This window comes from Flavobacterium sp., assembly GCF_044341185.1.
GTDB lineage: Bacteria > Bacteroidota > Bacteroidia > Flavobacteriales > Flavobacteriaceae > Flavobacterium.
Genome location: NZ_JBIISE010000003.1, coordinates 1 through 57671, shown reverse-complemented (window position 1 = coordinate 57671; position 57671 = coordinate 1). Strand labels below are relative to the sequence as shown.

At 31.5% G+C, this 57671-nt stretch carries 48 protein-coding genes, 1 pseudogene and 1 riboswitch (1 of these 50 running past the window's edge); of the genes and pseudogenes, 22 read left to right on the top strand and 27 right to left on the bottom strand.

Translation table 11 applies throughout. The features are described from left to right. The 4 genes from tsf to rplM form a co-directional block, all read right to left on the bottom strand. A protein-coding gene (tsf, locus tag ACIQZ1_RS01340; RefSeq protein ID WP_396158328.1) for a translation elongation factor Ts crosses the window boundary here: on the bottom strand, positions 1–473 show its 5' portion. The gene continues 352 nt to the left of window position 1, outside the view; only the first 473 of its 825 coding nucleotides appear in the window; the start codon lies at positions 471–473; its stop codon lies beyond the left edge, outside the window. A 138-nt stretch (positions 474–611) separates the two neighbouring features. Further along, positions 612–1379 carry a 30S ribosomal protein S2 gene (gene rpsB / locus ACIQZ1_RS01335; protein ID WP_396158326.1) on the bottom strand — a complete coding sequence of 256 codons (768 nt, stop codon included), beginning with the start codon at positions 1377–1379 and terminating at the stop codon, positions 612–614. Between the two features lie 177 nt (positions 1380–1556). Continuing rightward, on the bottom strand, positions 1557–1943 hold the full coding sequence (rpsI, locus tag ACIQZ1_RS01330) for a 30S ribosomal protein S9 (protein ID WP_091310242.1): 387 nt from the start codon (positions 1941–1943) through the stop codon (positions 1557–1559). Then, positions 1943–2398, bottom strand: coding sequence for a 50S ribosomal protein L13 (rplM, locus tag ACIQZ1_RS01325; RefSeq protein ID WP_353150478.1), 456 nt, complete (start codon positions 2396–2398; stop codon positions 1943–1945). Before rplM ends, rpsI begins: the two co-directional genes overlap by 1 nt. 211 nt (positions 2399–2609) lie before the next feature. On the opposite strand from rplM, the gene ACIQZ1_RS01320 reads away from it, so the two are divergent. Further along, positions 2610–3644, top strand: a complete 1035-nt coding sequence (locus tag ACIQZ1_RS01320) for a LacI family DNA-binding transcriptional regulator (RefSeq protein WP_396158324.1) — start codon at positions 2610–2612, stop codon at positions 3642–3644. A 35-nt stretch (positions 3645–3679) separates the two neighbouring features. Here the strand turns inward: ACIQZ1_RS01320 and surE are convergent, their stop codons facing one another. Beyond that, a complete protein-coding gene (gene surE, locus ACIQZ1_RS01315) occupies positions 3680–4435 on the bottom strand; it encodes a 5'/3'-nucleotidase SurE (RefSeq protein WP_396158322.1) in 756 nt (251 codons plus the stop codon). 134 nt (positions 4436–4569) lie between these two features. Here surE and ACIQZ1_RS01310 point away from each other — a divergent pair, with 134 nt between their 5' ends. Beyond that, positions 4570–6786: a carboxy terminal-processing peptidase gene (locus ACIQZ1_RS01310; RefSeq protein WP_396158320.1), complete on the top strand. Its 2217-nt coding sequence runs from the start codon at positions 4570–4572 to the stop codon at positions 6784–6786. Positions 6787–6870: 84 nt separating this feature from the next. Here the strand turns inward: ACIQZ1_RS01310 and ACIQZ1_RS01305 are convergent, their stop codons facing one another. The 7 genes from ACIQZ1_RS01305 to purH form a co-directional block, all read right to left on the bottom strand. Further along, positions 6871–7692 (bottom strand): T9SS type A sorting domain-containing protein, encoded by an 822-nt coding sequence (locus ACIQZ1_RS01305; protein WP_396158318.1) that lies wholly within the window; start codon positions 7690–7692, stop codon positions 6871–6873. Between the two features lie 2 nt (positions 7693–7694). Beyond that, entirely contained in the window at positions 7695–8951 is a 1257-nt protein-coding gene (gene rodA, locus ACIQZ1_RS01300) for a rod shape-determining protein RodA (protein ID WP_396158316.1), read from the bottom strand. Between the two features lie 52 nt (positions 8952–9003). Further along, positions 9004–10971, bottom strand: a complete 1968-nt coding sequence (mrdA, locus tag ACIQZ1_RS01295) for a penicillin-binding protein 2 (protein WP_396158314.1) — start codon at positions 10969–10971, stop codon at positions 9004–9006. Further along, a complete protein-coding gene (locus tag ACIQZ1_RS01290; protein WP_396158312.1) occupies positions 10968–11474 on the bottom strand; it encodes a rod shape-determining protein MreD in 507 nt (168 codons plus the stop codon). The genes mrdA and ACIQZ1_RS01290 overlap by 4 nt, the downstream gene beginning before the upstream one ends. Continuing rightward, the gene (mreC, locus tag ACIQZ1_RS01285; RefSeq protein WP_396158310.1) at positions 11474–12310 is read right to left on the bottom strand and encodes a rod shape-determining protein MreC; all 837 of its coding nucleotides are present in this window, start codon (positions 12308–12310) and stop codon (positions 11474–11476) included. Before mreC ends, ACIQZ1_RS01290 begins: the two co-directional genes overlap by 1 nt. An 11-nt stretch (positions 12311–12321) precedes the next feature. Then, positions 12322–13350, bottom strand: coding sequence for a rod shape-determining protein (locus ACIQZ1_RS01280; RefSeq protein WP_291240904.1), 1029 nt, complete (start codon positions 13348–13350; stop codon positions 12322–12324). Positions 13351–13491: 141 nt separating this feature from the next. Continuing rightward, complete coding sequence (gene purH, locus ACIQZ1_RS01275; protein WP_396158308.1) at positions 13492–15018, bottom strand: bifunctional phosphoribosylaminoimidazolecarboxamide formyltransferase/IMP cyclohydrolase; 1527 nt, start codon at positions 15016–15018, stop codon at positions 13492–13494. A 154-nt stretch (positions 15019–15172) separates the two neighbouring features. Here purH and ACIQZ1_RS01270 point away from each other — a divergent pair, with 154 nt between their 5' ends. Continuing rightward, positions 15173–16423 (top strand): ABC transporter permease, encoded by a 1251-nt coding sequence (locus ACIQZ1_RS01270; RefSeq protein WP_396158306.1) that lies wholly within the window; start codon positions 15173–15175, stop codon positions 16421–16423. 72 nt (positions 16424–16495) lie between these two features. Here ACIQZ1_RS01270 and ACIQZ1_RS01265 read toward each other — a convergent pair whose 3' ends face one another. From ACIQZ1_RS01265 to ACIQZ1_RS01255, 3 genes are read right to left on the bottom strand one after another with little or no spacing between them, the layout of a single operon-like run. After that, on the bottom strand, positions 16496–19207 hold the full coding sequence (locus ACIQZ1_RS01265; protein ID WP_396158304.1) for a carboxypeptidase regulatory-like domain-containing protein: 2712 nt from the start codon (positions 19205–19207) through the stop codon (positions 16496–16498). 13 nt (positions 19208–19220) lie between these two features. Beyond that, entirely contained in the window at positions 19221–20087 is an 867-nt protein-coding gene (locus ACIQZ1_RS01260; protein ID WP_396158302.1) for a GLPGLI family protein, read from the bottom strand. A 29-nt stretch (positions 20088–20116) separates the two neighbouring features. Beyond that, positions 20117–21034, bottom strand: coding sequence for a GLPGLI family protein (locus ACIQZ1_RS01255; protein WP_396158300.1), 918 nt, complete (start codon positions 21032–21034; stop codon positions 20117–20119). Between the two features lie 86 nt (positions 21035–21120). On the opposite strand from ACIQZ1_RS01255, the gene ACIQZ1_RS01250 reads away from it, so the two are divergent. After that, on the top strand, positions 21121–21882 hold the full coding sequence (locus ACIQZ1_RS01250) for a hypothetical protein (RefSeq protein ID WP_396158298.1): 762 nt from the start codon (positions 21121–21123) through the stop codon (positions 21880–21882). Positions 21883–21885: 3 nt separating this feature from the next. Then, positions 21886–22500: a deoxynucleoside kinase gene (locus tag ACIQZ1_RS01245; RefSeq protein WP_396158296.1), complete on the top strand. Its 615-nt coding sequence runs from the start codon at positions 21886–21888 to the stop codon at positions 22498–22500. A 36-nt stretch (positions 22501–22536) separates the two neighbouring features. On the opposite strand, the gene ACIQZ1_RS01240 is transcribed toward ACIQZ1_RS01245, so the two are convergent. The 8 genes from ACIQZ1_RS01240 to ACIQZ1_RS01205 all read right to left on the bottom strand — a co-directional run bounded on the left by ACIQZ1_RS01240 (position 22537) and on the right by ACIQZ1_RS01205 (position 35348). Next, complete coding sequence (locus ACIQZ1_RS01240; RefSeq protein WP_396158294.1) at positions 22537–25008, bottom strand: glycosyl hydrolase 2 galactose-binding domain-containing protein; 2472 nt, start codon at positions 25006–25008, stop codon at positions 22537–22539. Positions 25009–25018: 10 nt separating this feature from the next. After that, positions 25019–25690, bottom strand: a complete 672-nt coding sequence (locus ACIQZ1_RS01235; protein ID WP_396158292.1) for a copper homeostasis protein CutC — start codon at positions 25688–25690, stop codon at positions 25019–25021. Beyond that, on the bottom strand, positions 25690–26688 hold the full coding sequence (locus ACIQZ1_RS01230; RefSeq protein WP_396158290.1) for an isoaspartyl peptidase/L-asparaginase family protein: 999 nt from the start codon (positions 26686–26688) through the stop codon (positions 25690–25692). The genes ACIQZ1_RS01235 and ACIQZ1_RS01230 overlap by 1 nt, the downstream gene beginning before the upstream one ends. Before the next feature lie 6 nt (positions 26689–26694). Beyond that, the gene (locus tag ACIQZ1_RS01225) at positions 26695–28275 is read right to left on the bottom strand and encodes a beta-N-acetylhexosaminidase (RefSeq protein ID WP_396158288.1); all 1581 of its coding nucleotides are present in this window, start codon (positions 28273–28275) and stop codon (positions 26695–26697) included. Positions 28276–28368: 93 nt separating this feature from the next. After that, positions 28369–30930: a sodium-translocating pyrophosphatase gene (locus ACIQZ1_RS01220; protein ID WP_396158286.1), complete on the bottom strand. Its 2562-nt coding sequence runs from the start codon at positions 30928–30930 to the stop codon at positions 28369–28371. 106 nt (positions 30931–31036) lie between these two features. After that, positions 31037–31567: an inorganic diphosphatase gene (locus tag ACIQZ1_RS01215; protein WP_396158284.1), complete on the bottom strand. Its 531-nt coding sequence runs from the start codon at positions 31565–31567 to the stop codon at positions 31037–31039. 177 nt (positions 31568–31744) lie between these two features. Further along, positions 31745–34225 (bottom strand): DUF5686 family protein, encoded by a 2481-nt coding sequence (locus ACIQZ1_RS01210; RefSeq protein ID WP_396158282.1) that lies wholly within the window; start codon positions 34223–34225, stop codon positions 31745–31747. A 145-nt stretch (positions 34226–34370) separates the two neighbouring features. Then, a complete protein-coding gene (locus ACIQZ1_RS01205; protein WP_396158280.1) occupies positions 34371–35348 on the bottom strand; it encodes a pyruvate dehydrogenase complex E1 component subunit beta in 978 nt (325 codons plus the stop codon). A 253-nt stretch (positions 35349–35601) separates the two neighbouring features. On the opposite strand from ACIQZ1_RS01205, the gene ACIQZ1_RS01200 reads away from it, so the two are divergent. The 6 genes from ACIQZ1_RS01200 (at position 35602) to ACIQZ1_RS01175 (ending at position 41130) form a co-directional block, all read left to right on the top strand. Continuing rightward, on the top strand, positions 35602–36348 hold the full coding sequence (locus ACIQZ1_RS01200) for an electron transfer flavoprotein subunit beta/FixA family protein (protein ID WP_396158278.1): 747 nt from the start codon (positions 35602–35604) through the stop codon (positions 36346–36348). Between the two features lie 37 nt (positions 36349–36385). Continuing rightward, positions 36386–37354, top strand: a complete 969-nt coding sequence (locus ACIQZ1_RS01195) for an electron transfer flavoprotein subunit alpha/FixB family protein (protein WP_396158276.1) — start codon at positions 36386–36388, stop codon at positions 37352–37354. A 121-nt stretch (positions 37355–37475) separates the two neighbouring features. Further along, a complete protein-coding gene (locus ACIQZ1_RS01190; RefSeq protein ID WP_396158274.1) occupies positions 37476–38090 on the top strand; it encodes a bifunctional nuclease domain-containing protein in 615 nt (204 codons plus the stop codon). A 24-nt stretch (positions 38091–38114) separates the two neighbouring features. Continuing rightward, positions 38115–39431, top strand: a complete 1317-nt coding sequence (locus tag ACIQZ1_RS01185) for a nucleoside permease (protein WP_396158272.1) — start codon at positions 38115–38117, stop codon at positions 39429–39431. A 51-nt stretch (positions 39432–39482) separates the two neighbouring features. Further along, entirely contained in the window at positions 39483–40307 is an 825-nt protein-coding gene (locus ACIQZ1_RS01180; RefSeq protein WP_291240924.1) for a thymidylate synthase, read from the top strand. 124 nt (positions 40308–40431) lie between these two features. Next, on the top strand, positions 40432–41130 hold the full coding sequence (locus ACIQZ1_RS01175) for a hypothetical protein (protein WP_396158270.1): 699 nt from the start codon (positions 40432–40434) through the stop codon (positions 41128–41130). Between the two features lie 9 nt (positions 41131–41139). On the opposite strand, the gene ACIQZ1_RS01170 is transcribed toward ACIQZ1_RS01175, so the two are convergent. Further along, positions 41140–41265, bottom strand: coding sequence for a hypothetical protein (locus ACIQZ1_RS01170; RefSeq protein ID WP_396158268.1), 126 nt, complete (start codon positions 41263–41265; stop codon positions 41140–41142). Positions 41266–41340: 75 nt separating this feature from the next. Between ACIQZ1_RS01170 and ACIQZ1_RS01165 the strand changes: the two genes are divergently transcribed. Genes ACIQZ1_RS01165 through ACIQZ1_RS01155 form a run of 3 tightly spaced genes read left to right on the top strand, consistent with a single transcriptional unit; the run spans position 41341 to position 43320 of the window. Next, complete coding sequence (locus ACIQZ1_RS01165) at positions 41341–41838, top strand: dihydrofolate reductase (protein ID WP_396158266.1); 498 nt, start codon at positions 41341–41343, stop codon at positions 41836–41838. Positions 41839–41886: 48 nt separating this feature from the next. Then, a complete protein-coding gene (gene ubiE / locus ACIQZ1_RS01160) occupies positions 41887–42618 on the top strand; it encodes a bifunctional demethylmenaquinone methyltransferase/2-methoxy-6-polyprenyl-1,4-benzoquinol methylase UbiE (RefSeq protein WP_396158264.1) in 732 nt (243 codons plus the stop codon). Between the two features lie 3 nt (positions 42619–42621). Continuing rightward, on the top strand, positions 42622–43320 hold the full coding sequence (locus ACIQZ1_RS01155; RefSeq protein ID WP_396158262.1) for a porin family protein: 699 nt from the start codon (positions 42622–42624) through the stop codon (positions 43318–43320). A gap of 24 nt (positions 43321–43344) precedes the next feature. Here the strand turns inward: ACIQZ1_RS01155 and ACIQZ1_RS01150 are convergent, their stop codons facing one another. After that, entirely contained in the window at positions 43345–44070 is a 726-nt protein-coding gene (locus ACIQZ1_RS01150) for a TrmH family RNA methyltransferase (protein WP_396158260.1), read from the bottom strand. Positions 44071–44102: 32 nt separating this feature from the next. On the opposite strand from ACIQZ1_RS01150, the gene ACIQZ1_RS01145 reads away from it, so the two are divergent. The 3 genes from ACIQZ1_RS01145 (at position 44103) to accD (ending at position 48745) form a co-directional block, all read left to right on the top strand. Further along, the gene (locus tag ACIQZ1_RS01145; RefSeq protein WP_396158258.1) at positions 44103–46664 is read left to right on the top strand and encodes a BamA/TamA family outer membrane protein; all 2562 of its coding nucleotides are present in this window, start codon (positions 44103–44105) and stop codon (positions 46662–46664) included. Positions 46665–46735: 71 nt separating this feature from the next. Beyond that, complete coding sequence (gene fbaA / locus ACIQZ1_RS01140) at positions 46736–47803, top strand: class II fructose-bisphosphate aldolase (RefSeq protein ID WP_396158256.1); 1068 nt, start codon at positions 46736–46738, stop codon at positions 47801–47803. An 87-nt stretch (positions 47804–47890) separates the two neighbouring features. Next, complete coding sequence (gene accD, locus ACIQZ1_RS01135; protein WP_396158254.1) at positions 47891–48745, top strand: acetyl-CoA carboxylase, carboxyltransferase subunit beta; 855 nt, start codon at positions 47891–47893, stop codon at positions 48743–48745. A gap of 103 nt (positions 48746–48848) precedes the next feature. Here accD and metK read toward each other — a convergent pair whose 3' ends face one another. Beyond that, positions 48849–50120, bottom strand: coding sequence for a methionine adenosyltransferase (metK, locus tag ACIQZ1_RS01130; protein WP_396158252.1), 1272 nt, complete (start codon positions 50118–50120; stop codon positions 48849–48851). 338 nt (positions 50121–50458) lie between these two features. After that, positions 50459–50567: riboswitch (SAM riboswitch) on the top strand. A gap of 106 nt (positions 50568–50673) precedes the next feature. Between metK and ACIQZ1_RS01125 the strand changes: the two genes are divergently transcribed. The 5 genes from ACIQZ1_RS01125 to ACIQZ1_RS01105 all read left to right on the top strand — a co-directional run bounded on the left by ACIQZ1_RS01125 (position 50674) and on the right by ACIQZ1_RS01105 (position 57469). Continuing rightward, entirely contained in the window at positions 50674–51690 is a 1017-nt protein-coding gene (locus ACIQZ1_RS01125) for a homocysteine S-methyltransferase family protein (RefSeq protein WP_396158250.1), read from the top strand. A gap of 179 nt (positions 51691–51869) precedes the next feature. Then, on the top strand, positions 51870–54560 hold the full coding sequence (metH, locus tag ACIQZ1_RS01120; protein ID WP_396158248.1) for a methionine synthase: 2691 nt from the start codon (positions 51870–51872) through the stop codon (positions 54558–54560). A gap of 77 nt (positions 54561–54637) precedes the next feature. Then, positions 54638–55594 (top strand): methylenetetrahydrofolate reductase [NAD(P)H], encoded by a 957-nt coding sequence (gene metF / locus ACIQZ1_RS01115; RefSeq protein WP_396158246.1) that lies wholly within the window; start codon positions 54638–54640, stop codon positions 55592–55594. Between the two features lie 55 nt (positions 55595–55649). Then, positions 55650–56738, top strand: a complete 1089-nt coding sequence (locus ACIQZ1_RS01110) for an acyloxyacyl hydrolase (RefSeq protein WP_396158244.1) — start codon at positions 55650–55652, stop codon at positions 56736–56738. Then, entirely contained in the window at positions 56735–57469 is a 735-nt protein-coding gene (locus ACIQZ1_RS01105) for a head GIN domain-containing protein (RefSeq protein WP_396158242.1), read from the top strand. Before ACIQZ1_RS01110 ends, ACIQZ1_RS01105 begins: the two co-directional genes overlap by 4 nt. Here ACIQZ1_RS01105 and ACIQZ1_RS01100 read toward each other — a convergent pair. Further along, positions 57466–57671, bottom strand: a pseudogene (locus ACIQZ1_RS01100) (hypothetical protein); the annotation flags it as partial. The gene ACIQZ1_RS01105 and the pseudogene ACIQZ1_RS01100 overlap by 4 nt on opposite strands.

Here is a 57671-nt window from a genome sequence, read left to right as displayed (position 1 = left end):
CCGTTTCCAGCGTGAATGTATGAATTGATAAACGCACCTTCTAATCTTTCGAAAGCACCAATTTCAATTTTTTCACCAATAACACCAGTTTGCTCAATTAATTTTTCAGCAACAGTAATCCCACCAAAATCAGAAGCTAAGAAAGCGTCTTTATCAGTAAAATTTAAAGCTAAGTTTGCAAAATCATTTGCTAATTTTACGAAACCTTCATTTTTTCCTACGAAGTCTGTTTCACAATTTAAAGAAATTACAACACCAGCAGTATTATCACTATTTACAACAGCAATAACAGCACCTTCAGTAGATTCTCTATCCGAACGATTTGCGGCAACTTTTTGACCTTTTTTTCTTAAAATTTCAATGGCTAATTCAAAATTACCTTCAGCTTCAACTAAAGCTTTTTTGCAATCCATCATACCAGCACCGGTTGTAGTTCTTAATTTGTTAACTTCAGCAGCAGTTATATTTGACATTTTATTTAATTTTAGATTATTAATGTAAAAAAAGAAATTCCAATTGTAAAATTCCAAATTCCAGTTTTATATAATTTATAACAAATGGTTAATAAATTAGTTTGGAATTTGGAATTTTACTTTCGGAATTTTTAGTATTTATGCTTCAGTTGAAGTTTCTTCAGCCTCAATTTCAGCTACTGGAGCTGCTTCAGTTGAAGTTTCTTCTTTGTCTGATTTTCTTTCAGATAAACCTTCTGTAATAGAAGCAGTTACTAAAGATAAAATTTTATCGATTGATTTAGAAGCGTCATCGTTAGCAGGAATAACATACTCAACCAAACGAGGGTCAGAGTTTGTATCAACCATTGCGAAAACTGGAATGTTTAACTTTTTTGCTTCTTTTACCGCGATATGTTCAGCTTTAATATCTACTACGAATAATGCAGCAGGAATTCTTGACATGTCAGCAATTGAACCTAAGTTCTTGTCTAATTTTGCTCTTAAACGATCTACTTGTAAACGCTCCTTTTTAGAAAGTGTCATGAAAGTACCATCTTTTTTCATTCTATCAATAGAAGCCATTTTTTTAATCGCTTTTCTGATTGTGATAAAGTTAGTTAACATTCCACCAGGCCATCTTTCAGTGATGTAAGGCATGTTACAAGCAGCTGCTTTTTCAGCAACAATATCTTTTGCTTGTTTTTTGGTAGCTACGAAAAGTATTTTTCTACCAGATGCTGCAATGCTTTTTAAAGCATTATTTGCTTCTTCAATTTTTGCAGCAGTTTTATATAGGTTAATGATATGAATACCATTACGTTCCATATAAATGTATGGAGCCATGTTTGGATCCCATTTGCGAGTCATGTGTCCGAAATGTACACCAGCCTCTAGTAACTCTTTAACGTCAATTTTGTTTGCCATTTTGTAATAGTTTACGTTCCGTGTTCTAGCAATGTTCCTTTTAGCTTTCGCTTAAGGCTTCATTTAGATGCTAAACTAATTTCTTTTTCAGTAAAAAGAAATATCGACAACTTGTTTTTAATTTCTAATTTAATTGTAAAAATGTATCTGAAAATATATTCTGATAAATATCGAATATTAACGTTTTGAGAATTGGAATCTCTTACGTGCTTTCTTCTGACCGAATTTTTTACGTTCTACCATTCTTGGATCTCTTGTTAGTAATCCTTCTGGTTTTAATACCAATCTGTTTTCAGCTTCTACTTCGCACATTGCTCTTGCAATTGCCATTCTTACAGCTTCAGCTTGACCAGTTGCTCCACCACCATATACATTAATTTTAACATCAAAATTATTTTCGTTGTTAGTTAATGTTAAGGCTTGTTTTACTTTGTACTGCAATGTTGCAGTTGGAAAGTATACAGCAAATTCTCTTTTGTTAACTGTAATGTTACCTGTTCCTTCTGAAACATAAACACGTGCTACTGCACATTTTCTTCTTCCGATTTTGTGAATTACTCCCATTACTTAAGATCGTTTAGGTTAACAGCTTTAGGAGTTTGTGCAGCATGTTTATGCGCATCTCCTACGTTAACATTTAAATTACGGAATAATTGTGCTCCTAATTTATTTTTAGGCAACATTCCTTTAACTGCTTTTTCTACTAATAATGCAGGATTTTTTTGTTGCATTACTTTTGCAGTTAGACTTCTTTGTCCTCCTGGATAACCTGTGTGACGGATGTACGTTTTTTCATCCAATTTGTTTCCAGTAAGATTGATTTTTTCTGCGTTAATAACAATCACGTTATCTCCACAGTCAACATGCGGCGTATAACTTGGCTTGTACTTACCTCTTAATAGCATGGCTACTTTAGAAGCAAAACGACCTAAGTTATGACCTTCAGCATCCACAACAATCCACTGCTTATCTGCAGTAGCTTTGTTTGCCGAAATTGTCTTGTAGCTTAATGTGTTCACAATACTAATTTTTAATTAAACATTCCATTCCTATTCCCAAACTTAGGGATTAGGGGTGCAAAAGTACAATTATTTATTAAAATTACAAACTCTAAACCAAAATTCTTTTATATTGATTTTGAACTCATTACTAGTGGTCATAAAATATATTCAAATTATAAGGTTCTTTTCGCTGATTTTTTATATTTTTGAATTTGAAATAGTATAAAAAATGAAATCTAAAGCCACATTAAAAGAATTAGCCAAAGAATTAGGAGTTTCTACCTCTACCGTATCTAAGGCATTAAGTAACAGCCCAGAAATTAGCGAGCTAACTAAAATTAAGATTAAAGAGTTTGCACAGCTAAAAAATTATAAGCCAAATAGTATTGCTAAAAATCTTAAAAATCAGCGCTCTTATACTATAGGTGTTATTCTACCAAATATTTTAAATCCTTTTTTTGCAAAAGTATTTTCTGGAATTGAATTATATGCTAACGAAAAAGGGTATAATTTAATAACCTGTACGTCTAATGAATCTTTAGAAAAAGAGAAACAGATGATTGAGATGTTGGATAATGGAGCTATTGATGGTTTTATTTTAGCATTAGCAGAAGAAACACAGAAAGAAAATAATTTTACACATATATATAATGTATTGCGTGATGGAACGCCAATAGTTCTTTTTGATAGAATTGCACCTGAATTAAAATGCGATAAAGTTATTGTTGATGATTTTGACTCTGCAGTAGATGCGACGCAATATTTAATTGATACTAATTGTAAAAAAATTGCTCTATTTTCTTCAATTAATAATTTGAGCGTAGGAAAATTAAGAGAAAACGGATATAAAGAAGCGTTGCAAAAAAATAATAAGAAATTTGATGCAACTTTAGCTTTATTGACCGATTCAGATGAAGGTTTTGATGAAAAAATGGGAAAACTTATTTTAGATAAAAAACCAGATGCAATCTTCGCAGTTGATGAATATGCTGCCGTTGCTGCAATGAAATTTTGTTTAAAAAACGGATTTCATGTTCCAAATGATATTTCAATTATTGGTTTTGCAGATGGCTTATGGTCAAGAAGAATGACGCCAAGCTTATCTACAGTCAGCCAACATGCGCCAGAAATTGGTCAAAAAACAGCCGAATTAATCATCAAACGAATTGAAGAAATTCCAGACTCTGAATCTGAAAGAATATTCGAAACAGTTATTATTAAAACAGAATTAAGAAAAAGAGATTCGGTTAGAAAACTTTCTTAATCCTTTAGAATTTTTTAAGAAAACTGATTTAGAGACTATAAATTCCAACTATTTAATTGCTGGATTGCATGATACGCCGTCAAATCAAAATGAACGGGTACTATAGAAATGTAATCATTAGCTAATGCCCATTCGTCGGTATCTTCGCCATTGTCGTGGTTTACAAATTTTCCAGTTAACCAATAATATTCTTTGCCCATTGGGTTGGTACGCTTGTCAAATTCTTCCTCCCAAGTAGCTTTTGCTTGACGACAAATTTTAAATCCCTTAATTTGGTCTGTTTTTGGAAAATTTACATTTAAAACAACACCTTCCGGCAAACCGTTTTCTAAAACTTCTAAAACTATTTTTTTTATGAAAGGTTTGATGTATTCAAAATTTGCATCCCAACTATAATCGCATAAAGAAAATCCGATAGAAGGAATCCCTTCAATACCACCTTCAACTGCTGCACTCATCGTACCAGAATAAATTACATTTATAGAAGAATTGGATCCATGATTGACCCCAGAAACACATAAATCAGGTTTGCTTTTCATAACTTCATGTACGCCCATTTTCACGCAATCTACTGGTGTTCCAGAACAACTGAAGGCATTATTTGTGCCTAAAAAATTAGGAATATGTTTTAATTCTAATGTGTTATTTATGGTTATGGCATGTCCCATTCCGCTTTGTGCACTGTCTGGAGCAATAATATAAATTTCACCTAATTCATGCATGACTTCCGTTAAAGCTTTTATACCTGGAGCAGCAATACCGTCATCATTTGTGACTAGAATTTTTTTCATTATAAAAATGTGTTAAATTATTTGCTAATTTATTATAAATTATGATTTATTTGCAGATTAAAATATTAAATTTGTTATCTTGTTTTTGTAACGAGTAAAACAGTTATTATTTGGCACGATTTTAGAAGTTAAAAATGAAAAAAAGTATAGAATTTATGAAAAGAAATTATAAGGTTTTATTGATTGTTGGGATAGTAGTTGCGGGACTATGGAGCTTTATTCCTTCAAAAAAACTAACTGGCGACGATAAAGATAAAATGTTAATTGAATTGTTGTCTTTTGTATTAGAAAAAGGTCATTTTTCACCTATTGAATTAAATGATGAATTTTCTAAAAAAGCGTATGCCGCATACATTGAGTCATTAGATCCTACCAAACGATATTTTATTCAACCGGACATTGCAGAATTTCAAAAATACGAATTAGCTATTGATGATATGATTCGCAGTAAAGATTTGTCATTTTTTGATTTAACATATAAACGATTATTGCAAAGAATGAAAGAATCGAAAGTAATCTACACAAGTATTCTTTCAAAACCTTTAGATTTAAACGATAACGAAACTATTAATGTAGATTATGAAAAACTGCCATACGCTGCTACTGTGAAAGATTTAGATCAGCGTTGGAGAAAGCAATTAGAACTTGCTGTTTTAAGTGAAATTACTGATAAAGAAGACATTCAAAACGCTTTAAATTCTGGAATTATAGATGAAAAGAATGTGGCTAAAGAGGAAAAACCAGCAGAAAAAACCGAACCAAAATCTTTTGAAGAATTAGAAAAAACGGCTAGAAAAACTACAGAAAGTAATTTAAATAATAACTTTAGTTTTATTGCCGAGTTAACACGTGAAGATTGGTTTACGGTTTATATCAATGCCATTGTAACGCAATACGATCCACACACTTATTATTTTTCTCCAGAAGATAAAGAAAAATTTGATGTAAGCATGAGTGGAAAATTTGAAGGAATTGGTGCACGTTTACAAAAGAAAAATGAAGGTATTGAAGTATCAGAATTAATTAGTGGAGGCCCAGCATGGCGTGGTAAGTTATTAGAACAAGGTGATGTTATTATTAAAGTAGCTCAAGCTAATGAAGAACCAATTGATATTGCAGGTATGCGATTAGATGATGTGATTAAAAAAATTAAAGGTCCAAAAGGAACTTTGGTGAAACTCACTGTAAAAAAAGTAGACGGTTCTGTAAAAGTAGTTCCAATTGTGAGAGATGAAGTAGAAACAGAAGAAACTTTCGCCAAATCTACCTTAGTGAATAAAGATGGTAAGTTATTTGGGGTGATTTATTTACCAAAATTTTACCAATCATTTGAAAACAAATCCAACCGAGATGCTTTTAAAGATGTAGCCATTGAAGTCGAAAGATTAAAAGCCATGAATGTGGAAGGAATTGTGATGGATTTACGTGACAATGGCGGAGGTTCGTTAGAAACGGTAGTAAAAATGACAGGTTTATTTATAGATAAAGGACCTGTGGTTCAGGTAAAACCAGCAGGAGGAAAAGCACAAGTTTTACCAGATTCTGATCCTAAAGTACAATGGGATGGTCCTCTAGTAGTAATGATTAATAATTATTCAGCTTCTGCATCTGAGATTTTTGCAGCGGCCATTCAAGATTATAATAGAGGAATTATTATTGGAAGTAAGCAATCTTACGGAAAAGGAACAGTTCAAAATGTTTTTGAATTAAACGAATTTGTTCGTGGTAATCAATATGGAGATTTAGGAGCTTTAAAAACTACTACACAAAAATTTTATAGAGTTAGTGGTGGTTCTACGCAATTAGAAGGTGTAAAAAGTGATATTGTAATGCCAGATCGCTTTAGCTTTATGCAAACGGGTGAAAAAGATGAAAAAAGTGCTTTACCGTGGGATAAAATTGAGCCAGCAATTTATTCGCCATTAGATTTAAACTTTGAAAAAGTAATTGCAAATAGTAAGAAAAGAATTGCTACAAATGAAAATTTTAATTTGATTTCTGAAAACGCTAAGTGGATAAACGATAGAAAAGAAGACAATTCTATAAGTTTAAATTATGCTGCTTATAAAAAAGAAATTGCCGATATTGAATCGCAAACTAAAAAATTTAAGAGTCTTGACAAATATAAAAACAACCTTAATTTTACTTCTTTACCTTACGAATTAGATTTAATGGCTAAAGATGAATTATTAAAAGAAAAACGTGAAAGATGGCATGCGGAACTAATGAAAGATGTTTATATGACAGAAACATTAAATGTTTTAACTGATTTGACTTCTGATGACGTAAAAGCAACTTTAGTTAAAACAAAAAAGACTAAGAAGGTAAAAGAAAAATTAGCATCAAAATAGCGAATTAGTACAAATATAAAAAGCCATTCATTTTTTCGAATGGCTTTTTAGTTTATTATTATTCTAGGAGTAGAATACTAAAAATTAATCTGTAATTAGTATTTTTTCTATTGCAATTACTTTATTTTCTTCTGTTAGCTTTATAAAATACAGTCCGCTTGAAAGCGCATCACGTGATAAAAAAATTGTATGCCCTGAAAGATTATTTTCTTGTCTAACTATTTGTCCGTTTGAATTATAAATGTTTAAGCAGGCATTTTTTAAATTACTTTTTGTTTGAATAGTAGTAGAAAATTTAAATGGATTAGGAAAGATTGAATAAAGTTTATTTTTAGAATATTCACTAATTTCTAAGCTGTTTTGCCCTGACTGAATACAAGCATTTGGTGTGCTCTCATAAGCATAATCTTTTATAGTAAAAGATGCGGAATTTGATAAAATATCTATTCGTGCCCAACCATAGTATGTATTTGTACCTACAATTAGTTTTAGTGCTAAATATTTATCTGAAGCACCTACCCAATGCCCTATGTTTGTTCCCAATGCCAAAGTACCAGGATTATTAAAATCATACCAAGTTGCAAGAGATGCACAAATTGGATTAGATGTTGATAATGCCCAAGGTAAATAAGTTCCATTAATAAAATTCCCAGAATAGGCATTGTTGTTTTGCGGATTACACATAACTCCAATTGTACTTCCACTTCCGCCAAAATATATTATAAAATCAACAACTGTATCATTATTTAAATCCAAAGAATAAGTTGCATTAGGTGTGGCGTCAGGAATATCGGTATAAATAATTTGAGAATATAATCTACTGTTTGCAAAAAGTAATAACAATAATATGCTTAAAATTGTTACTCTTTTATGAAGTATATTTTTAGTTTTCAATACAACTAACATGTTTACCACTCATTAACTTTATTCGCATCTAACTTAATAAAAATAAAAAGCATAATAGTAAATGCCCACAAACTGGAACCACCATAAGAGAAAAAGGGTAGTGGTACTCCTATGGTTGGAAACAATCGTATAAGCATAGCAATATTTACAAAAAAGTGAGTAAATAAATACGTGGCGACACAATAGCCATACACTCTACTAAATCTTGTTTTTTGTCGTTCTGCTAGAAATAATATTCGTAAAAATAAACTCACAAATAAACCAATTACTAATACATTACCAACAAAACCCCATTCTTCTCCTACTGTAGTAAAAATATAATCAGTGTGTTGCTCTGGTACGAAACCACCTTTGGTCTGCGTGCCTTCTAAATATCCTTTACCAAAAAACCCACCTGAACCAATGGCTATCATGGATTGATTTAAATTATATCCTTCCGCTTTCATATTTACATCTTTTCCCAAAAGCACATTAATACGATCTTTTTGATGGGGTTCTAAAACCTTATCATATACATAACTTACCGAAAAGGAAAAAAGCGAAATTGCAATAAAAATTAAGCCATAAACAATTGGATTCCGTGTAATTAGTCGATTAAATATAAAATGAATCACCATAAATATTCCAATAAATGAAATTAAATATATGGGTTTTATAATAAGCGCTAAAAGGAAAGTAGCGATAGAAATGGCTCCAGTCCATAAATACCAACCTGGTAATCCTTCTCTAAATAATACAAAAATTAAGGATAAAAAAATCATTGCACTTCCTGTATCTGGTTGTAATAAGATGAGTATTACAGGAATACCAATAATAGCAAAGGCAATATATTGAAAGTTCTTTTTGGCTAAGTTTACTTGCGCATCACTTAAATATTTAGATAAAAGCAAGGCAACAGCAGTTTTTACAAACTCGGAAGGTTGAAACCCAAACCCTCCAAATTGGTACCAGTTAGTTTGTCCTTTTTTACTTACTCCAAAAACAAATAAACCTAAAAGTAAGGCAATTCCAATGCCATAAAATACAGAAGAAAACCGCTCAAAAACTTTTGAATCTATAAATAGAATAGAAAATATTATGGGAATAGAAATAAGCATAAATATCATCTGTCTTCCATAATTCATACTAAAATCAAAAGTATATTCTTGATTAGCAGGAACGGTAACAGAATATATAGTCATCCAACCAAATACTACTAGGATGAAGTATAACAAAATGGTTATCCAATCGATGGAATTACTTATATCTTGATTTTTCATTTGTGTTTATTTTCCCTTTATTTTGGAATGTATAGATAAAATTTAGATATGATTACTTTTTGTTCTCTGCTACTTTTTTCTTCTCTACTTCTTTTTTCTTGTCTTTTTCTAATTCTTTCTTAGATTTTAATTTCATTCGAATCGAATCTGTTTTGTCTAACTTTGGTTTGTGAATAGAATCTTTACTTGGATATAATTTTCGATATTGATAATTTAAATTTCCTTCTAACATTCGCTTTTCTAAATCTGTACGAGTAATTTTCTTATTTAAATATTTTTCAATCATTAATGTGGCTATAGGTCCTGCCCAAGTGTTTCCAAAATGACCATTCTCTACAATTACTGCAATGGCAATTTTTGGACGAATTCTTGGTGCAAAAGCTACAAATTCAGAATGGTCTTCTAATTGTACTCGTTTTCCGTTTATTTTAGCAAAATTTTCAGCAGTCCCTGTTTTTCCACAAATTTCCAAACCATCTACTCCTAAACCAAAAGCAGTTCCTCTGTTGTAAACATCAAATAAACCATTTACTACAGGATCAAAATGTCTTCTATCAATAGTTGTAATATGTTTTGTGGTATATTTTGAATCTATTTTTTTGCCTTTTATTGTTTTTATGATGTGAGGTGTGTAATAATAACCTCTATTTGCAATAGTAGCCATCATATTTGCCAATTGAATAGGTGTCATTGAAACTTCACCTTGACCAATTGAATTTGAAATAATTGTAGTAGAACGCCAACCACCATTTGGATAAAAATGCTCATAGAATTTTGAAGTTGGAATATGTCCTTTTCTCCCTGGGGGCAAATCGTATCCCATAAATTTTCCTAAACCAAAACTTTTTAAATGATTTGACCATACATCAACACCATCTTTTGGTCTTTTATATTTTTCAATGGTACGTTTATAAACATTTGCGAAATAGGTGTTACAAGATTTGTATATACCAAAATTTAATTGCACTACACCACCAGGACAGTGACATCGCATAAATGCACCACGACCATAAGAAAATCCATGGTTACACGTAAATGATGTTTGAGGGTCAATTACACCTTCTTGTAATCCTACTAAACCAGTAAGAATTTTAAAAGGAGATCCAGGAGGAAATTCACCCAATAAACCTCTGTCGAATAAAGGTTTTGCAATCGAATCATTGTATAATTTTGTATAGTTTTTTGAACGTTGTCTACCCACCAATAAAGCTGGATCATAAGATGGTGCGGTAACTAAAGCTAAAATTTCACCCGTACTAGGTTCAATAGCTACAATTCCACCACGTTTGTTTACCATTAATTCTTCTCCATATTTTTGTAGTTCTCCATCTATAGATAGAGTTACATCGCTACCTTGTTTGGCAATGGTATCAAATTTTCCTTCTTTATAAGAGCCAATTTCTCTATTGTGTTTGTCCTTTAGAATGTATTTCACCCCTTTTACACCACGTAATATTTCTTCGTATGCTTCTTCAACACCTTGTCTGCCTATTAAATCACCACTTTTATAATAAGGATTATCTTTAATGATAGCATCGTTTACTTGGGTAATAAATCCGAAAATATTGGCACCATGTTTAGTTTGATATTCCCTTAAGGAACGTTTTTGAATATAAAAACCAGTGTATTTTCTTATTTTTTCTTGAAAACCAGCAAATTCCATTTTATTTAATTGTGGAAGAAAAAGAGAAGGTAATCTTGGGCTATATATTTTTGCTTTTTCTATTTTCTCTATAAATTCCTCTTTTGTGATTTGAAGAATAGTACAAAATTCAAGTGTATCAATTTCTTTAACTTCTTTTGGAACAACCATAATGTCATATGACGGCTGATTAGCTACTAATAGCTTACCGTTTCTGTCATAAATATAACCTCTTTCAGGGAAATCGAATTTTATTTTTATGGCATTATTTTCAGATTTTATTTTTAAAGTATCATCAATAATTTGTAAATAAAAAAGACGAACCAATAACAGGATAGATGATATAATGATAAGGGTTGGTAATAAAGTCTTTCTCATCGTTTATTAGGTTTAATCAAGTAAATACTAATAATACATAGTGTAAAAGTAAATATGGTGCTCAAAATTGTACGCGAAATAATTTCAAAAAACAAATCGAATCGATATAATTCTAAACTAAAAAGTATTAAATGATGAAAAACAATTGCAGACATAATAAAAGTAAATCGGTCTACAGATAGTTTATCAGCAATTCTGATGGTTTGATATTCGTAACTTAACCCGAATGCAAATTTCAAGAAAAAGGGTCTAAAATAGGCTAAAAGTAAAGAAGCAGTTGCGTGAACACCGCCACTATCGCAAAATAAATCCATAAGTAAACCCAAACAAAAACTTGCGGCTATAAAACCAGATTTATTTGAGTTAATTGGATATAAAATTATAAATAGCACATACAAATAAGGATTAATCCAACCACCTAATTTTACTTGTTCAAGCACAACAATTTGTATTGTTAGTAAAACAATAAAACGTATTAAATTTAAAATGAAGTTACTATTCATTACTGCTTTGTTGGATCTTTTTCTGTTTCTGCTTCTAGTGTTTCTTTTTCTTTTTTCTTTTTATTTTCAATTACATACACATAGCCAAGTGATGTCATATCGTTGAAAAGCCTAACATTTATTACGAATTTGTTACTGGTTTTTTCAGCAAATATTTGTTCAATTTTTCCAATTGGAATGTTTTCAGGAAATATTGCAGATTGAGCTCCGGTTACAATGGTATCGCCTTTTTTCAAAGTTGCTAACTTTGGTACATCAATAAGTTGCACATAGCCCGCATTTTTACCGTCCCAAGTTATTGAACCAAAATGATCAGAATTTTTTATTTTACCGTTTAATGGATTTTTCGTGTGAAGAATACTGATTACTGTTGCGAAATTTTTAGATGTCTTTTCTATAATTCCAACCACACCTTTATCACTAATTACAGCCATATCTGTTTTTAGCCCTTCAAAAGAGCCTTTACTTAACGTTAAAAAGTTTTCTTGTTTGGTGTAAGAATTTTTTATCACTTTTGCTTGTCTCACTACAAAATCCGATAAAATATTTGGGACTACAATTCTACTTTCTAGAATAGTGTCTTTTTTGTTGAATAAAATTTCTTTTAATCTTGCATTTTCTCTTGCTAAATCTTCATTTTTTTGTTGCAGACCAAAATATTCTTTTACATTATTTATTTTGCTATAAGTATAACCTGAAAAAGCGTTCGAAGAATTAATATACTGGCTTCTATGGTAAGAATGTGATTTAATTGTAAGCGTTAATGAAATACCCAAAAGCAGCAAAAACAGCAATTTATAGCTGTTTTTTATAAGAAAAATTATAATTTGCTGCATGTATTACGTGCTTATTTAATTAAAATATTTTTGTACTTCGCTAAGTTTTTAAGTGTCATTCCAGTACCTCTTACAACCGCTCTTAAAGGGTCTTCAGCGATATAAACGGGTAAATCTGTTTTCAATGAAATTCGTTTATCTAAACCTCTTAACATTGAACCTCCACCTGCTAAATAAATACCAGTATTATAAATATCAGCAGCTAATTCTGGTGGTGTTTGAGATAACGTTTCCATAATTGCGTCTTCAATTCTTTGAATAGATTTGTCTAACGCTTTAGCAATTTCTCTATAAGAAACATCGACTTGTTTTGGTTTTCCAGTTAACAAATCACGACCTTGAACAGACATATCTTCTGGTGGACTTTCTAAATCTTCGATTGCGGCACCAATTTGTATTTTAATTTTTTCTGCAGTAGTTTCTCCTACAAATAAATTGTGTTGTGTTCTCATGTAGTAAATAATATCGTTGGTGAATACGTCACCAGCAATTTTAACAGATTTATCACAAACAATTCCTGCTAATGCAATCACGGCAATTTCTGTAGTTCCACCACCGATATCGACAATCATATTTCCTTTTGGTTGCATAATATCAATTCCAATACCAATTGCAGCTGCCATTGGTTCGTGAATTAAGTATACTTCTTTTCCGTTTACACGTTCTGCAGATTCTTTTACTGCACGCATTTCTACTTCTGTAATTCCAGAAGGAATACAAATTACTAAACGTAGTGCTGGTGTAAAAAGTTTTTTCTTTAATGCAGGAATGCTTTTAATTAACATTTGAAGCATTTTTTCAGACGCATCAAAATCGGCAATTACTCCATCTTTTAGTGGACGAATTGTTTTTATATTTTCGTGGGTTTTTCCTTGCATCATGTTGGCTTCTTTACCAACAGCAATTATTTTTCCAGTTATTCGGTCTCTCGCAACAATTGAAGGACAGTCTATAACAACTTTATCGTTGTGAATTATTAGTGTATTTGCGGTACCAAGGTCAATTGCTATGTCCTCAGTCATAAAGTCAAAAAATCCCATATTTATTGAAGGGTTTAGTATTTTGTGTAAATCTATTCAACTAACAAAAGTATAAAAATAAATTGGAATTATTTAAAATAAAAACGCATTAAAAAAATATTTTTTAATGCGTTTTAAAATAGCGATATTTTTTAGGCGTTTTTAGTGTTTAAAATGACGCACTCCAGTCATCACCATAGCAACATTATTAGCGTTACAATAATCAATGCTTAATTCGTCTTTTATAGACCCTCCAGGTTGTATAATTGCTGTAATTCCTGCTTTATTTGCGATTTCTACACAATCAGGAAATGGGAAAAAAGCATCACTTGCCATAACTGCTCCAGTTAAATCAAAATCAAATGTTTTGGCTTTTTCAATGGCTTGATTTAAGGCATCAACTCTTGAAGTTTGTCCAGTTCCAGAAGCACATAATTGACGATTTTTAGCAAAAACTATTGTGTTCGATTTAGTGTGTTTGCAAATTTTTGATGCAAATAATAAATCTTCAATTTCTTCTGCTGTCGGAGCTGTTTTTGTGGCTGTTTTCAATATTTCAACTGAATCGGTAATATTGTCTTTATCTTGAACTAATATTCCATTTAAACACGTACGAACATTTTTTGCAGGTAACGCAACATCATTAATTACTAATATAATGCGGTTCTTTTTTTCTTCTAAAATATCAATAGCTTCTTGGTCGTATGATGGTGCAATAACCACTTCGCAAAATAGTTTATTTATTTCTTCTGCTGTTGCTACATCAATATTTCCATTTGCAATAAGTACGCCACCAAATGCTGAAGTAGGATCACCTGCTAATGCATCTAAATAGGCTTCTTTCATCGTAGCTCTTGTAGCCAAACCACACGCGTTATTGTGTTTTAAAATAGCAAAAGTTGGATCGTTATGTTTGAACTCATTTATTAAATTTACAGAGGCATCAACATCTAATAAATTATTATACGATAATTCTTTTCCGTGTAATTTCGTAAACATTTTATCGAAATCTCCGAAGAAATATCCTTTTTGATGTGGATTTTCACCATAACGTAATACTTGTCCTTTTTCTTCGCTAATTTTTAAATACGTATCTTCAGTATTGAAATAATTAAAAATAGCAGTATCGTAATTTGATGAAGTATGAAAAGCTTTTGTGGCTAATAATTTTCTTTGCTCGATAGATGTAGCGCCATGATTTTCTGTATAAAAATTTAAGAAAGTAGCATATTCATCTACAGAGGCAACAATTACAGTATCTTTAAAATTTTTGGCTGCAGCGCGAATTAATGAAATTCCACCAATATCAATTTTTTCGATACTATCAGCTTCATTTGCACCCGAAGCAACCGTTTTTTCAAACGGATATAAATCCACAATTACCAAATCAATTTGAGGAATATCAAATTCTGTCATTTGAGCCACATCGCCTTGGTGATCTTGACGGTTTAAAATTCCTCCAAAAATCTTTGGATGTAATGTTTTTACTCTACCGCCTAAAATAGATGGATAAGAAGTTACATCTTCTACAGCTACAACAGGAACTTGCAAACTTTTAATGAAATCTTCCGTTCCACCTGTAGAATAAATTGTTACATTATTTTGATGAAGTGCTTTAATGATAGGTTCTAAACCAGTTTTGTCAAATACAGAAATTAATGCCGATTTGATTTGTTTTGTGTGAGTCATTATGTTGTTGTTTGTTTTGAACTGCAAAAGTAACAATTTGATTAAGAAAATCCAATAGTTGTAATCTCTAATTGTGTAACATTTTCAAATAAATTTCCTTTAAAAATTGTAACAAATAGTACTTTTTGACTACAAATATTTAAGATATAATTTTATGATACTATATATTCGTTTACTTAAAGAAAGTTTTGCTTTTGCTTTTAATGCACTGAGAAGTAATAAATTACGAACGTTTCTTTCTTTACTTGGAGTTACTGTTGGTATTTTTTCTATTATTGCGGTTTTAGCAGCAGTGGATTCATTGAAGAAAAATATTGTTGACAGCTTAGACGGAATGGATAAAAACACCATTTATTTATTTAAATATTCTTTTGGACCAACGGAAGTTGAAAAATGGAAGCGCGACCAATTTCCGCAAGTAAAATATGATGAATATCAATATTTGCAAAAAAGTATGCCTGATATAGATAAAATTTCATTTAATTTTTTTACGAAAAATCAAAGTATAAAATATGACGACAATACAGTAAATTCAATTAGAGTGAAACCTTCTACAAATGAATTTTTTGAAATTGAACCGTTTAAAGTAGATAAAGGAAGGTTATTTAATGAAGCGGAATCCAATTCAGGAACTTCCGTAATTGTAATTGGTAGTGAAGTTGCAGATGGCTTATTTAAAGGTAACGAACCAATTGGAAAGCAAATTCGGTTATATGGTCAACGTTTTACTGTAATAGGCGTATTAAAAAAAATGGGGGAAAATGCCTTTGGAGATTCTAATGATGTTGCGGTTTTTTTGCCTGTAAATAATATTAGAAAATTATATGGTGACAACAGTATAAATTTTACACCAGCTATTTTAATAAAGCCAAAAGCAGGTGTTGATATTGAAGAATTTAAAGCAGAATTAACCAATAAAATGAGAAATATTAGAGGTTTACGAGCGGGTGAAATTAATAGTTTTTTTGTAAATATTCTCTCTGGATTTACTGGTTTTATTGATGACATTATTGGTAAAATGAATCTTGCGGGATGGGGAATTAGTATATTTTCTCTCTTAGTTGGTGGTTTCGGAATTGCAAATATTATGTTTGTTTCTGTTAAAGAACGCACCAATTTAATTGGAATTCAAAAAGCATTAGGTGCTAAAAACAGATTTATATTGTTTCAATTTTTATTTGAAGCTGTTATTTTGGCAATGTTTGGTGGATTAATTGGAATCGTTTTGGTTTGGTTAATTGCCTTAGTTTTAACAAACGTTCTAGATTTTGAGTTTGTATTGAGTTCTTTTAATATTTTATTAGGCTCAAGTTTGTCAATAATTATTGGATTAATTTCAGGGATTTTACCCGCTATTTCAGCTTCAAGATTAGATCCTGTAGAAGCCATTCGAACAGGGATGTAATTCTTTTATTCAATAAAAAACCCGATTTGTTTTTGATACAAATCGGGTTTTTGGGTTTTATACTTGTATTAATTATAACACATATTTTAAGCTAAAAACTACAAAACGAGGTTGTACATAAAAACTCGAAAAGTTTGTAGAACCACCTAAGGCATTAAAACTATTGTCGTTTAGTGCTGTTGTGTTTAATAAATTGGTTGCACTTACTTTATACTCAAATTTACTATCTCTTTTTTGGTATGATAAGGATGCGGTTAAGAAATCATATTCAGTATCAAAAGTTTTCGCTTTATCTCTATTGTGATAAAAATTGTATTCAGACGTAAAAGAAAAGGCATCTAAAAAGAAATATTCTAATGTAACCGATGGATTATCTACATAATTTATCTGGTTTTGAAAATCGTTAACTGTATAATCGTATGCCAATTCTATATTAGGGATTTTTTTAAAATTTGTTGAAAACCCAATTTTATAATTTTGTGTAAACGATTTTGTATTTTGAATAAACTCAGAATTATCTGGATTTACACGAATATTGTTATTTGTACTTCTGCTGATGCTTGCGCCTCCATCTGCTTTAAAATATCTTGCAAAAGATCTTCCATAATTAATTCTTCCTGAAAGTGATTCATTTGGAAAATTTGAATTGATATTTACAGAACTTGAAACCTGATTTATACCTGTTAATAAGGCGCGGTTCGTAATAATATCTGTTTGTTTTGTATAAGTAATATTAGCAGAAATATTTTCCATATTAAACATACTAAATTTAAAAAAACGCAAAGAGTGTACTTGTGAAATTGAATTTTCTAAGAATCTATTTCCGCTAAATAAACTGTTATAATTTGAAAACACATACCCTTGTGCCAATTTTATGACATCTGTAAAATTATTGGTTAATGAAAAATTGTAGGATAATGTTTGTGATTTTTTCATTTGCCATAATGCAAAGAAATCAGGTAAAACTCTATTGAAACTCATATTATTTACGCTGTTCAATTGGGTGTCACTGGTATTAAATTGATGTAAAGTAACTCCTGGATTAAAAGTAAATTTCCCAACCAACATTTTATAATGTAAGCCAACAAAAGCATCGTTAAATACATAATTTACATTATTAGTGTTTTGACTATCGGATAAATTATTTTGTGTGCCATTATCTAATGTTTGAAACATATTTGAGTTAAAGTTTTGATACGAATACGTGTTTCCAATGGTAACGTTAATGTTACTTTTTGGAGTTACCATATAATAGTAATCAAATTTTGCATCCGTTTTATTTGTTTTAATAAATCGGTTTTGATTGATGCTGTTTCTTGACTGAGTACTATTGTATCCTGCCAAAATAAATGGTTGTATTTGTAAATTGGCATTATAAAACGGATCTTCTTGTTGAAATAAATTTTGCATTTCAAAAGCAAATACATTTTTGTCGTTGTACGTATAATAGTAGTTTAAGTTTTGATTTAATGAAATAGGTTGTTGGTTTTTTTCGGTTAAAATATTCCCTTGTAAACTTGATACTACATTTTGTCTATCCAATTGATCAGATGTTTTTAGTAATGCATCGTAATCCAGGTGCATTCTAGTAGAAGGTACATAGCTACTACTTAATTTAAACAATCCTAAATTGTTTCTCTGTCTAGAAATGTCTTGACGTGTTTCTGTAATATTTACGGTTGATCCATTTGGCAATCTATCTACACGATTGTAAACATTGTCGGTTTGTAAATCGGTTTTATTGTACGAATAAATACCAAATCCACTAATTGTCCAAACTTTCGATGGATTATAGGAAAAGTTCGCCGCGCCAAATTTCGTATCAATATTTTTTGCACGATTGTTTCTCAATCCCCCAATTCCCAAATCGTTTGAAGAAACATTGAAACTAGAACCCCCTTTTCGCATCATATTTCTAAATCCGCCTGTAAATTTAAAATAGTCTTGCGTGGTAAGCGGTAACTCACCAATATTATTTAAATTACCTATTAAATTAACGCTGTATTTTGGACTATAATAAAATAGTTTTGGATTAACAATACTTCTGTTTTTTGAGTCGATAATGCCTTCTCCAGCAAGCACATCTCCAAACCAAAAGTTAGTTTTTCCTTGTTTTAATTTTATATTAATGGCAATATTTTCTTCATTATTTTCCAATCCTTTCAAATTAGAAACTTCATTATAATTTCTTAAAACTTGTACTTTGTCAATGGCATCTGCAGGTATATTTTTAACCCCTAATTTAGTATCGCCATCAAAAAAATCTTTTCCATTAACCATTAACTTTTGGGCCGTTTTACCTTCTACAGAAATCTCACCATCTTTGTTAACAGATACGCCAGGTAGTTTTTTAAGAACATCTTCTAACTTTTTTTCGGTACCATTTGTAAACGAATCTGAGTTATAAATAATGGTGTCACCGCTAATTCTTACAGGCATTTCTCGAACAATCTCAACGGTTTCAATGGTATTTGAACTTGATAAAACAATATTAAAAGTTTGGTTTTCTTTTGTAGTTGTAATTTTTTGTTCAAAAGGCGCATAACCTATATAACCGGCTTTAATAATATATTCAGTATTGGGTTTTAAGTTTAATGAAAATTCACCTTTTTCACTGGTAATGTTATAGGCATCCATTGCTTTTGTGACTTGGTTAATGGCCATTACATTCGCTGTTTCTATAACCAAATTGTCGCTATCTTTTAGAATTCCTGAAACCTTTACCGATTGCGAATAACTTATTCCAGTGAGAATGAAGCTTAGTATTAAAATTATTTTTTTCATTTAGGTGTGTTTGTTAGTTTTTTATTTCACGAATCATAAATGCACCGTCATTATCTTCCATTTGTTTTTGCATTTTTTTCTCGTATTTTTCGTATTCTTTTTTGGAAATGACTTTACCAGAATTCGGAATTTTTATTTTAACTTTTTCGTTGTTTTTTAAGCTTACTTTCGTGCAAAAGTAAATATAGTTTTCATTTTCTAATTGTAATATTAATCCAGGCAAGCCCCAAACGCCGTTAGGTCCAAAGCTAACAGGTATCTCACTAGTGTACCATGCTGTAATCGTTTGTGGTTCTGGTTTTTTCATTTGAAATAAAGTAGTTTTTCCGTTATTTATTTTTTCCTGATAACGTTCATATGCCTCTAAATCATTTTTAGAAACGGGTTCAATGTAAGTTGCTTTTACGCAATTATAATCACCAATTATTTTTATTTCGGTGGTTATTTGCCAATCAATTTTTGGTAACGAATCTTTTATCACAAATTCATCACCAAAAATATCTTCTTCAGTGTATGAAATTTTATCTTTTGTATTCATGTATTTATCTCCATCACCAGACATACTTATAGAAACCGATACACCACCTTGAGCTGGTTTTGGCTTTTCCAATGCTACAACTTCTTCAAAAAGTGCTTCGTTTTTATTGAATGTTAAAAGGTAGTTTTTTTGAAATGCTTTTTTCATAGCTTCTTCAAACGCTTCTTTATCAATTCCTGCTATAGCATCTTCCGCCGATTCTTTTTCAGATTCTTTTGAAATAGAAACAGCTTCTTTTTTAGATTTATTTTGAATGGTTTGATATTCTACTTTTCCATAAAAATCTTGACCAAAAAGGGTTGCAGAGAAAAGTAAAAAACAGAATTTAGATAAATTTTTCATAATATTTGGGGTTTAAATAAAGTTAAAAATTATCTAGAAATTCTCATTTGCATACCACCTCTTGAGCCAGGTCCGCCACCCATTTCACTCATTTCTTTCATTTTTTTAATCATAATATCGTCGTATTCTTTTTGAGTTACTTTGTCTCCTCCTGTTGGGGCTTTAATCTCAATTTTTTCTTTCACATTCAATACTAATTTCGAACACATAATTACGGTTTTACCATCGTTAACTTCCATAATTAAGCCAGGTAGACCCCAATATTCGTCCGGACCTTGGTTTACTGGAATTTCTGGACAATACCAAGCGGTAACAGTAACTTCTTTTGGCATATCTATTTCGGCAAAAAAGTTGGTTTTCTTTTCTTCTTTTTTCTCTCCATCAGCTTTTTCATCAGCTTTTCCTTCCACTGTTTCTTTTTTTGGTTCTTCTTTTTTTCTTCTAAAATTTCTAAAGTCAGTTTTACTTGCTTCTTTTACAGCTGTAGCTTTAAAACAAGTATAATCACCTATTTTTTTAGATTCATCACTTAATACCCATTTTAAATTGGGTAAGGAATCTTTAATTAAAAATTCTTTTCCAAATACTTCTTTATCAACGGTGTATTGTTTTTCTTTAACGTTTTTAAAATACGTTCCGCCTCCTCCCATAAAAGACGCCATCATTCTTCCGCCACCTCCTTGTCCAGGCGCATCAAGTTTTTCTTCTTCTTTGTATATTGACGCAGATTTATCGAAATTTAGAACGAATGTTTTTTCAAACATTTTTTTCATTCTTTCCATAATTTGAGTTTTCATTTCTGGAGTCATGTCTTTGTTTCCGTCAAAATTTTTAGCAAATTCTGCTGTTGACGTTTTAGATTCGTAAACTGCCATTCCTTGGAAATCTTTTTGTGCGTTAGCTATAAAAGTAGTTAAGCTCAATACTGCAAATAATATTCTTTTCATCTTATATTTATTTTAATGAATATTAGACTATAAAAATAGCTAATAGTTACACTTTAATTTGTTATTTTTGTGTTAATATTTATTGTATGCGAATTTCACTGTTTTTATTATTAGCAACTTTTTCTTCTTCAGCTCAAAATTTTGAAACTGTCAAGATAGCATCAAAGCTATTTAATTATGAAGTGTTTTGGGGAAATGATATTTCTGGAAAACATTTTTTTTCAAAGAATAATACGCTATATAAAATTAGTAAATTGGATACATTAAACTACGCAAATAATAACTTTGGAAATTTTTCAAGTGTAGAAACTTTTAATATGTTACAAACACTTGTTTTTTATAAAGAAAATAACGCTTTTGTTTTGTTAGATGCACAACTTAACGAAATTAAGACTACTATTTTTTCGGAAATTAATTGCGAATTTTTAAAACCTGCTTCTCAAAATGAATTGTGGTTTTATGATAGTTTAAGCCAGCAAATTGGATTGTACAATTTAAATTCGATAACATTTAAATTTTTATCTAACCCAATCAAAAATATTAAATATTCGCAATCGGATTATAATTATTTGTATTGTATTGATACTGAGAATAATGCTTTTTCTATTTCTAAATTTGGAAAAATAAAAAGTTTGGGAAAAATAATGTCTTTTGAAAAAGTATTTTTTTTAAGTCAAAACGATTTGTTTTATCTTTTTGATGGTAAAATATATTATTATACCTTTGAAAATCAGATATCGACTAGAATAAATATTAATGAAAAATTGATTGAAAATTTTTGTTTTTCAGATGGATTTTTTTCTATTTTTACGAACAATCAATTAAGTACTTATAAAATTAATAAATAACATATGCATATAGCTATTGCAGGAAATATTGGAGCTGGAAAAACTACATTAACAAAGTTGTTGTCCAAACATTTTAAATGGGAAGCACATTTTGAAGATGTAGATGATAATCCATATTTGGACGATTTTTATCATTCAATGGAGCGTTGGAGTTTTAATCTGCAAATTTATTTTTTAAATAGTCGTTTCAGACAAATTTTAGAGATAAGAAAATCGGGTAAAAAAACCATACAAGATAGAACCATTTATGAAGATGCATTTATTTTTGCACCTAATTTACACGCAATGGGTTTAATGTCAAATAGAGATTATACCAATTATAAATTGCTTTTTGATTTGATGGAAGGTTTGGTTGGAGCACCAGATTTACTAATCTATTTAAGAAGTTCTATTCCAAATTTAGTAGGACAAATTCATAAACGAGGTAGGGATTATGAAAATTCTATTTCTATTGATTATTTAAGCAGATTAAATGAGCGTTACGAAGCTTGGGTTACTACTTACACGAAAGGAAAATTAGTCATCATTGATGTGGATGATATTGATTTTGTTAATAATCCCGAAGATTTAGGAAACATCATCAACAGAATAGACGCCGAATTAAACGGATTATTTTAGCATACAAAACGCCTCAACCAAGGCGTTTTTTTATGTTTATTCATTCATAACATCAAATAAAGACATTACCTTAATTTCTTGAGTTGGTTTTTGAGTCTTAATGATTTTTGGAAATCCTGGAATTAAATCAAAATAGTTTTCTTCAAAAAAAGCACTATTTGCTTGTAAATACACGTTTTTTGCAAGTGTATTTGTTTTAAGCTCGATAAGTGTTTCGCCTACAATTTTAATTTCAATAGTTGGTTTTTCAAGTTGTAACTCTTTTGGTTTTACAAAGTAATGATGCGCAAAGATTTTCTTCTGATTGCTATTAAATTCTAAAATTAGTGCCGTTTTTTCTTTTTCAAATTTTGGTAATTCCGCATTAGAAATCTGCAAACAATTTGTGTTTTTTTCTACGTCCAAATTACATTCTTTTGAAGCAGTCCAAAGTTCCTTTCCAGAAAAATCAATCAATTTAACAGCTAATGTCCCAGAGATTGCTTCTAAATTATCGTTACTGCCAATAATTGAAAGTCCGTCCGCATTTTCTGTTACCGCTAAAAGTATCGGAGCAAAACTTTCTTTTACTTGGTAGTGTGCCGCTTTCCAATTTCCATAGTAATCTAAAGTACTCCAAGAAGTTACAGGCCAGCAATCGTTTAATTGCCAATATAACGAGCCCATGCAATAGGGTTTTGCTAATCGGTGCGCTTTAATGGCGATTTTCATACCATACGCTTGCAACAATTGAGAAACATAATTGTATTTTTCTATTGAATTAGGTACCGGAAAATCTCGTGCCATATATTCATTTATGGTTTCAAACCCAGTAGGATGTTTTTGATGATTTTTAAATGCTTCTGAAGTAAAATTAAGATCTTCTTTAGCAATTACTTTTTCTAAGGTTACCCAATTAGGCATCCCTTGAAAACCATATTCACTCATAAATCGGCCAACTTTTTTCTTATACATTTCAAAAGGTTCTTTGCCCCACCAAACGCCCCAATAATGCGAATCGCCTTGGGTTAAACTTTCTTTTTTGCCCCAACCTATAGAAGGTGAAGAAGGCCAATATAGATTTTTTTCATTGGATAAAAGACTATCTAATGTTTCAGGAATAACTTCATGAAATACTTTTTTATAGTCGTTCCAAATTTTTGTAGAATCGGCTTGAGAATACTTAAATTGTTTTTGCCAACCCCAATTGTGCCAACCTTCATCAATCTCGTTATTGCCACACCAAAGTGCTATACTTGGATGATTTTGCAAACGATTTACATTGTCAATTACTTCATGTTTTATGTTTTCTACAAATTTTTCATCTCCGGGATACATCGCGCAAGCAAACATAAAATCTTGCCACACTAAAATACCATTGGCATCACAAGCATTGTAAAATTCGTCATGCGCATATACGCCACCACCCCAAACGCGTAACATATTCATATTGGCTTTTCTAGCGTTTTGAACTAATTCATAATAACTTGATGGCGTTTGTTTTGGAATAAAGCTATCTTGCGGAATATAATTTGCCCCTTTCATGAAAACTGGTTTGTCGTTTAATTTGAAATAAAAGCTTGTGCCAAATTCATCTTTATCTTGCACTAATTCAATGGTTCGAAGGCCTATTTTAAGTTCTTTGTTATCTATGATTTTTCGACTTTGTTCCAATGAAAAATAAAATTCATATTGATGTGGAAACCCTAAACCATTACACCACCAGCGTTTTGGGTTCGAAATTTCATAATGCATTTTTACTTTATTCGTTCCTTTTTTAAGATGAAATGTTTCTGATTTTTCATTAATTTTTAGTTGAATCGTTTTTACTTCCGAAACATGAATTTCAGTTGTAAATTCTAAAATTGCTTTTTGGTCATTCAACTCAACTTGACTGTATTTTATATTCTCAATTTTCGCCGAATTCCAAAACTTCAATTGCACTTTTTTCCAAACACCAGCGGTTACAAATCGTGGTCCCCAATCCCAACCAAATTGATATTGCGCTTTTCTTACAAAAACACGTTCTTTTTCAGGTAACGTATATGATAATTTTTCGGCTTCTTCCTTTCCTTTTTGAACTGCCGATTGAAATACAATTTTTAGATGATTTTTTCCTTTTTTTAGATGATTATTCGCTGAAATTATCCATTTTCGGAACATATTATCCGCTTCTAAAACTATTTTCCCATTTATATAAACAGTAGCATAAGTGTCTAAACCCTCAAATTCTAATTCGATATTTTCATTGGAAATTTCTTTTTCAGATAATAAAAAGGTAGTTTCATATTCCCAGTTTTCATTTTCAATCCATTGCAATTGTTTTTCATTCGCTCCAAAAAACGGATCAGGAATTAATTGATTAGCGAATAAATCGGTATGAACGGTTCCGGGAATGGTAGCTATGTGTTTTTTAGTTTCACCTTGTTTGTTGAATAACCAATTTTCTGATGATAAATTCCGATAAGAAGTTTGTCCCAAAACGGAATAGCAGATAAAAATTAGAAATAATGTTGTTTTTTTAAACATATCAAATCATTTACGATTGCAATTTTTCCTTTAATTGAATAATTTCCTCTGGATTCGCGATTTCACTTCCATCGGTAATTGCCGATGAATGATACCAATTTGCACCAATGATTTTATTCAATTCAGAAATATTTGTTGAACGCAAACCGCCACCTGGCATAATTTCGATGCGATTTTTGGCTTGAATGACTAATTTTTTCAAAACTTCTTTCCCTTCCATAACATTGGGAAATGTTCCAGATGTAAGAATCGTTGAAAAACCGGAAGAAATAACAGCTTCCAAAGCTTGTTCATAATTAGAAACAGCATCAAAAGCACGATGAAATGTACACGGATAAGGATATGCTTCAACTACTAACGTTTTGTTTTGCTCAATATTTATAGTATTACCTTCATTTAAAATTCCGAAAACAAATCCGTTAACACCAAGTTTTTTGATGGTTTCGATTTCCGATTTCATTTGATTAAATTCAGAATCCGAATAGCAAAAATTTCCACCTCTTGGACGAATCATAATATATAAATCGATTGTCAAATGCTCTCGAGCTTTTTGAATCATTTCAATTATTGGAGTAGTTCCACCAACCGAAATAGTAGCACATAATTCGACTCTATCCGCACCTGCTTTTTGAGCTAGTATTGCAGATTCGAGATTGAAACAAGCGATTTCGAATTTTTTCATTATTTCAAAAAGTAATTGGCATCTATCAATTTGTTTCCGGTTGCATCATGAACGGCATAATTGAAACCGCCTTGTATACAATAGGATCCATATTCTCCTTTTTTATTTAGTGCAATAAATCCAACTTGAATGTCTTTTAATTCTTTGCCTCGATTTTTAGTTAGTTTTACAATTCGCATTACCGCTTCTTCACAAGCTTTTTGAGGAGATAAACCTTGTCGCATTAATTCAACTACCAAATGACAGCCTGTAATACGAATGACTTCTTCGCCATGACCTGTTGCTGTTGCTGCGCCTATTTCGTTATCTACGTATAATCCCGCGCCAATAATTGGAGAATCGCCTACACGGCCGTGCATTTTAAATGCCATGCCGCTGGTTGTACACGCACCTGATAAATTTCCATTTGCATCTAAAGCAATCATTCCAATAGTATCATGATTTTCGATATTAGCAATGGGTTTGTATTGACTGGTTTTTAACCATTCTTTCCATTCTTTTTCAGATTCTTCAACTAATAAATTTTCTTTTTTAAAGCCTTGTGAAAGTGCAAATTGTAACGCTCCTTTTCCTACTAACATTACGTGAGGAGTTTTTTCCATAACCGCACGAGCTACAGAAATTGGATGTTTGATGTGTTCCAAACAAGCGACTGAACCAATATTTGAAAATTCATCCATAATACAAGCGTCAAGGGTTACTTTTCCATCTCTGTCAGGACGACCGCCATAACCAACGCTGCGTTCTGTAGGATCTCCTTCTGGAATCTTTACGCCAGCCTCTACTGCATCTAAAGCTCGACCATTTTTGCTTAAAACTTCCCAAGCAGCTGCATTGGCTTCAATTCCGAATCGCCAAGTGGAAAGCACGATTGGTTTTTGTACCGAATTTAATTCAATTTTATTTTCATCCGTTTCAGTCGTGTTTTTGAAACTTGTAAGCGCTAATCCAGCCGTTGCTAAAGCAGTTTTCTTTAAAAAATTTCGTCTATTAGTCATGTTATTTTATTCTGTGAAAGAAGTTTTTCTATAATTGATATTATTGTTTTTTAGCCAATTTTCTTGTGCTTGTAAACGAGTTTTAAAATCAAGATAATTTTCTGGTTTTGCGGTTCCCCATAAAACTTCAGCCAGCGCAGACATTCTTGGCATAATCATATATTCAACTTGTTCTGGAGTAAGAATGTATTCCGTCCAAACATTGGCTTGCGCGCCTAAAATATATTTTTGTTCTTCTAAATCAAGTTCTTTTGGCATTGGATTAAAATTATATACTTTTTCTAAAGAAGTAAATCCACCAATGGCTAATGGTTCATTTTCTGGTTTCCCTTGGTAATGATCAAAGTAACAATGTGAACCCGGTGACATGACTACGAAATGTTTTTGCTTGGCTGCTGCAATTCCGCCTTCAGTTCCGCGCCAACTCATAACTGCTGCATTTGGTGCTAATCCGCCTTCTAGAATTTCATCCCAACCAATGATTTTTCGCCCTTTACTATTTACAAATTTTTCGATACGTTGGATAAAATAACTTTGTAATTCGTGTTCGTCTTTTAATCCTTTTTCCTTAATCAATTTTTGACAATGCGAACAAGATTTCCATCTAGTTTTTGGGCATTCATCACCACCAATATGAATGTATTCGGATGGAAATAAAGCCAGTACTTCAGAAAGCACATTTTCTAAAAATGTAAAAGTATCTTCTTTAGGGCAATATACATCATCGAAAACGCCCCATTTTTTGCCTACTTCAAATGGACCGACACTACAAGATAATTCTGGATAAGCAGCTAACGCAGCAAGTGAATGTCCTGGCATTTCGATTTCAGGAATAATTGTTACATGGCGTTGTGATGCATATGCAACTACTTCTTTAATTTCTTCTTGCGTGTAAAAGCCACCATATTTTATGTCATCAAATTTTTGGTCGTCATATCGTCCAACCATTGAACCATTTCTCCATGCTCCAACCTCTGTTAGTTTCGGATATTTTTTGATTTCAATGCGCCAACCCTGATCTTCGGTTAAATGCCAATGAAAGGTATTCATTTTATAATGCGCTAAATAATCAATGTATTTTTTGATGAAGGTGATAGGAAAGTAGTGTCTGCAAACATCAAGATGCATTCCACGCCATGCGTATTTTGGTGCGTCTGATATTTTTATCCAAGGAATCGCAATTTCGTTTTTTTTCTCAAACGGAACCATTTGCAATAATGTTTGAATACCATAAAAAAGTCCTTGATTAGTTAGGGCTGAAATAACTATTTCTGAATCAGATACAACTATTTCATATTGCTCTTTGTTGAAATTTGCAATTTTAGGTTCTAGTAAAACCAATTGGATGTTTTTAGAATTGTTTTTTGAAGTTATTTTTAGATGTAATCCTGTTTGAATTTGTATTGCTTCTTTTAAATAATTAGCTTCAAATGAATTTTCATCGGCTTGAATATACGTTTTTGTGTTAATATAAAAACTACCTTTTCCTACTAAAGTGTTTTGTGGTTTTGGTATAAAAGCAATATTGTTTTGAGAAAAACTCAACGAGATTAATAAAAATAATAGAAATGTATAGGTGGTTTTCATAAGTAAATATTTATGTACAGGATAAATATACAAAATAAATGCATAAAAAAAACCGCACAGCAATGTGCGGTTTTCTATTTTATAATGAATCTTTTATTTCAAAGCTTCAACTTTAGCCTTAACATCTTCTAACGAACCTTCAAAAGTTTGAACGTTTACACTCTTGTTTATAGAAGTTGTAACTGTTGCTTTTGCTTTTCCATTAGTATTTGTAATTTCTACTTTAACTTTTTTATCAGCGTCTTTAGCACAGCAAGATTTTTCTCCTTTTTTTCCAATGAATTTACCATTAGCATCATAATGAGACATACATATTTCTTTTTCTTCTGCTGTACAACCTAAAGAATCACACATTTTTGCGCATTCATCTTTTGTCATGGTTGCGCATTTAGTCATGTCACATTTACCCATGTTTGAAGCACTATCAACATTCATTTTGATAATTGTACATTTCATCTCTTTTTTAGTTCCTTCAGAATGACCTCCTAAAATAGGGGCGATTACCAATCCAATTAAACACGTTAATTTAATTAAGATGTTCATTGAAGGACCAGAAGTATCTTTAAATGGATCACCAACCGTATCTCCAGTTACAGCTGCTTTGTGCGCATCCGAACCTTTGTAAGTCATTTCACCATTGATTTCAACTCCAGCTTCGAATGATTTTTTAGCATTATCCCAAGCACCACCAGCGTTATTTTGGAATACCGCCCAAAGTACACCTGAAACGGTAACTCCGGCCATATAACCCCCTAACATTTCAGCGATTAATTGATTATTTTCTGGATAAACTAATTTTCCTAAAAGTACAATTGCAATTGGGAAACCAATCGTTAAAATTCCTGGTAACATCATTTCGCGTAAAGCGGCTTTAGTTGAAATTTCAACACATTTACCATATTCTGGTTTACCTGTTCCTTCCATAATCCCTGGAATTTCTTTGAACTGACGACGTACTTCGTACACCATATCCATTGCTGCTTTTCCTACAGAATTCATTGCTAATGCAGAGAATACTACAGGAATCATTCCTCCAATAAATAACATAGCTAATACTGGCGCTTTGAAAATATTAATACCGTCAATTCCTGTAAACGTTACATAGGCAGCAAATAAAGCTAACGATGTTAACGCTGCAGAAGCGATTGCGAATCCTTTTCCTGTTGCAGCAGTTGTATTACCAACTGAATCTAAAATATCTGTACGAGTACGAACCTCTTTTGGTAATTCACTCATTTCAGCAATACCACCTGCGTTATCAGAAATAGGTCCGAAAGCATCAATTGCTAATTGCATTGCTGTTGTAGCCATCATTGCAGAAGCAGCTAAAGCCACACCATAAAATCCTGCAAAAGCATACGAAGCCCAAATTGCAGCAGCAAATAAAATTACAGTTGGAAAAGTTGAAATCATACCAGTAGCTAAACCAGCGATTACGTTAGTTCCTGCTCCTGTTGATGATTTTTGAACAATTGCCAATACTGGTTTTGTTCCTAATCCGGTATAATATTCAGTTACTGATGAAATAGCGCCACCAACTATTAATCCTACAATTGTAGCATAGAAAACACGCATTGAAGAAATATCTTTCAATCCTTCTCCATAGAATTCCATTTTCATTGTGGTTGGTAACATATATTCAACTAAAAAGTAACAAGCAACTAAAGTTAAAAGGATAGAAACCCAGTTTCCAATATTTAATGCTTTTTGTACTTGTGCTTCTTTAGCGTCATCGCTTGAAATTTTCACTAACATTGTTCCGATGATAGAAAATAAAATTCCAAAACCAGCAATTGCCATTGGTAATAAAATAGGTCCGATTCCGCCAAAAGCGTCTTCGATTTTACCACCCATATCTTTAATTACATAATTTCCTAAAACCATAGCTGCTAAAACCGTTGCTACATAAGAACCAAATAAATCGGCACCCATTCCTGCAACGTCACCTACGTTATCTCCCACATTATCAGCAATAGTCGCTGGGTTTCTTGGGTCATCTTCTGGAATTCCTGCTTCTACTTTTCCAACTAAATCCGCACCAACGTCAGCTGCTTTGGTATAAATACCACCACCCACACGTGCAAATAATGCAATAGATTCAGCACCTAAAGAGAATCCTGCTAATGTTTCTAAAACTACGGTCATATCTTCCGTATTTGTCCAAACACCACCTGGCATAAAATATCTAAATAATACTATAAAAAAACCTGTTAAACCTAATACGGCTAAACCAGCTACACCTAATCCCATTACCGTTCCTCCACTAAATGAAACTTTTAATGCTTGTGGTAAACTTGTACGAGCCGCTTGTGTTGTTCTTACATTTGTTTTTGTAGCAATTTTCATACCCATATTTCCTGCTAATGCTGAGAAAAAGGCACCAAAAATAAATGCAACAACAATAAATAAATGTGTTTTAACTCCAGGAATGAAAGTGATTCCAGCCAAAACAATACTTGCAAGAATTACGAATACAGTTAATAATCTGTATTCCGCTTTTAAGAAAGCCAATGCGCCTTCATAAATGTAATCTGAAATTTCTTTCATTTTACCGTCACCGGCATCTTGTTTTAATACCCAGGCACGTTTCATTGCCATAAAAAGCAAACCAATAATTGCCATAACAATTGGCAAGTAAATCATAAAATTATTCATAGTTTTTTGTAAATAGTTAATTTTAATTTAATCGAGCAAAAATACACAAAAAAGGCAATTATTCTAATCATAATTGCCTTTTTTAATAAAAATTGTTAATTTTTTTTTATTTTATACTGAATAAACCTTCTGGTTTGTTTTCAATTGCTTCAAATCGTTCTGTGCATTCTTTAATGATGGCACGTGCTTCATTTACATCTCCCCAACCTTCTACATCTACATTTTTATTTTCTAAATCTTTATAAACTTGAAAAAAGTGTTCAATTTCTTTTACTAAGTGTGGATTAACGTCACTTAAGTCGTTTAACGAATTCCAGATTGGATCAGAAACAGGTACGCAAATAATTTTTTCATCCGGTCCTTTATCGTCTGCCATATGGAATACTCCAATGGGTTTTACTTCTATAACACATCCTGGAAATGTTGGCTTGGTTACTAATACTAACACATCCAGAGGGTCGCCATCTAATGCTAATGTTTCAGGGATAAATCCGTAATCTGCTGGATACATCATTGATGAGAATAGCATTCTATCAAATCGCATTCTTTTTAAATCAAAATCATATTCATATTTGTTTCGACTTCCTCTTGGGATTTCTACCAAAACATCAAATGTTGTTACTTTATCTGCTGTCATTTTTGTATTTATTTATCGACTGCAAAGGTAGAAAAAACTTAGAGCTTAGGGTTTAGCACGTATTCGATTTCTTATATTATAGATTTTATAATAGTAAAAATATATTTACCATAAAAAAACAGTAGAAAAATTATGAAAAATTAATTTTTTTTAAAAAAAAACAAGGATGTTAATTTTTTAAAAATAAAATCCAAAACCTACACGAATTGTGAATTTTCGAGCTTCAGGAATGTCAAAATAACTACCACGCCAAGAGGCATCAACTCGCATTACTTTAAATATATTCCCAATTCCGGCAGAATATTCGTAATAACCATCTACGGGTGCTTGATATAGTTGGCCAGAAGCATTTATAGCTCTGTTTTCATTTGAAACGGAACCATAAACGGCTTTTACACCAATGATTTCTCGCCAATTTAGTTTTCGAAGTAATGGAACTCTTGAAAATAATTTACCATTGAAATTATGTTCCAAATGAAGTGAGGTATATTGGTCTGATACAAAATCGTAATAATTTAATAAGTTATAGGTATTATCGATAATAAAAAACGATTGATTTCCAGGAATAATTCCCATTAAGGATAAAGGAACTGTTCCGAAAGTTTTCCCAACTTCTAAAGTTGTAAACAGTCGACCAAAACCACCTATTAATAATGGTTGACGATAAAAAAACTGTAATTTAGAATACTTGAAATCGCTATTTAAAACGCCTTTTAATCCTTGAGAGTAACTTACAAAAATTCTTGGATAATTTAAATCTACTTCCATTCGGTCCACACCATAGCCAATCATTTTTCTATTTGGTGTATAGTTGATTAAAAAATTGACTTCAGATTGCGTTATTTTGTTAGCTGTTTTACTAAAAGTGTCATCTGTGAAATAGTCCAATTTAAATTCTGGTGAAGCAGAAGATAACGTTCTATATGAAAAACTACTTTCGAAGACCAAATTTTTAACTGGTTCTATCTCGAAGCCTAAGTTGGTTAAATTTACATTGGTTAATTTATTGTTTATACCACTTGAGAAAAAAGAAGAAGATGCGAAACTTCTACCTAAAACATCATTTGAAGTGGTTAAGCTTACGCCAATTTGTTCTACATCTCTACGGTTTCCAAAAGTGGCAATAAAGCGATTTTTCTTATCCAACATTACACGGGCATTAATTCCGTATTTTATTTTTTGGTCTTTAAAACCATAAGCGGTATAACCTTGGATACGCCAAGGGTCGTTAGGTCCAAAGTATGTTCTCCCTCCTAATCTGATGCGTTGTCCTTCTACGTCATTGTATCCAAAAGTTGAAAAAATAGGTCCAATATCAAATTTTCCAACTTGAATGTAGCCACTTCCTAAAATAGATACTAAATTGTAAAATCGTTTAATTTTCGGAACTGTTTTTAAGGTGTCGAGCATTTCATAAATTCCTTTTTCGTTAGAATTTAGACTTTCAAATCGATTTTCTTCCCAATATTCCTCAGTTTTGGTAAACGCTTCATTATTAAAATTGTTGACTTCTTCACGGTAAAATTTATCGTCTTTTACTTTATTGAATTGATGATTTTTGAACATAGTTGTTCGTTTTCCGTACATACCATTAGAACCTTCTTTTTTGGTTAAGGCAAAATCCGTCATCATATGATCTCGCTTCAATAAGAAAACTGAATCGTTAAGTACGTCAAATTCTTGTTCAATATAAATGTCTCGAACCCAGTTGATATTGGCACTTTTACTGGCTTCCATATTGATACTCTTAATAGCATAAGTGGAATCGTTTACCCAAAAATCACCTTTAAAAGTCAGCTCGTTTTTTCTTCTCGGATAATATACAATATTATAGCACCATTTTTTATCAATAAATGTACTGTCTGCCAAAACATAGTTGTACACTTGAATTCCAGTTCGGGATAACGGACTTACAAAATCTTTATCGAAAAATTTTAGGTAGTTGTTGTAAATATCGTAATCGGCATATAAATCTTTTAAAAAGGCATTTACACCATCATTATTTGCGTTACCAAATCCTGAGTATTTATTGGCTTCTAAAACGTCTTTTGTTTTATTTTTTAGATTGTCACCATATACTTTACTTTTGGTTTCATTAATGAAAATTGGCAAGAAATTTTTACCTGTAATCGCAGAAGTATCAACGTGTTGAAAAATAAATTCTACATTTTTGAAGATTTTATTTTTCATAAATGTACTATCTATTGAATTAATGTCAAATTCAATCTTTTCATACTTATCGTATTCGTATTGATAAAATTGACGCAATCCATTTTTCTTTTTTCTTTCCCAAATTTTTCTAAGAATATCTATAGCGGGATTGTTTTTTTTTGAAGTTTTTCCGCCATACACTTTTACTTCCGCAATTTCATTTGCGTTTTCTAAACTAATTTTTAAATCGTAATTAAATGTGCCTGAAAGTGGTACTTCCTTATCTTTATAGCCAACAAATGAAACTATTATGGAAGGATATGTTTTTTTTGATTCGATATAAAATTTACCATTTTCATCTGCAATTACGCCTTCTGCGGAATTTTTAAAAGCCACCGTAGCATAAGAAACAGGTTGTTTGGTGTCGTCTAAAACGATTCCGCTTACTTTTGTTTGGGAAAAAGCAAGTGATGAAATTAGAATAATAAGCGTTAGTAGGTTTTTCATTTGGGTTATAATTATAAAAAAATCCCGATATAATCGGGATTCAAATATACTTTATTTTAAAATAGTAGGCAAATTGATAATTATAGATTTTTAAAATAATTATATTAAAATTACTTCCAAAAAGATAATTTTTGCCTAACTCTTTTTATTTATACATTACTTTTTTTACAGCTTTTACTACATCATTACTGTTTGGTAACCATTCTTTTAAAAGAGTAGGTGAGTATGGCGCAGGTGTGTCAGCAGTTGTGATTCGTTGAATTGGTGCGTCTAAATAATCAAAAGCACGTTCTTGTACCATATATGTAATTTCAGAAGCAACAGAGGCGAACGGCCAAGCTTCTTCTAAAACGACTAATCTATTTGTTTTTTTAACCGAATTAATAATACAATCGTAATCCATTGGACGAACGGTTCTTAAATCGATAATTTCACATGAGATACCTTCTTTTGCTAATTCATCAGCTGCTATAAATGCTTCTTTTATGATTTTACCAAATGAAACGATAGTTACATCAGTACCTTCACGTTTGATATCTGCTACACCAAGTGGAATAATATAATCGCCTTCTGGAACTTCACCTTTATCACCATACATTTGTTCAGATTCCATAAAAATAACTGGATCGTTATCACGAATGGCAGCTTTTAACAAACCTTTTGCGTCATAAACGGTACTTGGTACAACTACTTTTAAACCAGGTGTGTTGGCAAACCAGTTTTCAAAAGCTTGTGAGTGTGTTGCACCTAATTGTCCTGCAGATGCTGTTGGTCCACGAAAAACCATTGGCATTGGAAATTGTCCAGCCGACATTTGACGCATTTTCGCCGCATTATTTATAATTTGATCAATTCCAACTAAAGAGAAATTGAATGTCATATATTCTACAATTGGTCGGCATCCGTTCATAGCTGAACCTACTGCAATACCTGCAAAACCTAATTCTGCAATTGGAGTATCGATTACTCTTTTTGGTCCAAATTCATCAAGCATACCTTTTGAAGCTTTATAGGCTCCATTATATTCTGCAACTTCTTCTCCCATTAAGTACACCGTTTCATCACGACGCATTTCTTCGCTCATTGCTTCACAAATAGCTTCTCTAAACTGTATTGTTCTCATAAAATTAATTCTAAAACTTAGTGAAGTGCAAAAATAATAAAATTTAATGAGTACACTCATTATTATTTAATATTTTTACTCAATCGATTTCTTTAATAATATCTTATCAAATTCTTAATTTTACCTATTTTAATTCAACAATTCATAAAATTTATTTAATTTTTGTGAAAAAACAATATTTTATATGCGCGCATAATATTTTTTTAAAACATTTTTTGTAATTTCGTGGCATCAATATAAAATCAGTATAAAAATGAAAATATTAGTTTGCATCAGTCACGTTCCTGATACTACTTCAAAAATTAATTTTGTTAATAACGATACCGAGTTTGATACAAATGGCGTACAATATGTTATTAATCCAAATGACGAGTTCGGTTTAACCAAAGCAATTGTGTTAAAAGAGCAAAATGGTGCCCACGTAACTGTTGTTAATGTAGGTGGTGCAGATGCCGAAGCTACTTTAAGAAAAGCTTTAGCTATTGGTGCAGATGAAGCCATTCGAGTTAACACTCAACCAACAGACGGTTTATTTGTTGCAAAACAATTGGCTAATGTGGTGAAGCAAGGTGGCTACGATTTAATTATTGCAGGTACAGAATCTATCGATTATAATGGAGGTATGGTTCCTGGAATGTTAGCTGGATTATTAGGATTCAATTTTGTAAATGCTTGTATAGGAATTGAAATTTCTGGAACAGAAGCTACAACAATTAGAGAAATTGATGGCGGTAAAGAAACAGCTACATCAAGTTTACCTTTAATTATTGCAGGAAAAAAAGGCTTGGTTGAAGAAAAAGATTTAAGAATTCCAAATATGCGAGGTATTATGACAGCAAGAACAAAGGCATTGAATATTGTAGAACCAACTTCAGATGCTAATGCCACATCTTCAATAAAATTTGAAAAACCTGCAGCAAAATCAGCTGTAAAATTAATTAGCTCAGATAATTTAGATGAATTAATTAATTTATTACATAACGAAGCCAAAGTAATTTAATTGTAAATCGCAAAACGTAAATCGTAAATAAAAAAATATGTCAGTTTTAATATATACAGAATCAAACGAAGGTAAATTCAAAAAAGTAGCTTTTGAAATTGCTTCATATGCAAAAAAAGTAGCGGATATGCTTGGAACAACAGTTACTGCCGTTTCAATTAATGCTACAGAAAACAATGCTTTATCTGCTTACGGAGTGAGTAAAGTATTAAAAGTAACAAATGATAAATTAACGTCATTTAATGCAAAAGCTTACGAAGATGTAATTAAGCAAGCTGCTGAAAAAGAAGGAGCTAAAGTTGTAATTTTAGCTTCAACTACAGATAGTTTACATATAGCACCATTAGTAGCTGTACATTTAAATGCAGGTTTTGCATCAAATGTAATTGAAGCGCCTTTAAGTGTGACTCCATTTCAAGTTAAAAGAAGTGCTTTTTCTAACAAAGCATTTAATTTAACAGAAATTGCTACAGACGTAAAAGTTTTAGGAATTTCTAAAAATTCATTCGGATTGATTGAAAATGCAACTTCATTAACGGAAGAAGATTTTTCACCTGCCTTATCTGATTCAGATTTTGGTGTAAAAGTTATCAATTCAGAAAAAACAACTGGTAAAGTAACCATTGCGGATGCTGAAATTGTAGTGTCTGCAGGTCGTGGATTAAAAGGACCTGAAAATTGGGGAATGATTGAAGAATTGGCAACTGTACTTGGTGCAGCAACAGCTTGTTCTAAACCTGTTTCAGATATCGGATGGCGTCCTCACGGGGAACACGTTGGGCAAACAGGAAAACCAGTTGCAGCTAATTTATATATTGCTGTTGGAATATCTGGGGCTATTCAGCATATTGCAGGAATCAACTCTTCAAAAGTAAAAGTAGTTATCAACACTGATGCTGAAGCGCCTTTCTTTAAAGTAGCCGATTATGGTATTATAGGAGATGCTTTTGATGTAGTGCCAAAATTGATTGAAAAATTAAAAGCTTTTAAAGCGGCAAACGCATAAATTTTTTATATATTGTGCCTCCTAAAAAGGCTATCTAAATACGATAGAAATATCCAATTTAGATAGCCTTTTTTTGTAGAAAATATTTTTATAGTACATTTGAATAAAGTTTAAGTACAAAATGAGTTTAGTTAAATTAACCATTAAAGGAATATCGTATAGTCAAACACAAAATGGAGCCTATGCTTTAATTTTGAATGAAGAAGATGGCGACAGACAATTGCCAATAGTTATTGGCGCTTTTGAGGCGCAATCTATTGCAATAGCTTTAGAAAAAGAAATTACACCACCACGTCCTTTAACACACGATTTGTTTAAAACCATTGCAGATAAATATGAAATCGTAATTACCCAAGTGATTATTCATAAATTAGTAGATGGAGTGTTTTATTCCAGTATTGTTTGCGAAAGAGACGCATTAGAAGAAGTAATTGATGCGAGAACTTCCGATGCAATAGCGTTAGCTTTACGATTTAATGCACCTATTTTTACCTACAAAAATATATTAGATAAAGCTGGAATTTTCTTAAATAAAAACAAACAAGAATTTCATTCTGACGAAGAAAAAGATGACGACGATATACTTTCAGAACCAGAAGTATATGGCGAAGAAGAACCGCAAAACATATACTCAAAATTTTCCATTCAAGAGTTACATAATATGTTAGAAGAAGCTATTCAAAATGAAGATTACGAAAAAGCAGCACTAATAAAAGCAGAAATAGATAAAAAATAAAAAAACCAACCAAAATACTACAAAATGAACATAAAATTAAAATTAACTATTGTAAGTTTTTTACAATTATTTGTATGGGGTGCCTGGTTAACTACTTTGGCAAGTTATGGATTTGGTTTTAAACAATGGTCGGGTGCCGAGTTTGGAATTGTGTTTTCAACTTTAGGTTTAGGTTCCATAATTATGCCACCTATATCAGGAATTATCGCAGATAAATATTTGAATTTAGAAAAATTATACGGCATTCATCATATTTTATATGGAATAATTTTACTTTTTTTACCTGCTATTGATAGCCCTTCTACTTTCTTTTGGGTGTTGCTTGTGGGCATGATTTTTTATATGCCAACGTTATCTTTGTCAAGCTCACTATCTTTTGCCGTTTTGAAAAAATTTAACTTTAATATCATTAAAGATTATCCGCCCATTCGAGTTTGGGGAACCATAGGTTTTATAGCAGCTATGTGGTGTACTAATCTTTTTAGTAATGTAAATCCGCCTTTTTCTTTCGGGATTGGAGTAGGAAAAGCTATTGCTTCTATAACCAATATGCCAGTGGAATGCAATCAGTTTTATATGGCATCTTTTTTCGCAATTCTATTGGGAATTTTCTCTTTCACTTTGCCAAAAATTGAACCAATAAAAGACGAAACTAAAAACAAAACATTGTCTCAAATTTTTGGTTTAGATGCGTTTAAACTTTTTAAAGAATCTAAAATGGCTATGTTTTTTATCTTTAGTATGTTTTTAGGAGCCGCTTTACAATTAACTAATATGTATGGCGAAACCTATATTAAAGATTTTGAAAACATACCAAAATATGCAGAAACTTTTGTAGTAAAATCCGCAAATATTGTTTTGTCTATTTCTCAAATTTCTGAAACCATATTTATTTTAGCCATTCCGTTTTTCTTACGACGATATGGAATTAAAAAAGTAATGCTTTTTAGTTTAATTGCTTGGGTATTGCGTTTTGGATTTTTCGCTTATGGCGATCCAATTGGAAGTTTATGGATGATTATTATGTCGAATATCGTCTACGGATTGGCGTTTGACTTCTTTAATATTTCGGGTTCTTTATTTGTAGAAACCACAACCGATTCTAAAATTCGTTCCTCTGCACAAGGATTATTTATGATGATGACCAATGGTTTCGGAGCAATCTTAGGAAGTTTAGGAAGCGGATTTTTAATTGACACCTATTTTACTACTGCAAACGGAAAAGACTGGCATAACATCTGGCTTACATTTGCAGTTTATGCTTTAATTATTACTGTTGCATTTGCAATATTATTTAAACACAAACACAATCCAAAAGACGTAGAATCATTTAGTCATTAAATAATAACCTGACAGGTTTTAGCAACCTGTCAGGTTTGAAACAAACTTTATATGAAACAATATCACGATTTAGTAAAGCACGTATTAGCAAACGGCACTCAAAAAGGAGACCGAACAGGAACTGGAACCATTAGTGTTTTTGGTTACCAAATGCGATTTGATTTAAGTGAAGGATTTCCAATGGTAACCACCAAAAAGTTACATTTAAAATCGATTATTCACGAATTACTTTGGTTTTTAAAAGGCGAAACAAATATTGCCTATTTACAAGAAAATGGCGTAAAAATTTGGGATGCTTGGGCAGATGAAAATGGAAATTTAGGACCTGTGTATGGGCACCAATGGAGAAATTGGAATAGCGAAGAAATCGATCAAATTACAGAATTAATTGAAACCTTAAAAACCAATCCAAACAGCCGTAGAATGTTAATTTCGGCTTGGAATCCATCAGTGTTGCCTGATACTACCGTTTCTTTTTCGGAAAATGTGGCTAACGGAAAAGCGGCTTTACCACCTTGTCACGCGTTTTTTCAGTTTTATGTTTCTGATGGAAAATTATCTTGTCAGTTGTACCAACGTAGTGCCGATATTTTCTTAGGTGTACCGTTTAACATTGCTTCGTATGCCTTATTTACGATGATGGTAGCACAAGTTTGTGGATTAGAAGCGGGTGAATTCATACACACTTTTGGTGACGCACATATTTACAACAATCATATAGAACAAGTGAATTTACAATTGAGCCGTGAGCCAAGAAAATTACCAATAATGAAATTGAACCCAAATGTAACCAACATTTTCGATTTCACTTTTGACGATTTCACTTTGGAAGGCTACGACCCACACGAGCATATTAAAGGAGCGGTTTCGGTTTAAAAAAAACATCAAACACATAATAATTGAGCAAAGCTAATTGAGAATAGAAGGATATGCTCAACTAAATAACAAAAAACTGAGTATATATACAAGTTAGCGGCAAGATTACCACAAAAAAAAGCAAATGAGAAACATCATTTTTTTATTTTTAATATCAACACTAATTTCTTGTAATAATTATAACTCTAAATGGGAAGTAATTAAAGGAATTGGAATTTCGGAAGGCGAAACACTTAACAATGCAATATATTTTCAAGATTCATTGAAGGGTATCATTGGAGGATATAAATTGGTTGAGAATGAAAATTCTAAAAACTATGATAAATTAGATATTATTCCAGTTTTATACTTGACCAAAAATGGCGGAAAAGATTGGACACTAATAAATATAGAAAATGTACAAAATGACGTTGACAATGTATTTCTTTCTGGTAATACTATTATTTGTCAAATTGACTCCGCAGTTTTTAAATCAAATGATTTAGGTTTAACTTGGAATTTGATAGAAAAATCAAATTATAAAGTCTTAAGTCAAAAATATTTCCCTAACTTAAACCAATACAACATATCAAATCCAAAATTTGAATTTGATAATAAAAAGTATGACATAAAAGAATCGTATAAATTTAAAAACGTTGAAGTTATCGTATGTTACGGAGAAGAATCTTTGACCAATTATTATTTTATTACAAAAAATAACGGAAAGAAATGGGAGTTTTTGCAAGATGAATTCGGCTCCAACAAGAAAAAATATTTGCTTAAAGACGAATATTTAATTGCTTTTGACGCTCAACACGGATTACAAAAACTGAAATTAAAATAAATCCAGCCGCTAACAGCGGTTTGCTTCAATGGCTACTTCCGGATTTTCCGCAGGAAAATCCGCTGCTGAATGGAATGTTTTATTATATTTGTAATGGCTTGGTGTTGGTTCAACGCCACTGAGAGCAAGCCTCATAACGTTAATTGCTATTAAAGTTTAAATCAATAATTTCTCACAAAATCACTACCTTAGCACATTAAATTTTCAACTATGCTAACACTAATCGCCGCAACATCTACAAACAATGCTTTGGGTAAAGACAACCAATTGGTTTGGCATTTACCAGATGATTTTAAACGTTTTAAAGCGTTAACTTCCGAGCATTATATCATTATGGGAAGAAAAACCTTTGAAAGTTTTCCAAAGCCTTTACCAAACAGAACGCACGTTATTATTACTCGTCAAAGTGATTATATAGCACCAGTAGGATGTATAGTGGTTTCAAGCTTAGAAGAAGCCATAAAAGTTTGTCCAAAAAACGAAGAAATTTTTATTATTGGCGGTGGCGAAATTTACAAACAATCCATAGATATTGCAGATAAAGTTGAACTTACTCGCGTACATACAACCGTAGAAGCCGACACGTTTTTTCCAGAAATAAATCCAGAACAATGGAATCTTATTTTTGAAGAAGTGCATTTAAAAGATGAAAAACACGCCTTTGATTTTACGTTTCAAACTTTTATTAAAGCAAATCGTAATTCGTAAATTGTAATTCATAATTTTCAATTACTTTTGTACTTCAAAATCAAAACAATGTCCGAAACTATAAAACCATATCAAGATTCCGAAACAGGTAAAAAAGAGCAAGTAGCTCAAATGTTTGATACCATTTCAGGAAATTATGATGGATTAAATAAAATAATTTCGTTAGGAACAGATGCTACCTGGAAAAAGAAGATTTTACAAATGGTAAAACTTCAACAGCCAACGTCTATTTTAGATATTGCTACCGGAACTGGAGATTTAGCTATATTATTTGCAGAAACTACGGCTACAGAAATTATCGGTTTAGATATTTCGCAAGGCATGCTTGATATGGGGAAGAAAAAAATTTCAGACAAAAACTTAGATTCAAAAATTCAAATGGTTTTAGGTGATGGAGAAAAAATTCCCTACACAGATAATTATTTTGATGTGATAACGGTGGCTTACGGCGTAAGAAATTTTGAGAATTTAGAAAAAGGACTTTCTGAAATACTTCGTGTGTTGAAACCAAATGGTACTTTTATTATTTTAGAAACTTCTGTACCAACAAAATTTCCTTTTAAACAGGGCTATTATGTGTACACCAATTTTATCATGCCAACCATTGGAAAACTGTTTTCTAAAGATAAAGCCGCGTACAAATATTTGTCTACTTCTGCACAAAATTTCCCTTTTGGAGAAGCGTTAAACAATATTTTACGAAAAATTGGGTTTATAGATGTAAAGCACGATCCACAAACCATGGGCGTAGCTACAATTTATAAAGCATCAAAAAAGTAAAAAATGCAAGTTAGATATCTTATTTTTATTTTATTATTCGCACTGAAATCATTTGCTCAGGGCGGCACCTTTGGTAAAAATCCGATAATAAATGATGAAAATTTTGAGAAGAAAAAAATTCATTTTGGATATTATTTAGGATTTAGCAGTTATAATTATCAATTTAATTATAAAACGGTTGGAAAAGATATTGAGTTGAAACCCGCCACTGGTTTTAATGTTGGTTTGGTAGTTAATTTAAGATTAAGAGAATTTTTCGATTTACGATTTGAACCTGGTTTTTATGCTACACAACGTAATTTAATTTATCCATATATTGAAGATCGAGTAGATCGATTAAGAGAAGTAAAAGCAGCCAATTTACACTTTCCATTGCTGTTAAAATATTCCGCATTGCGAACAGGAAATGTGCGACCATTTTTGGTTGGAGGTGTTTCTTCAACTTTAAATTTAGGAAGTAACGAAAAAGCAACAGACGATAATTCAGCAAATAGATTTCGAGTAAAAACCTGGACGCAAAATTACGAAGTTGGTTTTGGATTGGATTTATATTTGGAATATTTTAAATTTTCTCCATCCATTCGTGGTGTTTTTGGAACGGGTGATGAATTAATTCGCGATTTGGACCCGAATTCTCCTTGGACAGGAAATATTAAATCGATGCAAACAAGAGCTGTTTTTGTTAACTTTACTTTCCACTAAGTCGTAAAGTCACAAGGTTGTTTTTTAGTTACTTCGTTTAAATTCTGATAAAAATATCGCAGTAGCAGTGGCTACGTTTAAACTTTCAGTTTGCTGTAAATTTCCAAATCTCGGAATAGCAATTTTTTGAGTAATTAATTTCTCAATTTCTGAAGATATGCCATTGGCTTCATTTCCCATTACAAGTATACCGCTTGTTGGTAATTCTTTTTTATAAATGTTTTCGCCATCCATAAATGTTCCAAAAATTTCCAAATCAGTAGCTTTTAAATAAGCGGCTAAATTGGCGTATTCTACTTGTACTCTGGCCAAACTTCCCATAGTAGCTTGAACTACTTTTGGATTATATATATCTACGGTTTCTTCGGTGCAAATAATTTTAGAAATACCAAACCAATCACACAATCTTATAATAGTTCCCATATTTCCTGGGTCTTTTATGTTGTCTAAAGCCAATTCTAAACCAGAATTACTACTGGAACTATATTCTTTAATTTTAAAAACAGCTAAACAATCATTTGCAGAAGTTAAAGCCGATATTTTTTTAAGTTCACTATCTGAAATAAGTGTTGCGGCGTGTTTTTTGTCAAACAAATCTGTTTTGGTTACAAATAAATGTTCCAAACTAAAATTAGCGTCAATAAGTTCTTGAATCACTTTTTTCCCTTCTGCTATGAAAAGATTGTGTAACTTACGGTACTTTTTTTGTTGTAAACTATTAATTAGTTTAATTTGGTTTTTGCTAACCATAAAAAATTGTATTTTTGATAAAAATTAAGCATTTGAAGAATCTCACTCCAAAAATAGTACTATTTTTTCTTTTAGGACTACTTTTTTACTCTTGTTCTGAAGTAAGAAAGCTCCAAAAGAAACAATTGCTTATTGAAGATAACGAAATTATAGTAAATAACAAATCTGTTAACTTAGAGGATTTGCACAATCAATTGTATCAAAAACCCAACAGTAAATTATTAGGTTTTAAACCCCGTTTACAATTATATAATTTAAGTAAAAAAAATGCAGATTCTTCATACCAAGCGTGGTTGCTAAAAAAACCAAACCGATTAGAAAGAATGACAAAATTGTATTCTAAAAAGCAAGTAAATCGATTGGGTAAATCGTTTTTGGTTTCTGGTTATAGTGATTTTTTCAAACAAGTAGGAGAAGCTCCTTCTATATTAGATACGGCAAGAGTAAGAAAATCGGAAATTAGATTGCAATCGTATCAATTTAATAGAGGTTTTTTTGATGTGAAAGTGGCTTCTAAAATTGATTCTTTTAAAAATAAAAAAGTAAAAGTTACGTATCAAATAAACACAGGGAAACCCTATGTAATTGATAGTATTTTTAGAAATATTGATTCGCCAATTGTAGATTCATTATATCAAAATATTTCTGGAAATTCCTTAATAAAGACAGGCGAAACGTATACCGCAGAAAATATAAGCAACGAGAAAAAACGAATTGCCACGGAATTTCGAAATAGAGGCTTATATCATTTTCAAGAAAATTACATTAAAAGACCCGATATAGATACGATTGGCAAAAAAAACAAGTTGAATATTACTTTTAATATTGGAAATAGAATTGTTAAAAATGCCGATTCTACTTATACGGAACCATTTAAGTTATATAAAATTAACAAGGTAAATATTTTTACAGACAAACAAGTAAAAGAAAGAGCGATCGGAATTGATAGTATTTCGTATAAAAAATTTAATTTCTATAGTTCTGGGAAACTAAAATATAAACCTAAAGCATTAGTAAATGCTATTTTTATTGAAGAGGGAAAATTATTTAGCGAACAAGATAAAACGTTAACTACAAGAGCGTTATCTAATTTGAAAGTATTTGCATATCCTCGAATTCAATATGTAGAAGACGCTACTGGAAATGGATTAATTGCAAATATTGTATTAACACCATTAAAAAAATATAATTTCAACATTAAAGGTGATTTTACCCAGTCCAACATTCAGTTGTTTGGTATTTCTGGATTTACAGGAATTACGTTTAGAAATTTGTTTAAAGGCGCCGAAATTTTAGATTTTTCTTTGCGAGGTAATTTGGGTTCCTCAAAAGATGCCAGTATAAAAAACAGTACCGATGCCTTTTTTAATATATTAGAATATGGTGCGGATGTAAAATTAAGTTTTCCAAGAATTTTCTTTCCAATAAATACCAGTAATATTATTAGAAAAGAATCGTTACCTAGTACTTCTATCACCTTAGGTTTATCTAAACAAACAAATATTGGCTTGGATAAAGAAAATTATTATGGAAGTTTTTATTACGATTGGGGTTTAAATAAAGATGAAACTAAAAAGTTTAAATTGGATTTATTTAACTTACAATTTGTAAAAAATTTAAATATTGACAATTATTTTAACGTATATAATTATTCATACAATACATTAAATAATTTAGCACAAACGTATAATACAAATGCTACTTTTGAAGATGACGCTGGGAATTTGACTTTTTCAGGAGCGGTAGATTTTATTAACGCGGTAACAAATAATGCATATCCTTTAACGCTTCCGCGTGATAATCCAGATTATAAAATCATTAACACCATTGGAGAAAGAAGAAAAAGATTGATTGAAAATAACTTAATTTTATCTTCAAGTTTTTCTTATAATTTAAGCACCAAAAGAAGTATTAATGATGTGCAGTTTTATAATATTAAAGCCAAAATTGAAAGTTCAGGAAATATTTTAAGTCTTATTGCAAAACAAAAAAAAGAAGGATTAAATAGTAACGACAATCAAACTGTTTTTGGTGTAGAATATGCGCAATATCTTAAAACGGAATTTGAATACATCAAACATTTACATTTATATAAGAAAAGCTCCTTAGCATTTAGGTTTTTTGGAGGAGTAGCTGTTCCTTACGGAAATTCAAATTCAGTACCTTTTTCAAGAAGTTATTTTGCAGGAGGAAGTAATGATAATAGAGGATGGCAAGCTTATTCATTAGGGCCTGGATCAAGTTTAAGTGTAAATGATTTTAATGAGGCCAATTTAAAACTTTCTTTAAATTTAGAATACCGATTTAATATTTTTAATAGCTTAAACGGAGCTTTATTTACCGATGCAGGTAATATTTGGAATGTTTCAGATAATGTAGAAGACGAAAAATTAAAATTTAAAGGAACAAAATCTTTTCAAGAGGTTGCTTTAGGGACTGGTTTTGGACTTCGATATGATTTTGGTTTCTTTGTAATTCGTGGCGATTTAGGTTTCAAAGCCTACAATCCAGCTAAAGAATATTCGCAAAGATGGTTGAAAGATATGAACTTTTCTAAAACTGTTTTTAATATAGGTATCAATTATCCTTTTTAAAATTAATAAAATTGTTACTTTTGTAAATTCAAAAAAAACAACATAAATAAATTATCAATAAATAAAAACGTATGAGTCATAATATCAAACCTGGAGTAGCCACTGGAAATCAAGTTCAAGAAATTTTTAATTACGCTAAAGAAAAAGGATTTGCTTTGCCAGCTGTCAATGTTACAGGAAGTAGTACAATAAATGGAGTTTTAGAAACAGCAGCAAAATTAAATGCACCTGTAATTATTCAGTTTTCAAATGGAGGCGGTCAGTTTAACGCAGGAAAAGGAATGTCAAATGCTGGTGAAAAAGCAGCTATTTTAGGTTCTATTGCTGGCGCAAAACACGTGCATACTTTAGCTGAAGCTTATGGTGCAACTGTAATTTTACATACGGATCATTGTGCGAAAAAATTATTACCTTGGATTGATGGTTTATTAGATGCTTCTGAAAAACACTTTGCAGAAACAGGAAAACCATTATATTCTTCTCATATGATTGATTTATCTGAAGAACCAATCGAAGAAAACATTGAACTTTGCAAGCAATATTTAGCAAGAATGAGTAAAATGGATATGACATTAGAAATTGAATTGGGAATTACTGGTGGAGAAGAGGATGGTGTAGATAATTCGGATGTGGATAGTTCTAAATTGTACACACAACCAGAAGAAGTTTCTTATGCATACGAAGAGTTAATGAAAATTAGTCCACGTTTTACTATCGCAGCTTCTTTTGGGAATGTTCATGGGGTTTATAAACCAGGAAACGTAAAATTAACACCTAAAATTTTAAAAAATTCTCAAGAATATGTTCAAAATAAATTCAACACAGGAGCTAATCCGGTTGATTTTGTTTTTCACGGAGGTTCAGGTTCAACAATTGAAGAAATTAGAGAAGCAATTTCATATGGTGTAATTAAAATGAACATCGATACTGATTTACAATTTGCTTTCACAGAAGGAATTAGAGATTACATGACGTCTAAAATCGACTATTTGAAAACACAAATTGGAAGTCCTGAAGGAAGTGACAGTCCAAATAAAAAACATTACGACCCAAGAAAATGGATTCGTGAAGGAGAAGTTACTTTCAATACAAGATTAGAACAGGCTTTCGCCGATTTAAATAACGTGAATACATTATAGTCATCAAGTCCAAAAGTCGAATGTCTGAATGTTTTCAGATTTGTTAGGCTTTTGACTTTTGACTTTTAACTTTTGACTTGAAAAATTATGGCTTGGTTTAAAAGAAAAGAAAAAGGAATTACAACTGCAACTGAGGACAAAAAAGATGTACCAAAAGGATTATGGTACAAATCGCCTACAGGAAAAATTGTAGATTCAGAAGAATTAGAAAGAAACTTATGGGTAAGCCCAGAAGACGATTATCACGTACGAATTGGTAGTGCTGAATATTTTAGAATTTTATTTGATGATAATGAATTCAAAGAATTAGATGCCAATTTAACTTCTGTAGATTCATTAAAATTTGTGGATACGAAAAAATATAGCGATCGTTTAAAAGAAGTTACCGAAAAAACCAAACTAAAAGACGCAGTTAGAACTGGAGTAGGAAAATCTAAAGGGAATGACATAGTTATTTGTTGTATGGATTTTGCTTTTATTGGTGGTTCAATGGGAGCTGTTGTTGGCGAAAAAATTTCGAGAGGAATTAATTATGCTATCGAAAATAAATTGCCATTTGTGATGATTTCAAAATCAGGTGGTGCTCGTATGATGGAAGCGGCGCAATCTTTAATGCAATTAGCAAAAACATCTTCAAAATTAGCACAATTAGCAGAAGCACAATTACCGTATATTTCATTATGTACTGACCCTACAACGGGAGGAACAACTGCTTCATATGCTATGCTTGGAGATATTAATATCGCAGAACCAGGCGCTTTAATTGCTTTCGCCGGACCTCGTGTAGTTAGAGACACTACAGGTAAAGATTTGCCAGAAGGTTTTCAAACCTCAGAATTTTTATTAGAACACGGTTTCTTAGATTTTATTTCGCATAGAAAAGAATTAAAAGATAAAATTAATCTATATATCGATTTAATCTTAAATCAAGATATTAGATAAAAATAAAAAACCCGATTTTCATTTGAAAATCGGGTTTTTTTATTACATTAAAAGTCATTAAGACTTTCGATATTCGACTTTTGACTTTCGACATTCGACTTAACTATATTCCAAAAGCAGTTTTAATATCTGCTACACGGTCTAATTTTTCCCAAGTAAATAATTCAACTTCTATTGTTTTTACAACACCATCTGGTGATTTAAACGTTTTTGTTACTACTTCATTTTTTCGTCCCATATGTCCGTAAGCGGCAGTTTCACTATAAATTGGCGTTCTTAATTTTAAATTTTGCTCAATAGCATAAGGTCTTAAATCAAACAATTGTGCTACTTTATCAGAAATTTGAGAATCTAATAAACCATTTTTAGCGGTTCCGTATGTGTTTACATAAATGTTACAAGGTTTTGCAACACCAATGGCATAAGAAACTTGAACTAAAACCTCGCTTGCCACACCTGCAGCAACTAAGTTTTTAGCAATATGACGTGCAGCATAAGCAGCACTTCTATCTACTTTACTTGGATCTTTACCTGAAAAAGCACCACCACCGTGAGCACCTTTTCCTCCGTAAGTGTCAACTATAATTTTTCTACCTGTTAGTCCAGTATCACCATGTGGTCCTCCGATTACGAATTTTCCAGTTGGGTTAATGTGGTATTCAATTTTGTCGTTAAATAAATGAGCATATTGAGGGTATTTAGCCAAAATTCTTGGAATTAAGATGTCAATAATATCTTTCTTAATTTTTGCAAGCATAGAAGTTTCTTCATCAAAATCATCGTGTTGTGTAGAAACTACAATAGAATCAATTCTAACTGGAATATTGTCATCATTGTATTCTAAAGTAACTTGAGATTTTGCATCTGGTCGTAAATACGTAATCGCTGAATTTTCTCTTCTTAATTCTGCTAATTCTTGTAATAATTTGTGTGCTAAATCTAATGCTAATGGCATTAAATCAACTGTTTCGTTTGTAGCATAACCAAACATAATTCCTTGGTCACCCGCACCTTGTGCATTGGCTTTCGATTCAAAATCTGTAGCGGCAGCTCTATCAACTCCTCTGTTAATATCATCAGATTGATCGTGTATCGCTGATAATACTCCACAAGAGTTCGCTTCAAACATATATTCGCTTTTTGTGTAACCAATTTTTTTGATTACATCACGCGCAATAGTTTGAACATCTAAATAGGTATTAGATTTTACCTCACCAGCCAAAATTACTTGCCCTGTAGTCACTAACGTTTCACAAGCCACTTTTGAATTTGGGTCAAATGCTAAAAAATTATCAATTAATGCATCACTAATTTGATCTGCAATTTTATCTGGATGCCCTTCGCTCACAGATTCCGACGTAAATAAATATGCCATAATTATAAAAATAAATAAATACTAATTATCGAAAAAATTGCAAGGAAATACTAAAGTAGGGAAGATTCTGCTTTAGCATTTTTTTACGAGGTTGCAATCAGTTCAAATTTTTCCTCTTTAATTCTGGTGCAAAGTTATAAAATCAATTTGATATTTAAATCATAAATTATAATTAATATTTTATTTTCAATTACAAACCATATTTATAGATAAATTTTCTTTAAATTAAATTATATAATGAAAAATTAACTAAATTTAATAATAAAAATATTAAATATTAGAAAATATTTCTTTTTTGAATATTTTTATTACCTTTGCACTGTTCTTAAACATACTGATTGTTATCACGAAAGGTGGAGGGATTAGACCCTTTGAAACCTTAGCAACCCTACGCTTGTAGAAGGTGCTACATTCTATTCCAATATTATTATAGGAAGCAGATAACTAGAAAATTTTACATTTTTCGCTGATATCAATTTTTAAGTTTAGATTCTTGCCCTTTCATTTTTTAGAAATTGTCAAGGTTTTTTTTAAAAAATATAATATCATTAAAATGTCAAATAGTATCACAAAATCAACTGAAGTAGCTAAAAGCAGTATTCATCAAGCCATTAAAGAAAGAATTTTAGTTCTAGATGGTGCTATGGGTACAATGTTGCAACGCAATAAATTTGAAGAAGAAGATTTTCGTGGCGAACGATTCAAAGATTTTCCACATCCACTAAAAGGAAATAACGATTTACTTTCTATAACACAACCAGAAGCGGTAAAAGCAGTACATAGATTGTATTTTGAGGCAGGTGCGGATATTGTAGAAACCAATACATTTTCTGGGACTACAATTGGTATGGCCGATTACCATATGGAAGATTTGGTATACGAATTAAATTACCAATCCGCAAAAATTGCAAGAGAAGTGGCTGACGAATTTACAGATAAGCCTCGTTTTGTAGCGGGTTCCATTGGTCCAACAAACAGAACGGCTTCCATGTCGCCAGATGTAAATGATCCTGGCTATCGTGCTGTAACTTTTGACGACTTACGAATCGCTTATAAACAACAAGTAGAAGCTTTAATTGATGGTGGTTCGGATGTGCTTTTGGTTGAAACTATTTTCGATACATTAAATGCCAAGGCCGCACTTTTTGCAATTGAAGAAGTAAAAGAAGAAAGAAATATTGATATTCCAATTATGGTTTCAGGAACTATTACAGATGCTTCCGGAAGAACTTTATCTGGACAAACGGTCGAAGCTTTTTTAATTTCTATTCAGCATATTCCTTTGTTAAGTATTGGATTTAATTGTGCTTTAGGAGCCGATCAGTTAAAACCCTATTTAAAACGTTTGGCACATCATACGCAGTTAAATATTTCGGCCCATCCAAATGCTGGTTTGCCAAATGCCTTTGGAGAATACGACCAAACACCAATGGAAATGCAGGCTTTAATTCGGGAATATTTACAAGATAATTTAATAAATATAATTGGAGGTTGCTGCGGTACAACTCCAGAACACATTAAATTAATAGCAGAAGTTGCAGCAGAATTTAAACCAAGAAAATCAGAATAAAACAGTCATTTAGCATTTTACTATTCTAAATGAATTTTAAAAAAGCAAAAATGAAAAATAGCATAATCAAAATAAAAAAGTACGTTACTAAAACCAAAATCTTTTGGAAAGAAGTATTAGAAAATTATAAAAAAATAAGTAACATATTTTAAAAATAAGTTATCAGATTAGTAAATAAGATGTCAAGAAACAATAAAATAAATTTACAACTTTCAGGATTAGAGCCGCTCTTTATTAATGAAGAATCTGTTTTTGTGAATGTTGGTGAACGAACCAATGTAACAGGTTCTCGTAAATTTCTTCGTTTAATTAAAGAAGAAAAATACGACGAAGCGCTTTCAATAGCTCGTGAGCAAGTAGAAGGTGGTGCCCAAATTATCGACATTAATATGGATGAAGGAATGTTAGATGGCGTTTATGCTATGACAAAATTCCTAAATTTAATTGCTGCCGAACCAGATATTGCTCGTGTTCCTGTGATGATTGATAGTTCGAAATGGGAAATTATTGAAGCAGGTTTAAAAGTCGTGCAAGGAAAAGCGGTTGTAAATTCAATTTCACTTAAAGAAGGCGAAGCTGTTTTTATTCATCACGCTAAGTTGATTAAACGCTATGGTGCAGCAGTAATTGTAATGGCTTTTGATGAAGTCGGACAAGCAGATAATTACCATAGAAGAATTGAAATTTGTAAAAGAAGTTACGATATATTAGTAAACCAAGTTGGTTTTCCTGCCGAAGATATCATTTTCGATCCGAATATTTTTCCAGTAGCAACCGGAATGGATGAGCATAAATTAAATGCTTTAGATTTTTTCCAAGCTACGAAATGGATTCGTGAAAATTTACCTTTTGCTAATGTTTCTGGAGGCGTAAGTAATGTTTCATTCTCCTTTCGTGGTAACGATAAAGTCCGTGAAGCGATGCATTCAGCTTTTCTATATCACGCCATTCAAAATGGGATGACTATGGGGATTGTCAATCCAGAAATGTTAGAAATTTATGATGAGATTGATCCTGTTTTATTGGAACACGTTGAAGATGTTCTTTTAAATAGAAGAGAAGATGCTACAGAACGATTATTAGATTTAGCCGAAAGTTTTAAAGGCGATTTTAAGATAAATGAAAAAACTATAGCTGAATGGCGAAATGGTTCTATTCAGGAACGATTAACCCATTCTTTAGTAAAAGGAATAGACGAATTTATAGAAATTGATGTTGAAGAAGCTAGATTAAGTGCTAATAAAGCCATTGAAGTCATAGAAATTAGCTTAATGAATGGTATGAATGTGGTTGGTGATTTATTCGGAAGTGGAAAAATGTTTTTACCTCAAGTGGTAAAATCAGCCCGAGTAATGAAAAAAGCTGTGGCGTATTTATTACCATTTATTGAAGAAGAAAAAGATTCAACCGCTTCGTCCTCTGCCGGAAAAGTTCTGATGGCAACCGTTAAAGGTGATGTTCACGACATTGGAAAAAACATTGTTTCAGTAGTTTTGGCGTGTAACAATTTTGAAATTATCGATTTAGGCGTTATGGTTCCGCCTGAAAAAATTATTGATGCTGCCATAAAAGAAAACGTAGATATTATCGGTTTAAGCGGATTAATTACACCTTCATTAGACGAAATGGTGTATTTGGCCAAAGAACTGGATAAGTTGAACATCAAAATTCCAATAATGATTGGTGGCGCTACCACTTCTCGTGCGCATACAGCTGTTAAAATTGCTCCAGAATATGAGTCAACTGTAGTCCATGTCAATGATGCTTCAAGGGCGGTAACAGTCGCGTCGAATTTATTAAATACGGAAACAAAAACCGATTTTTCAATAGCTTTACGAAAAGAATATGACACGTTAAGAGATGGCTATTTAAATAGAGCAAGAGAGAAAAATTTCTTAACAATTGAAGAAGCTCGTAAAAATAAATTCAAAATTAATTGGGATACTTTTAAACCGATACAGCCTAATTTTATTGGAACTAAAACAGTTGAGGTAGTATTATCAGAATTAGTCGATTTTATCGATTGGACACCGTTTTTTCAATCTTGGGAATTATACGGAAAATATCCAGCCATTTTATCGGATGAGGTTGTAGGGGAACAAGCCTCAGATTTGTTTAAAGATGCCCAAAATATGTTAGCTAAAATTGTCTCTGAAAAATGGTTTACAGCTAAAGGAATTTTAGGAATTTTTCCCGCTAACACCATAAATGATGATGATATTGAAGTATATTCAGAACCAATAACCAATAACCCAAAACCCAAAACCTTTTTATCATTAAGGCAACAATCGCAAAAAACCGCAGGAGCGCCTAATATTGCTTTAGCCGATTTTATTGCACCAAAAGATTCTGGAGTCCAAGATTATATAGGTTGTTTTTGTGTAACAACAGGATTTGGAGTGGATGAAAAAGCAACAGAATTTGAAAGCCAATTAGACGATTATAATTCGATTTTAGTCAAAGCTTTAGGCGATAGATTAGCAGAAGCTTTTGCGGAATATTTACATTTAAAAGTTCGAAAAGAAATTTGGGGATATGCGTCAGAGGAACAACTTTCAAATCAAGAATTAATTAAAGAAAATTACAAAGGAATTCGTCCAGCACCAGGATATCCAGCTTGTCCAGACCATTTAGAAAAACCAACTATTTGGGATATTTTAAAAGTGGAAGGAAATATAGGTGTGAAATTAACTGAAAGTATGGCAATGTGGCCCGCTTCTTCAGTTTCAGGATATTATTTTGCTCATCCAGAAAGTAAGTATTTTGGGTTAGGAAAAATAAAATCAGACCAAGTAGCAGATTACGCAAAAAGAAGAAACATATCAATAGACACAGCAACTAAATGGTTAGCACCAAATATTGCAGATTAATTTAAGGTATTGGGCAAAAGGTTTAAGGTAAATAGACTACCTAATAACCAAAACCCGATACCTAAAACCTAAAAAAAATGAAAGTAACTGAACATATCCAAAACGCCAACGGAAAACCTTTGTTTTCTTTTGAAATTTTACCACCTTTAAAAGGTCAAAATATTCAATCAATTTTTGATAGTATTGATCCGTTAATGGAATTTAATCCTCCATTTATTGATGTTACCTATCATCGAGAAGAATATGAATTTAAGGAATTACCAAATGGGTTATTGCAAAAGAAAATTGTAAAAAAACGACCAGGTACTGTTGGAATTTGTGCAGGAATTCAGAACAAATATAATGTAGACGCCATTCCGCATATTTTATGTGGTGGTTTTACAAAAGAAGATACCGAAAATTTACTAATAGATTTAGATTTTTTAGGAATCAATAACGTTGTGGCGCTTCGTGGCGATGCGGTTAAAAGTGAAATTTACTTTAAGCCAGAAAAAGAAGGTCACGTTTATGCCTCTGAATTGGTTTCGCAAATTAATGATTTAAATAACGGTATTTATTTAGATGCTGATTTGCAAAATTCTTCTAAAACTGATTTTTGTATCGGTGTAGCAGGATATCCTGAAAAACATATGGAAGCACCAAGTTTAGATAGTGACATTCATTTTTTAAAGCAAAAAATTAAAAACGGAGCAGATTATATTATCACACAAATGTTTTTCGACAATCAGAAATTTTTCGATTTTGTTGCGAAATGTCGTGCAGCTGGAATTACAGTTCCGATTATACCAGGTTTAAAACCCATCTCTACAAAAAAACAATTAAATTTAATTCCACATCGATTTAGCATCGAATTGCCAGATGATTTAATTATGTCTGTTGTGAAAGCCAAAGATAATGATGTAGTAAAACAAATAGGTATTGAATGGTGTACGCAACAAAGTAAAGAACTTGTGGCAGCAGGAATACCAGTGCTTCACTATTACTCTATGGGTAAAGCGGAAAACATCAAAGCCATTGCCAGTCAAATATTTTAATTTCAATTTTGATTGTAATTAAACTTCATAAGCTATATTTGTCTTAAATATTTTTATGAAACAATTTTTACTTTTATTTATTTTTGGAATTTCGTTTTCACAAAATCAATTGGACGCTTATTATATTGATGTTCAAGGGTTTCGTGGAAATATTTTCAAACATACACAAGAAGTTAGCCATTTGGCTACTGGTCATCCAGATGGATTTTTGGTCAGTATAAATAAAAAATCATCAGGTAAAAAAGAATGGCAACAAGTTTATGGTTATCCAGATTATGGAATTTCATTTCAAGCTATCGCTTTCAAAAACAACTATTTAGGTAAAAATTATGCGATAGGTTTACATTATAATTTTTACTTTTTAAAAAGACATTTACTTTTCAGAATTTCACAAGGAATTGGAGTTACAACCAATCCATACGATAAAGATACTAACAATAAAAACAACGCTTTTGGCTCGAAATTTTTAGATAACAATTACATTTTATTACAATATCAAAAGCAAAACATACTTGGTCCATTAGGTGTTCAAACAGGATTTATGCTTACCCATTTTTCGAATGCCCGATTTAAAGCACCAAATAGCGGTATAAATAGTTATTCTTTTACTTTTGGATTGAATTATAATTTTGATAAAGACAATCAAATAATAAATGATAGTCTACCAAATTCAAAATCGTATGCAGAAAAAATAAAATATAATTTAGCCTTTCGTACAGGAATTTCAGAAGCACCAGTAGTAGGAATTGGTCAGCGTCAGTTTTATCACATTGGTTTATATGCCGACAAACGATTTAATAGAAAAAGTGCCATACAATTAGGGACAGATGTATTTTTTTCAAGGTATTTAAAAGATTATATTCAATTTTCTTCTGTAGCCTTTCCAGATAAAAAACCAGTAGATCCTAACACAGATTATAAACGAGTTGGCGTTTTTGTGGGTCACGAGTTATTTATTAATAAATTATCCATTGAAACGCAATTTGGATATTATGTGTACAAACCTTTTAAATACGATATTGATATCTATCAGCGATTAGCGTTGAAATATTATATCAATAAAAATATATTTACAGGAATTGGTTTAAAAACTCATAAAGCAAAAGCGGAAGCGGCAGAATTAACTTTAGGAATTAGATTATGATAAAAAAATATATACTAGTTGTTTTTGTTCTCATTCTTTCCAGTTGTGGTATTTCAGAAGATTGTATAAAAAATGCAGGAAATCCAGTAACTAAAGAATATGCTATTTCTGATTTCGATAAAATTCGTGTGCATTCAGGAATTTCTTTGGTTGTAAAAGAAGGACCAGATTTTAAAGTCATCATTCAATCAGGCACAAATATAATCGGTAATATTGAAGTAACTAAACAAGGCGATTTTTTATTAGTAAAAGACAATTCAACCTGTAACTGGACGCGTGATTTTAAAGCTGCAACTGTTTATGTAACGGCACCAAATATTTCTGAAATTCATAGTAAAACTGAACAAGACATCTATTCAGACGGAACGCTTACTTTTCCAATTTTGAGATTATTTGCTTTAAATGAAGACGAAGCCGGTACTGGCGATTTCTATTTTAATATAAATAATGCACAAACCGTAATTGAATCTAACCACGTTTCTAATTTTTATATTTCTGGAAATACTGCGGAATTATTGTGTAATTTCTATTTTGGTACTGGTAAATTTTATGGAGAAAATTTCATTTGTCAAAACATAAAAATCTTTCAACGTGGATCTAACGATATGATTCTAAAACCCATACAATCTATTTCAGGAAAAATTTTAAATACTGGGAATGTGATTCTCAAAAACAATCCACCAATAATAAATGTAGAACAACTGTTTTCAGGGCATTTGATAATGAATTAAGCTTTCGTCTTCTCTCTAAAAACCTTTTCCAAATTGCTTCCTAAATCAGTAAGTTGTGCGTCTTCTACAATTTTTCCTTTGTGAATAATGATAATTCTATCACAGATAGCTTCTACTTCTTGCATAATATGTGTAGATAAAAACACGGTTTTATCTTTACCAATATTTTTAATTAATTCTCTAATTTCAACCAATTGATTCG

What these genes read in the sequence shown, in the direction of transcription:
- rpsB (WP_396158326.1), bottom strand. Translation starts at nt 1,379, where the DNA reads ATGGCAAACAAAATTGACGTTAAAGAGTTACTAGAGGCTGGTGTACAT.
- rpsI (WP_091310242.1), bottom strand. Translation starts at nt 1,943, where the DNA reads ATGGGAGTAATTCACAAAATCGGAAGAAGAAAATGTGCAGTAGCACGT.
- ACIQZ1_RS01320 (WP_396158324.1), top strand. Translation starts at nt 2,610, where the DNA reads ATGAAATCTAAAGCCACATTAAAAGAATTAGCCAAAGAATTAGGAGTT.
- surE (WP_396158322.1), bottom strand. Translation starts at nt 4,435, where the DNA reads ATGAAAAAAATTCTAGTCACAAATGATGACGGTATTGCTGCTCCAGGT.
- ACIQZ1_RS01310 (WP_396158320.1), top strand. Translation starts at nt 4,570, where the DNA reads ATGAAAAAAAGTATAGAATTTATGAAAAGAAATTATAAGGTTTTATTG.
- ACIQZ1_RS01305 (WP_396158318.1), bottom strand. Translation starts at nt 7,692, where the DNA reads ATGTTAGTTGTATTGAAAACTAAAAATATACTTCATAAAAGAGTAACA.
- rodA (WP_396158316.1), bottom strand. Translation starts at nt 8,951, where the DNA reads ATGAAAAATCAAGATATAAGTAATTCCATCGATTGGATAACCATTTTG.
- mrdA (WP_396158314.1), bottom strand. Translation starts at nt 10,971, where the DNA reads ATGAGAAAGACTTTATTACCAACCCTTATCATTATATCATCTATCCTG.
- ACIQZ1_RS01290 (WP_396158312.1), bottom strand. Translation starts at nt 11,474, where the DNA reads ATGAATAGTAACTTCATTTTAAATTTAATACGTTTTATTGTTTTACTA.
- mreC (WP_396158310.1), bottom strand. Translation starts at nt 12,310, where the DNA reads ATGCAGCAAATTATAATTTTTCTTATAAAAAACAGCTATAAATTGCTG.
- ACIQZ1_RS01280 (WP_291240904.1), bottom strand. Translation starts at nt 13,350, where the DNA reads ATGGGATTTTTTGACTTTATGACTGAGGACATAGCAATTGACCTTGGT.
- purH (WP_396158308.1), bottom strand. Translation starts at nt 15,018, where the DNA reads ATGACTCACACAAAACAAATCAAATCGGCATTAATTTCTGTATTTGAC.
- ACIQZ1_RS01270 (WP_396158306.1), top strand. Translation starts at nt 15,173, where the DNA reads ATGATACTATATATTCGTTTACTTAAAGAAAGTTTTGCTTTTGCTTTT.
- ACIQZ1_RS01265 (WP_396158304.1), bottom strand. Translation starts at nt 19,207, where the DNA reads ATGAAAAAAATAATTTTAATACTAAGCTTCATTCTCACTGGAATAAGT.
- ACIQZ1_RS01260 (WP_396158302.1), bottom strand. Translation starts at nt 20,087, where the DNA reads ATGAAAAATTTATCTAAATTCTGTTTTTTACTTTTCTCTGCAACCCTT.
- ACIQZ1_RS01255 (WP_396158300.1), bottom strand. Translation starts at nt 21,034, where the DNA reads ATGAAAAGAATATTATTTGCAGTATTGAGCTTAACTACTTTTATAGCT.
- ACIQZ1_RS01250 (WP_396158298.1), top strand. Translation starts at nt 21,121, where the DNA reads ATGCGAATTTCACTGTTTTTATTATTAGCAACTTTTTCTTCTTCAGCT.
- ACIQZ1_RS01245 (WP_396158296.1), top strand. Translation starts at nt 21,886, where the DNA reads ATGCATATAGCTATTGCAGGAAATATTGGAGCTGGAAAAACTACATTA.
- ACIQZ1_RS01240 (WP_396158294.1), bottom strand. Translation starts at nt 25,008, where the DNA reads ATGTTTAAAAAAACAACATTATTTCTAATTTTTATCTGCTATTCCGTT.
- ACIQZ1_RS01235 (WP_396158292.1), bottom strand. Translation starts at nt 25,690, where the DNA reads ATGAAAAAATTCGAAATCGCTTGTTTCAATCTCGAATCTGCAATACTA.
- ACIQZ1_RS01230 (WP_396158290.1), bottom strand. Translation starts at nt 26,688, where the DNA reads ATGACTAATAGACGAAATTTTTTAAAGAAAACTGCTTTAGCAACGGCT.
- ACIQZ1_RS01225 (WP_396158288.1), bottom strand. Translation starts at nt 28,275, where the DNA reads ATGAAAACCACCTATACATTTCTATTATTTTTATTAATCTCGTTGAGT.
- ACIQZ1_RS01220 (WP_396158286.1), bottom strand. Translation starts at nt 30,930, where the DNA reads ATGAATAATTTTATGATTTACTTGCCAATTGTTATGGCAATTATTGGT.
- ACIQZ1_RS01215 (WP_396158284.1), bottom strand. Translation starts at nt 31,567, where the DNA reads ATGACAGCAGATAAAGTAACAACATTTGATGTTTTGGTAGAAATCCCA.
- ACIQZ1_RS01210 (WP_396158282.1), bottom strand. Translation starts at nt 34,225, where the DNA reads ATGAAAAACCTACTAACGCTTATTATTCTAATTTCATCACTTGCTTTT.
- ACIQZ1_RS01205 (WP_396158280.1), bottom strand. Translation starts at nt 35,348, where the DNA reads ATGAGAACAATACAGTTTAGAGAAGCTATTTGTGAAGCAATGAGCGAA.
- ACIQZ1_RS01200 (WP_396158278.1), top strand. Translation starts at nt 35,602, where the DNA reads ATGAAAATATTAGTTTGCATCAGTCACGTTCCTGATACTACTTCAAAA.
- ACIQZ1_RS01195 (WP_396158276.1), top strand. Translation starts at nt 36,386, where the DNA reads ATGTCAGTTTTAATATATACAGAATCAAACGAAGGTAAATTCAAAAAA.
- ACIQZ1_RS01190 (WP_396158274.1), top strand. Translation starts at nt 37,476, where the DNA reads ATGAGTTTAGTTAAATTAACCATTAAAGGAATATCGTATAGTCAAACA.
- ACIQZ1_RS01185 (WP_396158272.1), top strand. Translation starts at nt 38,115, where the DNA reads ATGAACATAAAATTAAAATTAACTATTGTAAGTTTTTTACAATTATTT.
- ACIQZ1_RS01180 (WP_291240924.1), top strand. Translation starts at nt 39,483, where the DNA reads ATGAAACAATATCACGATTTAGTAAAGCACGTATTAGCAAACGGCACT.
- ACIQZ1_RS01175 (WP_396158270.1), top strand. Translation starts at nt 40,432, where the DNA reads ATGAGAAACATCATTTTTTTATTTTTAATATCAACACTAATTTCTTGT.
- ACIQZ1_RS01170 (WP_396158268.1), bottom strand. Translation starts at nt 41,265, where the DNA reads ATGAGGCTTGCTCTCAGTGGCGTTGAACCAACACCAAGCCATTACAAA.
- ACIQZ1_RS01165 (WP_396158266.1), top strand. Translation starts at nt 41,341, where the DNA reads ATGCTAACACTAATCGCCGCAACATCTACAAACAATGCTTTGGGTAAA.
- ubiE (WP_396158264.1), top strand. Translation starts at nt 41,887, where the DNA reads ATGTCCGAAACTATAAAACCATATCAAGATTCCGAAACAGGTAAAAAA.
- ACIQZ1_RS01155 (WP_396158262.1), top strand. Translation starts at nt 42,622, where the DNA reads ATGCAAGTTAGATATCTTATTTTTATTTTATTATTCGCACTGAAATCA.
- ACIQZ1_RS01150 (WP_396158260.1), bottom strand. Translation starts at nt 44,070, where the DNA reads ATGGTTAGCAAAAACCAAATTAAACTAATTAATAGTTTACAACAAAAA.
- fbaA (WP_396158256.1), top strand. Translation starts at nt 46,736, where the DNA reads ATGAGTCATAATATCAAACCTGGAGTAGCCACTGGAAATCAAGTTCAA.
- accD (WP_396158254.1), top strand. Translation starts at nt 47,891, where the DNA reads ATGGCTTGGTTTAAAAGAAAAGAAAAAGGAATTACAACTGCAACTGAG.
- metK (WP_396158252.1), bottom strand. Translation starts at nt 50,120, where the DNA reads ATGGCATATTTATTTACGTCGGAATCTGTGAGCGAAGGGCATCCAGAT.
- ACIQZ1_RS01125 (WP_396158250.1), top strand. Translation starts at nt 50,674, where the DNA reads ATGTCAAATAGTATCACAAAATCAACTGAAGTAGCTAAAAGCAGTATT.
- metH (WP_396158248.1), top strand. Translation starts at nt 51,870, where the DNA reads ATGTCAAGAAACAATAAAATAAATTTACAACTTTCAGGATTAGAGCCG.
- metF (WP_396158246.1), top strand. Translation starts at nt 54,638, where the DNA reads ATGAAAGTAACTGAACATATCCAAAACGCCAACGGAAAACCTTTGTTT.
- ACIQZ1_RS01110 (WP_396158244.1), top strand. Translation starts at nt 55,650, where the DNA reads ATGAAACAATTTTTACTTTTATTTATTTTTGGAATTTCGTTTTCACAA.
- ACIQZ1_RS01105 (WP_396158242.1), top strand. Translation starts at nt 56,735, where the DNA reads ATGATAAAAAAATATATACTAGTTGTTTTTGTTCTCATTCTTTCCAGT.